Here is a 56,959-nt window from a genome sequence, read left to right as displayed (position 1 = left end):
GGGGGTGGGCGGGGCCCGCTCAGCCCGGCTCGCGCGACGGCGAAACACGCCGCACTAAATGCGCCGGGCGGGGGTCTGGTCCCCATAGCGTTGTCCTTGTCATCCTCAGAATGACATAAGTATTAACCTCTACTTGAGGTTGAGTGTTGAGGGGGTCCCGACACGGGGCCCAGCAGGAACTCGCGGAGGCAGACAGTGGCGGAATCCCAGCACTACCAGGCAATTATTAAGGTGGTGGGCGTCGGCGGCGGCGGCGTCAACGCCGTTAACCGGATGATTGAGTCCGGCCTGCGCGGTGTCGAGTTCATCGCCGTTAACACTGACGCGCAGGCCCTGCTCATGTCCGACGCCGACACCAAGCTCGACGTCGGTCGCGACCTGACCCGTGGGCTCGGTGCTGGAGCCGACCCGAGCATTGGTCGCAAGGCCGCCGAGGACCACGAGGACGACATTCGTGAGGCCCTTGTGGGCGCGGACATGGTCTTCGTGACCGCCGGGGAGGGCGGCGGCACCGGCACCGGGGCCGCACCGGTGGTCGCCCGCGTCGCCCGCGAACTCGGCGCCCTGACCATTGGCGTGGTCACTCGTCCCTTCGCCTTCGAGGGACGCCGCCGCGCCACCCAGGCCGAGGACGGCGTCAAGAACCTGCGCGCCGAGGTCGACACCCTCATTGTCATCCCCAACGATCGTCTCCTTCAGATTGCCGACCGGAATATCTCCGTGGTCGACGCTTTTAAACAGGCCGACCAAGTCCTCCTCCAAGGTGTTCAGGGCATTACCGAGCTCATCACCACCCCCGGCCTCATTAACGTCGACTTCAATGATGTCAAATCCGTTATGCAGGACGCCGGCAGCGCGCTCATGGGTATTGGCTCGGCCACCGGCTCCGACCGCGCCCTGACCGCCACCGAGCAGGCCATCGCCTCCCCGCTGCTGGAGTCCTCCATTGACGGGGCCCATGGCGTGCTCATCTTCTTCCAGGGCGGCTCGGACCTGGGCCTGTTCGAGATCAGCGAGGCCGCCAACCTGGTGCGCGAGGCGGTCCACCCCGAGGCCAATATCATCTTCGGCAACGTGGTCGACGGCGCCCTGGGCGACGAGGTCCGCGTCACCGTGATCGCCGCAGGCTTCGACGACGAGCCCACTGTCACCGGTGGTCTGGACGCCGCTCTTCAGCAGACCTCCCGGCACGCCAAGAGCCCCGCCCCGGCGCCCACCGCGGCAACCCCCAGCCCGACTCGTGGCGCCCACGTCGCCGACAGCCCGGTCCTGCGGCCGCTGACCTCCCCGGTCACCAGCGTCCCGAGTCCCGAGCCCGCGCCGGTCATCCCGGCGCCCTTGCCGGTGTCCATCTCCACCGGGGAAATCCCGGCCTACGTCGACGAAAGCGCTGCCGACGCCCCTGTCGAACTGGAGGTTCCCCCGGTATTCGGCGCCGACGTCGAGCCCGACGAGATCGACCTGCCTGATTTTCTGCGCTAATGCGCCCCGACCTGCTTCAGGCCGAACTGGGTCCTGGCGCCCGCGGGTACTTCACTACCCGCGGCGCACGGGGCGGTCGGCCCCCGGGCGGGACCGATTCGATCGGGGACCCCTACTCCGGTTTTAACCTCGCCGCCCACGTGGGGGACCGCCCCGAGGCGGTCCAGGCCAACCGGCGCGCCCTGGAGGAGGGGCTCGGGCTCGCCGCCCCGGGCTCCGCGGCTCCAGGCGCCATCGCCTGGATGAACCAGGTGCACTCCGCACTCGTGGCCCGGGCCCAGTTGGGCCAAGCGCCCACCGCGGACGCCCTGATCCTGGACACCCGCAACCAGTGCGGCCCTCATGGGCGCGGGACCTCAGCCCGGGCCGTCGGAGTCCTGGTGGCCGACTGCGTACCCCTACTCCTGGCCACAAGCCAGGGCACACTAGTGGCCGCCGTCCACGCCGGCAGGCGCGGCATGCTCGACGGGGTGGTGACGGCCGCCGTGGCCGCCCTGGTCGCGGCCGGCGCCGACCCCTCCGACCTGTGGGCCGCCACCGGCCCCAGCATCTGTGGGAACTGTTACGAAGTGTCTGAGGACATGGCGCAGCAGGCCGCGGCAGTAGAGCCCGCCTGCCGCGCCACCAGTCGATGGGGCACCCCGGCCATTGACGTCGCGGCAGGAGTTCACGCCCAACTCGAGCGGGCCGGGGTTGGGCACATGCACCCGGGCCACTGGTGCACCGCCGAGGACGAGCGTTTCTTCTCCTACCGGCGCCAAGGGGCCACCGGCCGAATCGCAGGCGTCGCCATTGCCGGCCGAACCGCGGGCGGTCAAGCCGGCGCCTCCAGCGTGACACGCCGCGGCCAATGAGCAGTCGCGGCCCAGTGTGCCGATACCGTCGTTCTGTCCGGGATGCGAAGGTCCCGACGGACAAGGAGCGAACCCATGAGCGCGTTGCGCAAGATGACGTCCTTCCTCGGCTACTCCGAGCCGGCGGAGAACCCGTACGAGGCTGCCTACGACCTGCCTGAGCAGGATTACGCCTTCACTGAGACCGAGGAGCCGGAGGACTACTCCTCCAGTTACGAGGCCGCTGAGGAGCCCGAGCCCACCTCGGCGCCGGACCTGCGTCGCATTGTGACGGTCCACCCCTCGACCTACAACGAGGCCCGCGTCATTGGTGAGTCCTTCCGCGACGGCGTGCCGGTAATCGTCAACCTCACCGGCATGAATGAGTCTGACGCCCGCCGCATGGTCGACTTCTCCGCGGGCCTGGTCTTCGGACTGCACGGGGCTATTGAGCGCGTCACCCCCCGCGTCTTCCTGCTGACCCCGGCCAGCGTCGAGATCGATGGGGGTGAGACCGACACCCCAGCGCACGGCCGCCTCTTCAACCAGAGCTGAGCGGGGCCGGAACCGGTGAGTCCGATTGTGCCGATCATCTCGATTGTCTCCAGCCTCCTGGACCTCTACATGTTCATCCTCGTGGTGCGGGTGGTGCTGGACTGGGTGCAGGTCTTCGCCCGCTCCTGGCGCCCTCGGGGGATCGTCCTGGTACTGGCCAACGTGGTCTACGGACTCACCGACCCGCCACTGCGTCGGCTGCGTCAGGTGGTTCCCGTTCTGCGCCTGGGAGGCGTGGGGGTCGACCTGAGTTTCCTGGCTCTCTTCTTCGGAATTCTTGTCATTCAGAGCGTCCTGTGGATACTTGTGTGATTTCTCACTGAGCGCCGTATGCCCGCTCCCTTGCGGCCGTGAGATGTATCCAACCTCTGAATCAACGTATCCCACATTGCCTGAACCTCCAGTTCAGGTAGTCTGTTCGCATGAGTAACCGGGTGTGTCCGGTGCTCGTGACAATCTTCCGAAACGACACCTGAGGTGACGACCATGACGCTGCTGACCGCAGACGACGTCCTCAACAAGAAGTTCCAGGCGACCAAGTTCCGCGAGGGCTACGAGCAGGACGAGGTCGACGAGTTCCTCGACGAGGTGGTCGAGGCCATGCGGCAGCTCGAGGCTGAGAATGCCGACCTCAAGGCCAAGCTCGAGGCAGCCAACCGCCGTGTGGCAGAACTCGGCCGCGGTGGTGGCCCCATCCAAGAGCCGGTGGCTCCTGCCGCCCCAGTTGTTCAGTCGCCGTCCATGGCTATGCCCGCGGACGGCGACACTCCTGTTGCCGCCTCCGGCATGCTCGAGCTCGCTCAGCGACTGCACGACGAGCACGTTGCCAATGGCAAGGCCGAGGGCGACCGCATTATCGCGGAGGCCCGCAACACCGGGGAGCAGATCGTCCGCGAGGCCGAGGACCAGCGCAACCGCACCCTGGCCCAGCTCGAGAAGGAGCGCTCCGGCCTGGAGCACAAGATCGACGAGCTGCGCCGCTTCGAGAACGACTACCGCACTCGTCTCAAGAGCTACCTGCAGAACCTCTTGTCCAACGTCGAGGACAGCGCTGACCAGTCCGTGCCAACCTTGTGAGGCGTCCAAGTCTCTGAGGAAGCGGCAGCCGGAAGGCTCCGGATCACGTTCCCGGCCTCTTGTGAGGGCGGTGACTCGACCGGGTCGCCGCCCTCGAGGCGTGCCGCAGAGCATCGTTGGAAGGATCTATGACCTCAACTCCGCCCCAGGGCGCACCGTTGCGCAGGGGCCGTCGCGCCGCGGGCCCAGCACGCGTTCGTTTGGGCCTACCCGAGAAACCAGCCATTGTCCTGGTCAGTGTTGCCCTGGCAGTGGTCGTGCTCGACCAGGCCACGAAGGCGTGGGCCTCCTCAGTCCTGAGTGAGGGCCAACGCATCGACCTGGTTGGTTCATGGTTAGGACTAGTCCTAGTTCACAATCCCGGAGCCGCATTTTCCTTCGCCACTGGTCAGACGTGGGTTTTTACCCTCGTGGCTGTTGTGGTCTCGGTCATTGTCATTCGCACACTGGGGCGCATGCGCTCATATCGCTGGGCGGTAACTCTAGGGCTGGTCCTGGGCGGGGCCGTGGGCAACCTCATTGACAGACTGGTCAGGGCGCCCGGGGTGTTCAGGGGCCACGTCGTGGACTTTATTGACTACGGCGGTCTGTTCGTGGGCAATGTCGCCGACATAGCTATTGTCGGCGCCGCCGGCGCAATCATCGTCCTGACCTTCATGGGGCTGGAGCTTGACGGCACCCGGGCGGGGGAGGAAGCGGCCACGGGCGAGGAGGCCGCGCGTCGTGCACTGGGGGAGGCCGAACCGCGAGGAGGAGCCCGGCCTCAAGACGGAGCCGCCCTCGGGGAGAGCGTGTGAGCCTGAGGATGCTGCCCGTGCCCGAGGGCCTGGCGGGGGAGCGGGTCGATGTGGCCGTGGCCCGCATGACCGGTTTGTCGCGCTCCAGGGCGGGTGAACTGTGCATCAGTGGCGGAGTGCTCCTGCACGGTGCTCCCGTAGCGAAGTCCGAGCGGCTGACTGTGGGTTCCCTCCTGGAGATCGATTTGCCCGAGCCCCGGCCCGCCGAGCCGGTCGCCACCCCAGTGGAGGGCATGGGCATCCTCTACGAGGATGACGATATTGTCGTCGTCGACAAGCCCCCCGGCGTGGCCGCCCATCCCTCAATGGGCTGGGAGGGGCCCGACGTCCTCGGGGCGCTGGCCGCCATGAAGGTGCGCGTGGCCACCTCAGGGGCCGCCGAGCGCCAGGGCATCGTTTCACGCTTGGACGTGGGCACCTCCGGCGTCATGATCGTCGCCAAGGGCGAGCGCGCCTACTCGGTGCTCAAGCGGGCCTTCCGCGACCACACGGTGGACAAGGTTTACCACGCCCTCGTCCAGGGCCACCTCGACCCCTCCTGGGGAACCATTGACGCCCCCATCGGACGCCACCCGGGTCGGGAGTGGAAGATGGCGATCATTGACGGCGCCAGGGAGTCCATCACCCACTACGACGTCATGGAGGTCATGCCCGGCGCCTGCCTGGCCCAGGTGCGCCCCGAGACCGGCAGGACCCACCAGATCCGTGTCCACATGGCCGCCGTCGGCCACCCCTGCGTGGGGGACACCACCTACGGGGCCGACCCCGCGCTGAGCGCACGCACGGGGCTGACCCGCCAGTGGCTCCACGCCCGCGAACTCGGTCTGGCTCACCCCACGACCGGTGAGTGGATGGTGTTCACCTCCGACTACCCCCAGGACCTCCGCCACGCCCTGGATATTCTGCGCTTGACCTGAGAATCCGCCCCCCGGGCGGCGAGGAGCCGGTGGCCCCACCGCCGACCACCACTGAAAGGAGACCGGTCGTGAGCCAGCCCCAGGCCTCCGCCGCCACCCGCCCCGGGCCGCCTCGTCTCATTATCGCCCCGGCCACGAGAGTCGCTGAACCCATTGACTTCGAGGTTCTGCCCGGGGACGCCCTCGGGCCGCGCGCCGACCGGATGCGTCACGCCGTGGCCGACGTGCGCCTGGAGGTCTTCGTGGCCGAGCAGCAGGTCCCTTTCATTCAGGAGGTTGACGCCCGCGACGACGCTCCCACGACCATCCACGTCCTGGCGCGCGGTGCCGACTCCACGCCCCTGGGTGCCGGGCGCCTTCTGCTTGATCCCCACCACCGGGGACAGGTGCACCTGGGGCGCCTGGCCGTGCGCTGCGTCGCCCGGGGGACGGGTCTGGGGGCCCGGTTAGTGGCGGTTCTGGAGGCTTCCGCCCTGGAATACGCCGCCGCGCCCCTGAAGGCTCAGGATGCGGCCCGGGCCGGCGTGGCGCCCGGGACGCCGGGGGTCGCCGTCATCCTGTCCGCCCAGGAGCAGGCCATGGGCTTCTATGAGCGCTGCGGGTACCAGGTCCTCACAGGCGTGTCCTACCTCGACGCCGGCATTGCCCACCAGGACATGGTCCGCACCCTGACTCGCTGACATCCGACGCGCAATGGTGCCCGCTCAGGGGCTCGCCGTGGGCGCCAGGGCCGAGGGGCGGGCCGCGCATCGACCTAGGATGGGCCCATGGCGGATACGAGCAGCGAGGCGACCCGGGAGCCGGCGCCCAAAGACGACTTCGTCCACCTGCATGTCCACACCGACTACTCCATGCTCGACGGCGCGGGCAAGATCAAGGACTACGTCGCCGAGGCCAAGCGACTGGGCCAGCCGGCCCTGGCCATTACCGACCACGGCTACATGTTCGGCGTCTACGAGTTCTACGCCGCGGCCCGCGCCGCTGGGATTAAGCCGATCATTGGCGTCGAGGCCTATCTGACCCCGGGCACCTCCCGCTTCGATAAGACCCGCGTCTTCTGGGGGGACGAGTCCCAGCGCTCCGACGACGTGTCGGCTCGCGGCTCCTACACCCACATGACCCTGCTGGCACGCGACAATGAAGGCCTGCACAACCTTATGCGCATGGACTCCCTGGCCTCCCTGGAGGGTCAGTGGGGCAAGGCGCCGCGCATGGACCGCGAGCTCATGAGCCGCTACGCCGCTGGGCTCATTGGGACCACCGGCTGCCCCTCTTCGGAGGTCCAGACCCGTCTGCGCCTGGGCCAGTGGGAGGAGGCGCGACGCTGCGCCGCCGAACTGCAGGACATCTTCGGGCGCGAGTTCTTCTACGTCGAGCTCATGGACCACGGCTTGGAGATCGAGCGGCGCGTCACCAAGGATCTGCTGCGCCTGGCCGAGGAGCTGGGGGCGCCCCTGCTGGCCACCAACGACTCCCATTACGTGCGCCCCGAGGACCGCACCGTCCAGGACGCCATGCTGTGCATTAACTCCGGCTCGGTGCTCTCCGACCCCGACCGCTTCAAGTTCGACGGGGACACCTACTACCTGCGCCCGGGCTCGGAAATGCGCCGCCTGTTCAAGGATCTGCCGCAGGCCTGCGACAACACCCTCTTGGTGGCCGAACAGTGCAACGTCTCCTTCTCCACCGTCGATGAGGGCGCCTCCTTCATGCCGATCTTCCCCGTGCCCGAGGGCGAGACCATGGACTCCTGGTTCGTGGCCGAGTGCTGGCGCGGTATGGAGCGGCGCTTTAACGGCTCCATCCCCGAGGACTGCCGCAAGCAGGCCGAGTATGAGATTGGCGTCATTACCGCGATGGGGTTCCCCGGCTACTTCCTGGTGGTGGCCGACTACATTAACTGGGCCAAGCGCCAGGGCATCCGCGTGGGACCGGGCCGCGGGAGCGGCGCCGGCTCCATGGTGGCCTACGCCATGGGCATTACCGAGCTCAACCCCCTGGAGCACGGCCTCATCTTCGAGCGCTTCCTCAACCCCGAGCGCATCTCCATGCCGGACATCGACGTCGACTTCGACGAGCGCCGGCGCGACGAGGTCATCGAGTACGTCAAGAAGAAGTACGGCTCGGACCGGGTCAGCCAGGTGGTCACCTACGGCGTCATTAAGGCCAAGCAGTCCCTCAAGGACTCCAGTCGCGTCATGGGCTACCCCTACGCGGTGGGCGACCGCCTCACCAAGGCCATGCCTCCCACCGTTCAGGGCAAGGACATCACCATCAAGGGCATCTTCAACGCCGACGACGAGCGCTACGGAGAGGCTGAGGAGTTCCGCAAGCTCCACGCCGAGGACCCCGACGCCCAGAAGATCGTTGAACTCGCCAAGGGGCTGGAGGGCATGACCCGTCAGTGGGGCGTCCACGCCTGCGCGGTCATCATGTCCTCGGAGAAACTCACCGACATTATCCCCATGATGCAGCGCCTCCAGGACGGGGCCTTCATCACCCAGTTCGACTACCCCACCTGCGAGCACCTGGGCCTGCTCAAGATGGATTTCCTGGGGCTGCGCAACCTCACCGTCATCTCCGACGCCCTCGACAACGCCGTGGCCAACGGCAAGCCCGCCGTTGATATCGACAATGTCCCCCTGGACGACAAGGCCACCTATGAGCTGCTGTCCCGCGGTGAGACCCTGGGCGTCTTCCAACTCGATGGCGGCGGCATGCGCACCCTGCTGCGCCTGATGAGGCCCGACAACTTCGAGGACATCTCCGCCGTCGGCGCCCTCTACCGCCCCGGCCCCATGGGGGCGGACTCCCACACGAACTACGCCCTGCGCAAGAACGGCCAGCAGGAGATCGTGCCCATCCACCCCGAGCTCAAGGAGGCCCTGGAGCCCATCCTGGGCACCACCTACGGCCTCATCGTCTACCAGGAGCAGGTCATGAAGATCGCCACCGACCTGGCGGGCTTCACCATGGGCAAGGCCGACGCGCTGCGCAAGGCCATGGGCAAGAAGAAGATGGACATCCTGGCCACGATGTACGTCGAGTTCGAGGCCGGCATGGTCGCCAATGGCTTCTCCAAGGACAGCGTCAAGACCCTGTGGGACGTCGTAGTCCCCTTCGCCAAGTACGCCTTCAACAAGGCCCACTCGGCCGCCTACGGGGTGGTGTCCTACTGGACCGCCTACCTCAAGGCCCACTACCCCACCGAGTACATGGCGGCACTGCTGACCAGCCAGAAGGACAACAAGGACAAGCTCGCCGTCTACCTGGGCGAGTGCCGGCACATGGGGATCACCGTGCTGCCCCCCGATGTCAACGCTTCGCGCGCCCAGTTCTCCGCCGTCGGCGACGACGTGCGCTTCGGGCTGAGCGCCATCCGCAATGTGGGCCTCAATGTGGTCGACGAGATTGTGGCCGCCCGCCAGAAGGAGGGGGAGTTCGTCAGCTTTGAGGACTTCTTGGACAAGGTCCCGGCGGTGGTGTGCAACAAGCGCACCATTGACTCCCTCATTAAGGCCGGCGCCTTCGACTCCCTGGGCAAGACCCGCCGGGCCCTCCAGGCCTGCCATGAGGACTTCGTCGATGAGATCATTGGCGTCAAACGCAATGAGGCCGCCGGGCAGTTCGACCTCTTCGCCTCCCTCATGGGTGAGGGTGCGGGGGAGGATCCCTTCTCCTCGGGGCCGGTCTTCTCCTCCGAGGTGCCCGCGCTGCCGGAGTGGGACAAGAAGGACAAGCTCGCCTACGAGCGCGACATGCTCGGCCTCTACGTCTCCGACCACCCCCTGCTGGGCCTGGAGGGGGTGCTCGGCAAGCTCGCCGACACCGAGATCTCCGAGCTCATTGAGGATGAGGAGCGCCCCGACGGCACCATGGTCACCATTGCCGGGCTCATTACCTCCCTGACCCGCAAGACCACCAAGCAGGGCAACCTGTGGGCGATCGCCCAGATTGAGGACCTGGGCGGCTCCATTGAGGCCTTGTTCTTCCCCTCGACGTACCAGACGGTCTCGACCATGCTGGCCCCCGACACGGTGGTGACGGTGCGCGGGCGCCTCAACCGGCGTGACGGTCAGGTGGCGCTCTACGCCCAGGAGATGACCATTCCGGACGTCTCCGGCGCCACCCACGAGGCGGTGGTCATTAGCCTGCCGACCAACCGCTGCACCGGCCCCCTGGTGGAGCGGCTGCGCGAGGTGCTGGTCAAGCACCCGGGGATGTCAACAGTGCGCCTGAACTTGACCAGCCCCGGCCGAGAGATCCGCACCCAACTGGACAAGGCCCTGCGGGTGGAGGCCTCTCCGGCCTTCTACTCCGACATTAAAGCGCTCCTGGGCCCCGGCTGTTTGCGCTGAGCGCCCGTCCCTCGTCATGGGCCCTTCTGCGACGTTGACCCGCCCACCGGTCGAAGGGCAGGGCCGGGGGCGGGGCGCCTATCCGTCCTGGGCGACGACGGCGCCCGCCACACCGGAGGGCAGCTCCACCTCGACGATCTCGCCGTTGCGCAGGCGGTGGCCGCGACGGGTCTCAACCTCACCATTGACGCTCACGTCACCGCACTGAACGGCCACTCGGGCCTCGGCACCATCCTCGACCAGACCCGCGAGCTTGAGGAACTGGCCGAGCTTAATCTCGCCGTGGACCGGGACGGAGGGGTAGGACTGCTGAGTACTCACGCCCCCATTGTCCCAGCAGACCCCGCCCGGGCGCCCGGCATACCCGCAGGATCAGGGCACCGGGGCGCAGTCGGGGGCGCCAGATCCAGGAGGTGCAGCACAGCGGCGATGCGCCGTGGCGGCCAGTAGCGTGGGCTCATGAATGACACACCCAACCCCGGCGCCGCCGGCATTGCACTGGAGGTCGGTCAGCGCTACCCGGTGGGGGAGCGCCTTCACACCCTGACCCCCAGGCTCGCTCGAGCCAGTGCTGCCGCTCGGGAGGTCCTCGTGGATGTGGCCGCCCACCGGGAGGTCATTACCTACGGGGAGCTCTCCGACGCCATTGACCGGGCCGTCCTGCCCCGGCACATGGGCCCGCTGCTGCACATGATCAACCACGACTGCGCCGCCCGTGGGGAGCCCGGTCTGGCGGCCCTGGTGGTGAGTGCCGCCCACGGCGAGGTCGGCACCCGCGACACCTCCTGGGCCCCACCCGAGCGCCGGGCCTGCTGGGACCGGTGGTCGACGCATCCGTGAAAGACGACGGGCCCGCCCGTGCGGCCCCGGCCGGCCCGGCCACGGCCTTCGGGCGGGGCCCGCGCGCCGGTGCACCCCGCCTGTGGCGGGCGCGGGCCGGAGCCGGTACCGTGAGGGCGCCCCGCCGTCACCGCCCTGAGCGGGCACCGGCCGGGCCTCGCGATCGTAACCGCCAGTGACGAGGAGGTCACCCATGGCACTGTTCGAGGTCCCTTTCGACTCCACGAACAACCGCGACCGGATCCAGGCGTGGATCTACACCCCGACCACCCGGCCCCGCGGCGTCGTCCACCTCATTCACGGCCTGGGTGAGCACTCCCGACGTTACCTCCACCTCATCAGCACCCTGTTGGATGCCGGGTTCGTTGTCGCCGCGGACGACCATGCCGGTCACGGGCGCACCGCCATGACCTCCGGTATCTGGCAGGACACCGGGCAGGACGGGGTCAGTGTTGTTGTCGAGGACGAGCAGCGCCTGCGCCAGATCGTCAACAAGCGCTTCGAGGGCCTGCCCTACATTGTTTTCGGGCACTCCTGGGGCTCAATGATCGCCCGGGTCCTGGCCTCACGCCACCCCGAGGGCCTGGCGGGCCTGGCGCTGTGCGGCGTCGTCGCCCAGATGCGGGGCCTGGATAACCCCGATCTGCTGCGCGACCTGGAAGCGGCCATTGCTGAGCGCGGGGGAGAGGCCCTGGACTCCGACGGAATCTTCGGGGCCGCCTTCGAGGGCGCCCTGGACCGCTTCGAGGACGCGTGCCGCCCCACCGACTGGGTCGCCCTGGACCGCGGGATTGTCGAGGACCACGCCGTCGACCCCTTCAACAACTTCGGCGCCCCCATGACTTTGCGCTTCGCCCGCGACTTCGTCGCCCTGTACGCCCAGGCCAACGACCCCTCCTGGATTGACCCGCTGCCCAGGGACCTCCCGGTGCTCATCCTGGCCGGCGACCAGGACCCGGTGGCCAACTACGGCGAGGGCGCCTACCACGTCGCCAATTCCCTGTGGGGTGCGGGGATGCGCCAGGTGCGCACCCGCGTCTACACCGCCGTGCGCCACGAGATCCACAACGAGCCGACGACGCGCGCTGACGTGGAGGCGGAGGTGGTCGCTTTCGCGGAGCGCTGCCTGCCCTGAGCCCCGCCCCCTGGCGGCACTCACCCCCAGGAGCGCCAATATGCGGGCCCTCCCGGCCACCGGTAGGCTCCCACCATGCTCTCCCGCACCGACCTGCGCAGCTCAGACCTGTCCGCCTCCAGGCTCGCCGAGGTCTTGCCGCGCGCCGACCTCGACGTCGCCGCCGCCCTGGAGGACGTCACCCCCATCGTTGAGGACGTCCGCGCCCGGGGCGCGGACGCTCTGCGTGAGGCCGCCGAGCGTTTCGACTCAGTGCGCCCGGAGCACCTGTGGGTGCCTGCTGAGGCGGCGGCCGCCGCCCTGGAGGGCCTCGACCCGCAGGTGCGAGAGGCCCTGGAGCTGTCTATCGCCCACACCCGCGCCGGGCACGCCGCCCAGCTGCCCACCGAGCGCTCCACCCGGGTCGTTCCGGGCGGCATGATCACCCAGCGCTGGATCCCCGTGCGCCGAGTGGGCCTGTACGTCCCCGGCGGCTTGGCGGTCTACCCCTCCTCGGTGGTCATGAACGCCGTGGCCGCCCAGGTCGCCGGCGTCGAGCAGATCGCCCTGGCCAGCCCGCCCCAGGCCGCCTTCGGAGGGCTGCCCCACCCCACCATCCTGGCGGCCTGCGCCCTGCTGGGCATCCGGGAGGTCTACGCCGTCGGCGGCGCCCAGGCCATCGCCATGTTCGCTTATGGGGCGGCCGCCACCACCGAGACCGACCGCGCCGACGCCGGTGGCGAACTCCTGTGCGAAGCCGTGGATGTGGTCACCGGCCCGGGCAATATCTATGTGGCCGCCGCCAAGCGGGCCGTGCGCGGTGTGGTGGGCACTGACGCCGAGGCCGGCCCTACTGAGATCGCGGTGCTGGCCGACGACACCGCCGATCCCGAGCTCGTGGCCGCCGACCTGCTGTCCCAGGCCGAGCACGACCCGTGCGCCAGCAGCGTCCTCATCACCGACTCCACCGCCGTGGCCGACGGTGTTGACGTGGCTCTGGAGCGCCGCCTGGCATCCACCAAGCACCGCCGGCGGGCGCGCACCGCGCTGACTGGCAAGCAGTCCGGCACCATCGTGGTGCGCGACCTGGACCAGGGCATTGCGGTGGCCGACGCCTACGCCGCCGAGCACCTGGAGATCCACACCGCCGACGCCCCCGCGGTGGCCCGCCGCGTCCGCAACGCCGGCGCCATCTTCGTGGGCCCCTTCAGCCCGGTGCCGTTGGGGGACTACCTGGCCGGCTCCAACCACGTCCTGCCCACTGGCGGCACCGCTCGTTTCGCCTCCGGGCTGAGCGTCATGGCCTACATCAAGCCCGTCCAGGTCATTGAATACGACGCCGTTGCCCTGGCGGCCCTCGCCACCCCCCTGGGGGTCCTGGCCGACTCCGAGGACCTGCCCGCCCACGGCGAGGCGGCCCGCGCCCGCCTGGCGTGAGTCCGCCGCGCCCACACCCCGGGCCCTCAACCGGCGACACGGGGAGGGCCGTGCGGGTCCGCGCCCAGACCCATGGGAGGAGCCGCCCCGGGGCGGCCGGGCGGCTGCTGCCCCGACGGGCGGTGCTGGGGGCCGTGGGGGCGGCGGCACTGTCGGCCTGCTCGGCACCCGCCTGCCCCGCCGGGCGGGGCTGCTCCCCGGCCGGCGGGAGTGCGGGCACTGTACTGCTCGACATCGCTGACGACACCGGTCAACTACTCGCCTTCGACCAGATGCGCCGCATCCAATCCAATGGTGCCGGCAGCGAGGGCCACGATGACGTCCTCCTGGAGACGGGGAGCCTGCGGGCCGTTGTGGAGGGTCCCCTGGAGGAGGGCCGGGAGGCCACCGCCGCCCTGGAGCTGCCCGCCGGGGGGCCGTGGACCCTCAACCTGTCCTGGCCCACCAGCCACGGCTACTCCGCCCTCATGGCCGACCTGCCCGGTCCGGGCCGCTACGCCCTGGCCGAACTGGCCGCCCGCGGACTCCACGCCCGCCAGGGTGAGCGCCTCGCCGCGGCCGCCCTGACGGCCGAACCGGACCTGGCCTCCCAGCGGCAGACGACGGCGACGGCCCTGGCCCGGTGCGAGGCGGCCGCCGGCCCCCAGGAGCGGGCGCAGCTGGGGGCCCAGGCCCTGGAGAGCGCCGCCGCCGCCCAGTTGCTGCTGGACTCCCAGGCGGTCGCCCTGGCCCCGGCGGACGCTCTTGTGGGCGTCACCCTGACCTCCCCGCCCTCAGCCGACCAGAGCGGTGATCTTGACCTGCTCAAGAACGGCGGCCGGCAACCGGCCGCACGGATTGTCATTGAGGATCCCTTCGATGAGGAGGAGATGACCCTGTGGGAGCGTTCAGTCACCGAGCTGCAGGACCGGGGCGTGGTCGTCGTCGGCCAGGTGTGCGACTCAACCGCCATGGCCGGGCTCGACGACGACGCCTGGCGGGCCCGGGTGGACCGCCTCCTGGAGCGTTTAGGGCCGGTGGACGCCTGGGAGGTGGGCAATGAGCTCGGCGGGGACTGGCTGGGCCAGGACGCCGTGGAGCGGGTGCGTCACGCCGCCACCAGTGTGCGCCGGGCCGGGGGCGCCACCACACTCCTGACCCTCTACCATCAGCTGGGCCAGGGCGCCGTGGAGCACTCCGTGGTCACCTGGGCCCAGGACAACCTGGATCCCGAACTCAAAGAAATGATTGACGTGGTCGGGCTGTCGGTCTACCCGCAGTGGCATCCGCTGGGAACGGCCGCCGACCGGGTGCTCGGCGCCGTAGGCGAGCTCTTCAGCACCCAGCGCCTGGCCGTCCTGGAACTCGGCTACGGGGGTGAGGACCTTGACCCGGGGCCCTGGTGGTTCGGCTCCCCCGATGACCTGGCGGCCGGACGCCACGCCGTCGCCCGCCATGTCACTGCCGCGGCCCTGGGACGACCCCGGGCCTGGGGGGCGCCTTTTTGGTGGTACTACCTGGAAGATGAGGCGCCCGGGGCCGCGGGCGGCCCGGTCCACGAGGACCTGACTCAAGCCGCGGAGCACGGGTGAGGCGCCGCCCACCGGGCGGGATCGCCCGCAGCCGCCCGGTGGCCCGGGGGCGCGCCGCCCTAGAGCCAGTCGTGGCGGCGCATGATCCACCACACGCCCAGGCCCGAGCCGACGGTCAGCACGCAGGTGAGGATGTAACCGAAGGTGGTGCCAAAACCCGGGAAGGGCACATTCTGCCCGAACCAGCCGGTCACGAAAGTCACCGCGGCCAGCACCGCCGCCCAGCCCGAGAGCTTCTTCATCACAATGTTGAGCCGCGCATCCTGCAGGGACAGGTGGGTGTCGAAGACGGTGCCGATCATGTCGCGCAGGGAGTCGCTCCACTCCCCGGCGCGCAGCACGTGGTCAGTCAGGTCGGAGTACCACGGGTCGAGGGCAACGAGTTCCTGGCGGCGATTGCGCCACAGCACATTGACCAGGTCCCGCATGGGCAGCACCACGCGGCGCAGCGCCACAAGCTTCTTGCGCATGGCGTAGGCCTCCAGCTGGAAGCCCGGGTGCGGCCCGTCGTCGGCGAAGAGCTGGTCCTCTAAGCGGTCAATGCGCTCATCGAGGTCCTGGATGGTGGAGAAGTAGCCGTCCACGATGACGTCAAGCAGCCCGTGCACCAGGGAGAAGGGGCCCAGGTGCAGCAACTCCCCGGCGGCGCGCCATCGTTCCAGGACCGGTTCCATGTCGAATCCGCCGCTGCGGCGGATGGTGATGAGCCCGTGCGGGGAGATGAAGGCGGAGATCCGGTGCAGGAGGAGCCCGTCGCCGTCGGGGTCCTGGGCGCTGGCATCGGGCAGTACCTCACGGGTCAGGGAGGTGGCGTAGGCGACGAAGAAGGCGCGGTCACCGTGATGGGTGGCCTTGGTGCGTTCAAAGGGGGCGATGGCGTCCTCAACGGCGGTGGGGTCGAGCGCCAACTCCTCGGCCAGGAGCACCAGCGTGGCCGGGTCGGGATCAGCCAGGTCAATCCACACCAAGGATCCCGGATCCTCCAACTCCTCGGAGATACGGCCCAGGGAAAGGGCGGTAGCGGTCTCCTGCCCGTCGCGCCAGATAATCGCGCGGATCTCGCCCGCCTGGGCGGGCCGCGTCATAGGAGACATACGGCCATGATTCCACTCCTGGGCCCGCGCGTGCCGGGTTTTGGGCGGGCGATGCGGTCGGGCGCGGTGAGTGCCGTGGGGTGCTGCGGGCCGGGGAGAGCCGGGACGCGCCCTGGTTTCGCGCAGAGTCCACTACGGTCGGCTGATATCCGCTATCCACCGGTCGGTGGACACCTCGGTGGGCTGACTGGTCGCTACCGGCCGAGAATCTCGGAGCCAATACTGGCGCCATGACTCACGATCACGCGATCGAAATTCGCTCCCTGACCAAGTCTTACGGCGATAAACAGGTTCTGCGGGGCCTGGACCTGACCGTGAGCGCCGGCAGCGTCTTGGCGCTCCTGGGTCCCAATGGGGCGGGCAAGACCACCACCGTCGAAATCCTTCAGGGCCTGCGCCGCGCCGCCTCCGGCACTGTTGCCGTCCTGGGTGAGGACCCCCGCCACGCCTCCCGCGCCTGGCGTGCGCGCCTGGGCATTGTCTCCCAGTCCTCCACTGACCTGGCCGACCTGACGGTGACCGAGGCGGTCAGGCATGTCAGTCGCTTCTTCGCCAATCCGAACGATGTGGCGGAGACGATCGAGCGCGTGGGGCTGGCCGATGACGCCCGTACCCGTGCCTCACGCCTGTCCGGGGGGAGGCGGCGCCGGCTCGACGTGGCCATGGCGATCATTGGGCGGCCGGAACTGCTGTTCCTTGACGAGCCCACCACCGGATTCGACCCCGAGGCCCGGCGGGAGTTCTGGAAATTGGTCGAGGATTTGCGGGCGGACGGCACCACGGTCCTGCTGACCACCCACTACCTCGATGAGGCCGCCCACCTGGCCGATGACGTCGCCATTATCCTCGGCGGCCGGGTTGTCACGCGCGGCACCCCCGACGAACTCGCCCGTCAAGCGGGCACCGAGCGGACCGTGCGCTGGATGGAGGACGGGGTGCGCCGGGAGGTCAGCACGGCGCGGCCGAGCGCCGTCGTACGCGACTTGCTCGACCGATTGTCCGGGGCCGACGGAGAAGTCGAGGGCCTGGAGGTCATCACCCCCACTCTGGAAGACCACTACCTGGCGCTGGTCGCCGAGCACAGCCAGTACGACCGGAATACAACGCGGGCCTCGAGCGCCACCGCCCGAAACGCCGCTTGAGGCCAGACCTGAGCCGCCGAAGGAGATCCACATGAGTGTCGCATTCGCCTCCAAGGACCAGCCCGCCACCGCCACTGGGTCGACTGCCCCGGCCGGGGGGACCGCTGGTCGAACCCACCGCAGTGACCCGGCCCGGCGCAGCCCGCGCCCGGCGCACCCACTGGCCGTCGTCGCCACGCTGACCCGCACCAGCCTGGTCAACTTCATCCGCGAACCCATTGGCCTGGCCATGGAGTTCTTCTACCCGTTGTTCATGCTCGGCATTTTCAACGCCGTCTTCTCCGACGACATCGCCCCGGGCGTGTCCTACGCCGAGTATCTCCTGCCCGCCATGATCACCACCGGGATCCTCACCACCTGCCTGCAGAACCTGACTATTTCCGTGGCCACAGAGCGTGAAAGAGGCTATCTCAAACGCCTGTCGGGCCTGCCCGCCCCCGCCTGGGCCTATGTGGCCAGTAAATGCCTGTCCAACGCGGTTCTGGCGCTCGCCAATGCCACCATGCTCATGCTCGTGGCCCACTACGCGCTGGATATTGATATGCCCTCCACCGGGCGGGCCTGGGGACTGTACGCCACCACGACCCTCCTCATGATCTCCGCCTGCACGGCCCTGGGCCTGGCCATTGGCCGGCTGCGCCCCAATGCCCGCGCCGCCTCCGGAGTCATCACCCCCGTGGTCATTATCCTCCAGTTCGTTTCCGGCATCTTCTTCCCCCTGGGGCAGTTGCCCGACTGGATGGTCCACACCTTCTCCGTCCTGCCGGTGCGCTGGTCCGCCGAGCTCATGCGGGAGAGTTTCCTGCCCGCCGATTTCGCCCTGGCCGAGCCCACCGGCACCTGGGAGACCGGCAAGGGGCTGGCCATCCTGGTGGCCTGGCTCGTGGCCGGGGTCGCGGCCGCCATTGTCATCACCCGTCGCGACACGGTGGATCGGTAATCGGCCGCAATGCCCGCCCCGGTGCAGGTGGGGCGGCAGCGGGCAGGTGCTCGCCCGCCCGCCGCCGAGGAGGATCCGAGAGCGGTCGGGGGGAGCGCCGAGGACGCGATCGCCGAAGCGCCCGGGCGAGGCCTGCTGGAACCGAGGCCTGCTGGAACCGAGTCGAGCGCCCCTGTGATCCAGGGCCGGACCATTTGTCCCCCGAACGAGGGACAGCCGTGAAGTCCAGCCGGTGGCTACCGGCGTCCTGGATCACATCACATACTCGTCACATGTCATCTCGCACCGCGATTGAGATCAGTTCTTTGACCAAGTCCTACGGCGACAAGCGCGTCCTGACAGGTTTAGACCTGGCCGTTCCGGTGGGGACCGTGCTGGCGCTCCTGGGGCCCAACGGCGCCGGTAAGACCACCACGGTCGAGATCCTTCAGGGCCTGCGCCGCGCCGCCTCCGGCACTGTTGCCGTCCTGGGTGAGGACCCCCGCCACGCCTCCCGCGCCTGGCGTGCGCGCCTGGGCATTGTCTCCCAGTCCTCCACTGACCTGGCCGACCTGACGGTGACCGAGGCGGTCAGGCATGTCAGTCGCTTCTTCGCCAATCCGAACGATGTGGCGGAGACGATCGAGCGCGTGGGGCTGGCCGATGACGCCCGTACCCGTGCCTCACGCCTGTCCGGGGGGAGGCGGCGCCGGCTCGACGTGGCCATGGCGATCATTGGGCGGCCGGAACTGCTGTTCCTTGACGAGCCCACCACCGGATTCGACCCCGAGGCCCGGCGGGAGTTCTGGAAATTGGTCGAGGATTTGCGGGCGGACGGCACCACGGTCCTGCTGACCACCCACTACCTCGATGAGGCCGCCCACCTGGCCGATGACGTGGCCATCATCCTGGGAGGGCGCGTCGTGGAGTACGACACCCCCGAGGCGCTGGCCGGACGGGCCGGGAACAAGAGGAGCGTCAGCTGGATCGAGAACGGTGAGGAGCGCGCCGAACAGACCACCACTCCTACCGCCGTCGTCCAGGGCCTGGCGGCCCGGTTGGCGGGCCCCGATGGCGAGGTGCCCGGGCTGCAGGTCCACACCCCCAGCCTGGAGGACTACTACCTCGAGCTCATCTCCGGCCACCAGACCACATGAGGACCCTGAGGACCCTGAGGGTCTTGACAAAACCGACAAGCAGCGCCACAGCCCATTCGCGGGCAGCCCAGCACAGCCGCACCTTCATCCCACCAGTGAGACGAGACCACCCATGAGCGCCACTACTGCCATTCCGTCCTCCACCGCCGGGGCCTCGCACGCCGTCCAGCACCCGGGCGGCGCTGCCGCATCCGTCATGACCATGACGGTCGTCAGTCTGAAGTCCTTCGTGCGCGAGCCCATCGCCTTCATTATGGGCTTGTGCTACCCGGTATTCATGATGGTGCTGTTCAACGCCGTTTTCCCCGGAACGATGGATGGGGGCATCACCTTCGGCGAGTACATGCTCCCGGCGATGATCTCCATGGGTGTCCTCATGACCTGCATGCAGACCCTCGCCATCGCCGTGGCCGCCGAACGGGAAACGGGAGAACTCAAACGCCTGGCCGTGCTGCCCGTTCCGCCGTGGTCCTACGTGGTGGCCAAGTGCGCGGCCAATGCCGTTCTGGCCCTGATCAACGTTGTGGTCATTATGCTGGTCGGGAATCTCGCCCTGGGCATTAGGCTGCCCAGTTCCGTGAACTCGTGGGGGCTGGCGGCCCTCACCCTGGTGCTGACGGTAGCCACCTGCACCGCCCTGGGCCTGGCCATTGGCCGCCTGTGCCCCTCTTCGCGTGCCGCTGCCGGGATTCTGACGCCGGTGGTCATTATTCTCCAGTTCGTCTCCGGTCTCTTCCTCCCCCTGGGGCAGCTGCCGGGCTGGATGGTTCACGGCTTCTCGATGCTGCCGGTGCGCTGGTTCGCCGAGCTCATGCGCGAGGCCTTCCTTCCCCCCACTTTCGCCATCGCCGAGCCCACCGGGAGGTGGGAGACCGGTAAGGGGCTGGCGGTTGTCACAGCCTGGCTGGTGGTCGGCGTCGTCGCCGCCATTGTCATCTCCAAACGCGATACCGTCGATCGGTGATGGGTGAGGAGCAGGAGTTCAGGCCCGCGCAGAGCCGTCGGTCGTGGTGGCAGCGGCTGATCGTTTTCGCCTCGCGCGGTAACGGCAGGCCCGGCAGCGTGCATGAGCCCCTGGACCGGATCCCCCTGCCGCCTCGGGTGTGGCGGGTGCTCACGTGGGCTCTGGCGGCCGTGCTCCTGGTCGTGCTACCGCATACGGCGCTGGCCTTCGGCGGCTTCTTCATCCTCTTCCCTCTCATATGGTTGGTGCACACCCGATTCTGGGCCGCAACCGGCGCCGTCATCCTCCTGGGGGCGGGCATTGCGGTGACCTTGGCTGTCAGCGGCGCCGAGGCGCCCGTGCTGGTGGCCGCCACCATGGTGCTGTTGGCGCTAATCTCGGGGACCTGGGTGACCCGGGTGCAGATAGCGCGTGCTGACGCCCTCAAGGTGGCGGCGGCCAAGGAGGAGGCGCTGCGGGCCCTGGCCCGCGAGCATGCCGAGCGCGTGGCCGCTGAGCACGCGGCGGGTGCGGCCGCTGAGCGGGAGCGTTGGGCCCGGGAGGTTCACGACACTCTTGCCCAGGGATTCGTCTCCGTGGTGACTCTGGCCCAGGCGGCCCTGGCGGAGCTGGAGGACGACGAGGAGGCCGAGCAGGTCGAGCGGCCGGGGCAGGAGGAGCCGCCGGCGGGGCCGCGCGAGTTGACGGGGCGGGTCGCGGGGCCGTCGTCCTCGCTCGCGCCGCCCGCCGTGCTGGGGCGTCTGACTCAGATTGAACGGGTGGCCCGTGAGAACCTGCTTGAGGCGCGCGCCCTGGTTGAGGGGCGCGGCCCGGGAGCCCTGCGCGAGCGCGGTTTGGAGGGGGCGCTGCATCGGCTTGTTGATTCCCTGTCCCATGAGGGGATCGAGGCCTCACTGGTCCTGGCGCTGCCCGAGGCGCTGCCCCCGGCGCTTCAGGTGGTGGTGCTGCGCCTGGTTCAGGAGTCGCTGAGCAATGTGGTGCGGCATGCGCGGGCTGAGCGGGTGGAGGTCGTGATTGAGCCCGCCGATGGCGTCCTGGTCGTGTCCGTGGCCGATGATGGTGTGGGGATCGGTCGACCGGTTCCCGGTTTGGGATTGACGGGCATGAGAACCCGGGTGGAGTTGCTAGAGGGAGAACTCACAGTGGGGTCGGACGGGTTGGTGGGTGCGGACGGCCGTGCCGGCACCCTCATCAAGGCCACAATGCCCCTGTGAACTATGTTGCGACTGCATCGAGTACGTCTGTTGGTTCCGGGGATAACCATGTGCGGGTGCTCATTGTCGATGATCACCCGGTGGTGCGTTCCGGGCTGATGGGGATGCTTGATTCCGCCGCCGGTATCGCGGTTGTCGGTCAGGCCGCCGATGGTGATGAGGCGGTGCGCCTGAGCCATCGGCTGAAGCCGGATGTGGTTCTTATGGATCTGCGCATGCCGGGGGTCGACGGCGTGACCGCGACTCGCTTGATCTCGGCCGGGGCGGGCACGGCGCGCAGTGCTGCCGGGGCGGGCACGGCGCGCAGTGCTGCCGGAGGGCGCAGTGCGGTGCTTCAACGAAGAAGAACGGATGGGTCGTCGGCCGTGCCGGATGACATGGCGGTTCCCCGCGTGGTCGTATTGACCACCTACGACTCCGACGAAGATATTCTGCCCGCCGTGGAGGCCGGGGCTATTGGCTACCTGCTCAAGGATTCCCCGCGCAGTGACATTCTTGCCGCTGTTCGCGCTGCGGCCAATGGGCGCGGGGTTCTCAGTCCGAGGGTGACGGCGCGGCTGGTGCAGGCCGCCTGCAGCAGTCATGGCGTCGATGTGCAGACGCCCCCCGATCTTTCTCCTCGTGAGCACGACATCGTCGTCGCCGTCTCACGTGGTTTGTCCAATAGCCGGATCGCCGCTGAACTGTGTATTGCCGAGGCAACCGTTAAAACATATTTGAAGCGGGTGTTCCATAAACTCGGCGTCGATTCCCGGGCGGCCGCGGTGGCTCAGGCGGTGCGCTTCGGCATGCTGGAACTGGATTAAGCGGCGATTAAGCGGCCGGGGCGGTTCCACCGGCGACCGGAGGATGTTCGCACTCGGGTTCCAGAACCCCTCCGCCGGTTCTTCTCATCCGGCCCCGGGGCGGTGCCCCGGAGCCGGAAGCCGGTTGAGGGAGGTGCGGACCAGGTCCGTCAGGCCGCGGGACCGCCGGGGGCCTGTGCCCTTGCCGCCAGGCGGCGGCGCCTGCGTCGCTTGACTTGAACGACAACGCCCGCGATGGCGGTTCCAATACTGATGACGTCGACTCCCAGTCCGGCCAAGCGCACCGGCCTGGCCGAGTTCGTCTCCCACTCCCAGTACTTGAGGAAGTCCTCTGTGCTCAAAGGGCATTCCTGACCGTCGCGCTCGATCGCGAATCCGGAGGTTGGTTGACCCTCCTCCACACAGGTCACCTCAGGGGGCGGCCCGATATGGGGGACGGCTATCATGCAGGCGCCCGCGATGAACAGGACAAGTGCAGCTACATAGAGGTGCCAGGGTTTCATGGCCTGAACCCTACCGGAGGTCGTGGGCGGCGGTGTACCGCCGGGGTCACGGGATACCGCCGGGGTCACGGGGCTCGTGAGGCGGTTACGCGCCCCGGCCTGAGGCGGGGCTAGCGCTGTCCCAGGACGAGGGGGTGGACGACCCCGGCCCCGGCCTGGAGCAGCAGCGCGGCAGCGACGGCCAGGGTCCACCCCGAGTCCGTCCAATCGTCAACGAGGACCACGGTGCGGCCCTGCAGGCCCTCCACGGCCGTGGGCGCCCAACCCTCCAGGCTCATGCTGCGGGCCACAGCGGCCAGGCGGGTTGCCGAGTTGACGCCATGGCGCCCGGGCGGGCCGGTCATCCCCACGACCCCCAGGGGTTCAGCGCCCAAGCGGTGGGCTACCGCCCGCCCCAGGTGGCGCACCAGCGTGGGGCGGCGCTGGGAGTCCACAATAACGACGGCGTCGGCTCCCGGGGCCCCGTCGGCGCGCCGCATCATGGCCCCAAGGCGGTCAACCAGCTCCAGGACCGGGGCTCGCAGGGTGCGGGGGACCACGCCATCGGCCCCGCCGCGCGCCTCGGGGGGCTCTTCGACCTGACTCGACTGGCCGCCCTTGGCGGGCGTCCCCGGCCGGCCGGGGACCGGTGGGGGCTGACGCCGCTCGCCGCTCGCCTCACGGGGGGACCCCGGGGCTGCGGCCGGCCCGCCTTGATCCGGGGTGGCTCCTGCGGGCTCAATCATTCGGCGCAGCGCCACCGAGATCCCCAGGCCGTCCAGGCGGCCCAGGGCCAGCCCCGGCGCGGCCCGGAGCGCTGGCCCGATCCTCCCGGAGTATTGGGGCAACCCGAGCCGGGCCATGCCGGTGGGCCACTGCCGGCGCGCCGTCAGCTCCACACCCAGGCGCCCCAAGGTCCGCCGGGCCTGCTCGACCCGGGCCGAGGACGCCGTCCGGGGCAGGCTCAGGCCGCCGCACAGATCGCAGACCCCGCAGCGCCAGCCGGCGGGCATGACCGGGTCGTCCAGAGCGGCGCGCAGAAAGGCCATGCGGCACTGCGGGGCCTGGAGCCGCTCGTAACGCTCCATGGCCTCCTGCTCGGCCAGCCTGGCCGCCTCCACCCTGGTGTAGCGCTCGGCGTCGTAAACCCAGTGCTCCCCGGTGGCCTCCCAGCCGCCACGGACCCGGCGCACTGCGCCGTCAACGTCCAGGACCTTGAGCATGGACTCCAGACGGGTCCGGCGCAGGCTGGTGGAGGTCTCCAGCGCCGCCGTCGAGACCGCCCCCTCCTTGCGCTCCCGGGCGGCCTCCAGGGCATTGAGGACCTCGCGCACGGCCTCCTCGGGCGGGAAGCCCTGGGCGCCGAACCACTGCCAGATCGCGCGGTCCTCAGCCCCGGGCAGGAGCACCACGTCGGCGCGGCGCACTCCGCGCCCGGCACGACCCACCTGCTGGTAGTAGGACACGGGCGAATTCGGCGCCCCCATGTGCACGACGAACCCCAGGTCCGGCTTGTCGAACCCCATGCCCAGGGCGCTGGTGGCCACCAGCGCCTTGACCCGGTTCGATTTCAGCTCCTCCTCCAGGCGCTCACGCTCAGCCGGCTCGGTTTGGCCGGTGTAGCCCGCCACCTCCAGGCCTTCTCGCCGCAGGTGCTCGGCGACCTCCCCGGCGGCTGAGACGGTCAGGCAGTAGACGATCCCGCTGCCGGGGGCCCGGTGCAGGTACTCGGTGAGCCAAGCCAAGCGCGAGGCGGCGTCCGGCAGGCGGAGCACCCCCAGGTGCAGGGAGTCCCGCTCCAGGGAGCCGCGCAGCACGAGGACCCCCGGGACCGGCCCGTTCCTGCTCCCACTGGCGAGCTGTTCGGCCACGTCGGCCGTGACCCGGGCGTTGGCCGTGGCCGTCGTGGCCAGCACCGGTGTGCCCGGTCCCAGCCTGGACAGAAGGTGGCGGATGCGCCGGTAGTCGGGGCGGAAGTCGTGACCCCAGTCCGAGACGCAGTGCGCCTCGTCAATGACGACCAGCCCGGCGTCGGCGGCCAGCCGCGGCAGGACCGCCTCCCGGAAGACGGGGTTGTTGAGGCGCTCCGGGGACACCAGGAGCACATCAACCCGCCCGGCGTGCACCTGGGCCTCAATCTCATCCCACTGCGCGGTGTTCGCGGAGTTCATCGTGACGGCGTGAATGCCGGCGCGCTGGGCGGCCGCCACCTGGTCGCGCATGAGGGCCAGCAGCGGGGAGATGATCATGGTGGCGCCGGTTGCTTCACGCCCTCCGGGAGCCGGCGCCGGGGTCCCGGGCTCCCACCCGCCCCAGCCCTCGCGCAGCAGCAGCGTGGCCACGAAGTACACCGCGGACTTGCCCCAGCCCGTGCGCTGGACCACCAGGGTGCGGCGCCGGTGGACCACCAGCGCCTCAATGGCCCGCCACTGGTCTTCGCGCAGGCGCGCCTCCTGGCCGCCCACCAGGGCCCTCAGCACCTCCTGGGCCCGCTGGTGCATCTCGTTCGTCCCGGGCGGGCCGGCCCCGGCACGGCCGGGGGCGGGCGCGCCGTCTGCGGTGACATCCATGGGGCCACGGTATCGGCGGGTACCGACACGAGCCGCTGCCTTAACGCTGTTGCCGCTGTTGCCGCGCACAACTGTGCCCCACCGCCCCCGAAGGCGGAGCCCTCGAACGTAGACTTCCTGACGTGGAGATCCTCATCATTGTCGTCATTGGCGCCCTGGCGATCGCCGGCGCCTCCCAGTTGGGCGCGCGCCTCGGCCTAGCCCCCGCCCTGCTCCTGCTGGCCCTGGGGATTGTCGTCGGCTACCTGCCCGTTGTGCCCGCCATCGAGGTCAACCCCGAAGTCGTTCTCCTGGGCGTCTTGCCGCCACTGCTGTTCTCCACCGCAGTCTCCATGCCCACCATGAACTTCCGCCGCGAGTTCATGGCGGTGGCCGTGCTAGCGGTACTCCTGGTCGCCTTGAGCGCACTCGTTGTCGGCGTGGTGCTCAGCTGGGCCATTCCCGGGGTCTCTCTGGCCTGGGGTATTGCCATGGGCGCCGTGCTCAGCCCTACCGACGCCGTCGCCATCTCCATTGCCAGGCGCCTGGGCGTCTCCCAGCGGATCATTACCGTCTTGGAGGGCGAGGGCCTGCTCAATGACGCCACCGCCCTGGTCATCCTCACCTCGGCGGTGGCGGCGGCCACCGCCGGCTCGGTGACACTGGGCGGCGTCGTGGGCGGGTTCGCCTCCTCGGTCCTGATCGCCCTGCTCGTGGGCTGGCTGGTGGGCGAGGTGAGCCTGCGCCTGCGATCGTGCACCCTGGATCCCACCGTGGACACGGTCATCTCCTTCACCGTCCCCTTCATTGCGGCGCTGCCCGCCGAGCATTTTGGCGGCTCCGGGCTGGTGGCGGCAGTCGTGGCCGGCCTGGTAACCGGCTTCCGTGAACCCCGCCTGCTGCCCCCCGGGCACCGGCTGGCCGGGCGCCAGAACTGGCACACCGTCGAACTGGTGCTGGAGGGATTTATTTTCCTGGTCATGGGGCTGCAGTTCTTCGGCATTGTTGAGCGGGTCAGCGCCTCGGGGCCGAGCCTGGGCCCGGCAATCAGTGTCGCCCTCATGGCCGGGACGCTCACCATTGTCGTGCGTGCAGCGGTGGTGAGCCCCATGCTCAAGCTCCTGCGGGCGAGCACGGCCCGACGCTCCCAGCAGTGGGAGGAGATGAATGAGCGAATGAGCGCCTTCAAGGAGCGCTGCGATGCCATTGCCAACGGTGAGGTCGGCCCGGCGCGTCGGGTGCCCTGGGACCGGCGTCGGCGTGAACGCAGTACGAGGACGGCCCTGCTGACTGCGTTGACCGCAGTGCGTCGGCTGGTCCCGGGCCGCCGCGACCCGGCGCCCGCCGGAGAGGCCGAGCGCCGCGAGCAGCACACGCAGCGGGCCCAGCGCCGAGTGCGGCGCACGGGGGCGGACCTGGACTACTTCACCGCCCAGCCCCTGGGCCCGCGTGAGGGGGCGGTCATCGTGTGGGCCGGGATGCGCGGCGCGGTCACCCTGGCCGCGGCCCAGACCCTCCCGGCGACCGCACCGCACCGCCCCTTCCTGCTGCTTGTGGCCATCCTCGTGGCGGCCGGTTCCCTGGTGATCCAGGGGCTGACGCTGCCCGCGCTCGTCCGCCTGGTCCAACCGGCCATGGCGGGGCGGGCCGACGACGCCGAAAGGGCCTCCCTCACCAGGCTCCTGGTGGCGGCCGCCAAGGACGTCGCCATGGAGAGTCGCGAGGGGGCGTACCGGCCTGAGTCGGATGAGGTCGCGCCGCACGGGGAGCTCTCCATGCGCGAGGCGTTCATCCGCGCCTGGGCTCGTGGCGAGCGGCCGAGCGACACCGTCGGCGCCGATGGCCCCCAGGAGGCCGATGGTCTACCGCCGTCCCTGGAGGAGGCGGTTCTTCAGGCCAAGGAGGCATTGGCCCGCGCCGAGGTCACTCAGCGGGCGCTGGACACTATCCGCGCCCAGCGCGACGCCCTGCTCGACGCCCGCGATGACGGCCTGTACTGCGCCCAGACCCTGGAGTACGCCCTGGCCCGCCTGGACTACGAGGAGATTATGCTGACCAGCCGCCCGGCCTGAGCCGGGAGCCCCCTTCCGGCCGCCAACCGCATCCGCCCGTGGCCCGCGCCTGGGAGCGGTGGCGCTCAGTCCTCCACGTCTACGCGCCGGGGCCACCACTGACCAGTGTCCGGCGGCGGCCCCGCCGGGTCCCAGATCCCGGCCACGGGGCGATCGCACAGGGGGCAGGTGCCGTGCGCGGTCACCCGGTAGGCGGACAGCCGGTAGCCCTCGTGCTCGACCAGCGCGCACCCGCAGCCCGCACAGCGCACGGTGGCGGCATCGTTGTCGCGCACATTGCCCAGGTACACGTGGGCGAGGCCGGCGTCGTGGGCGATGGCCCGGGCCCGGCGCAGCCTCCCCATCGGCGTGCGCGGGACGTCGAGCATGCGGTGGGCGGGGTGGAAGGCGGTGAAGTGCAGTGGCACCTCGGTTCCCAGTTCGGCGGCCATCCAGGCGCACAGGGCTGCCAGTTCGGCGTCGGAGTCGTTGAAACCCGGGATGAGCAACGTGGTGACCTCCAGCCAGGTGCCCATGGCCCTGATATCCACGAGCGTGTCGAGAATGTCTCCCAGGCGGGCCCCGGTGGTGCGCCGGTAGAACTCCTCAGTGAACCCCTTGAGGTCGATATTCGCCGCGTCCACCGCCCCGAAGAGCTCGCGGCGCGGCCCCGGCTCGATCCACCCGGCGCTGACCGCCACCGCCATGAGCCCGGCCTCATGGCAGGCGGTGGCGGTGTCAATGGCGTATTCGGCGAAGATGACCGGGTCGTTGTAGGTGAAGGCGACGCCCACCGCCCCCTCCTTCTGCGCGACGGCGGCCAGAGCGGTGGGCGTGGCCGTGGCGGCCAGGGTGTCAATGTCCCGCGAGGTGGAGATCTCCCAGTTCTGGCAGTACTTGCACGCCAGATTGCAGCCGGCGGTGCCGAAGGACAGGATGGTGGAGCCCGGCAGGACGTGCGACAGGGGTTTCTTCTCAATGGGGTCCAGGGCGAAGCCGGAGGATCGTCCGTAGGTGGTCAGCACAATCGCGTCGCCGCGCCTGACGCGCACGAAGCAGAAGCCGCGCTGCCCGTCGCGCAGGGTGCAGTGCCGCGGGCACAGATCGCAGCGCAGGCGACCGTCGGGGGCGCGGCTCCACCAGCGCGCCACGTAGTCCCCGCCCGCCGGCGCCTCTGGGCCGGTTGCCTCCGCGGCCGGGCGCCTTGGGGCCGATGGCGCCGTCCGGGCGCTCATGGTGCGCCCCCATCGGGTACCCGGCCCGTGGGGGCGGCATTGGGCACGCCCGGGGCGGTCTCTTTCCATGCTGTAACCGTGTAGGTCTCAATCCTCACGTCCGGCCCCCAGTACCCGGGGGCGAGTCCGGCCTTGCGGCGCAGGTGGGCGAGGAAGTCGGCCGCCTCGGGCAGCTCCTCCCACACTTGGGGCAGGAAGGTGGCCCGGTGCCACCCGGCCTGCAGAATGACGCCGTCGACGCCTGGGCGCAGCCGCTTGAGCAAGTCGGTTTGGCTGCGCACGGGCAGGGGGGTGGGGGTGGAGAGGACCGAGACCTCGATGATGATCGAGTTCAGCTCCGCGGCGCTCAGGGGGTTGAAGCGGGGGTCGCGGAAGGCGGCGTTAACGGCGTTGGCCTCGACGTCTTCGCCCAAGGGGCGGCGGGCTATAAGACTGCCAATGCAACCGCGCAGGGCGCCGTTGAGTGTGAGAGTCACGAAGCTGGCGCCCTGCTCCGTGAGCCAGGCGGCCCGGGGGGCGGGCGGCGGTTCGGCGTCCAGGCGGCCGGCAATGGCCGCCCGGGCCAGGGGCAGGAGCACTAGCCCGGCGTCGGCGGGCACGAGGGGGCTCATTGGTGTCCTCCGTGGCGGCCGTGATGGAAGGCGACGGCGCAGTAGCCCACGACGCGATCGGGGCTGCCAATGGTGTCGGCGCTGGTGGCCGCCCCGAGCAGCCGCGCACTCAGGCCCTGTTCCCCGGCGGCCAGGAGCAGGGCGTTGACACCGGTGGCACCGCAGGCCTCGTCGTGGTCAATGTCCGCGCTCAGGGAGAGGATCCGGCCCAGTGTGGCGGTGTCGACCCGGTGCGCGGCCTCCTCGGGCAGGTAGTGGGACAGATCCGAGCTGACCACGACCAGGCAGTCCTGGCGCCCCAGGAAGGGGCTTACGGCGCGGGCCGCCTCCTGAGGGCTGACCCAGCCCACCGCCAGTGGCACCACGGGAACACCGGGCAGGACCGCGGCCATGAAGGGGAGCTGCACCTCCAGGGAGTGCTCGGCGGCGTGGACGTCGGGGCGGGTGACCACCAACCCGGTCTGCGCCAGGGCCTCGATCTCGGGGGGCACCTCCACGGCCACCGCCCCCACCGGGGTGTCCATAGCCCGGCATCCCGGGAGGGCCAGCGCCCGCACGCCTACGCGGTGGGTGGGGCCGAGGAGCACCACGCGGCGCAGGCGCTCGCGCAGGGACTCGGCCTGGACCCAGGCCAGGGCGGCGGTGGGACCGGAGTAGACGTAGCCGGCGTGCGGCACGATGAGTGCGGCCGGAGGGTCGCCCACGCCAACGGATTCGCGGGCCGAGTCAAGCATTGCCGCGACGTCCTGGCGCAGGCGCGCGGGCTCGGCGGGGTAGAACAGGCCCGCTACCGCCGGCGGGCGTAGGGACTGGGTGTGGCTCATGAGGATCGCGCTCCCTTGGTCGCCTCATAATCAAGGGTACGCGCGTCCGGGCCCGGGGCCGAGGCCCTGGTACGGGTCCAATGCGGCGACTCGGCGCACCGGCCCCCGAGTGCCGCCCCCGAGTCGCCCGAGTCGGGGGAGGCGGGGGCAGGGCGCCGGCCTCCCCGGTGCGGGCCGGATGGCCCGAGCGGTTAGCTCCGGAATGCACCGGAATTGTGACGTAGGTCCCCGCCGCTGCTAATCTCACATCCATGTCCAGCGCCAGCACACCGGAGAACGTCCGCGTCATGATCGTGGACGACCATGAGATCGTCCGTCGCGGCATTGCCGAGATCATTGACCGCGCCGACGGCCTTGAGGTGGTCGCTGAGGCCGGGTCCAGGGCCGAGGCCCTGCGCCGGGCCGAGCTCATGCGCCCCGACGTGGTGTTGGTTGACCTCCAGCTGCCCGACGGCACTGGCATTGAGCTCATGCACGAGCTGCGCGACCTCGTCCCCGCGGCCCTGCCGGTTGTGCTGACATCCTTCGACGACGACGAGGCCCTGGCCGAGTCCCTTCAGGCCGGTGCGCGCGCCTACCTGCTCAAGACCGTCCACGGGGCGGAGATCAGCGACGTGGTGCGCGCGGTCGCCTCCGGGCGGGTCCTGCTCGACGAGCGCACCGTCACGCGCCGCCGCGCCGATCACGACGACCCCACCGCCGAACTCACCAATGCCGAGCGCAAGGTCCTCGACCTTATTGGCGACGGCCTGTCCAACCGTGAGATCGGCGCGCGCCTGGGCGTGGCCGAGAAGACCGTTAAGAACCACATCACCTCATTGCTGGCCAAAATGGGCCTTCAACGCCGCACCCAGGTTGCCGCCTGGGTCGCTGGCCAGCGCGCCAGCGGCTGGCGTCATAACACCTGACCGTGCCGGGCCCGGTCGGTGGGAGGGCGGGCGGAGACGGTCGGAGCGGTGGGCCGAGGGCCGGCTTGCGCGCCGCGCAGTCGATTCCCCGGTCCTACCGGTGACCGGCTGCGGGGTCGGGCTTGCGCTGAGGCCTCAGTCCTGGCGGGCCGGCTCCTCCAGGGGGATGCGCCAGGTGAAGCAGGTGCCGCGCCGCGAGCCGTCGGAGCGCGCCCGCGGCCCAATGACGAAGCTCCCGCCATGGCGGCGCGCCCGCTCGGCCATGTTCGCCGTCCCCGAGCGGCGCACCACCGTCGGGTCCACGCCCACACCATCGTCCCGGCACACGATCTCGACCACCGGGGAGCCGTCGAAGGCCTCGGCGTCCCCGGAGGCGGGTCCCTGGGCGGTGGCATGGGCCACCTCGGCGGCCCCGGGCAGCACTCCCTCGATCTTAATGTCCACGGTCACCGAGGAGGCCCGTGCGTGGCGGGCCACATTGCTCAGGCCCTCGCGCACGACTGCGACCATGTCGTCGGCAACGTCGGGGCCCACGGCCGCGTCAACGGCGCCAATGAGCTCGTCCTCCTGCTCGCGCCCGGCGTGGCCCAGGGCCGACCCGTCCACGCTCAGCAGCAGGGAGGGGGCGTAACCCAGGGCGGTACGCGCCAGGGAGGCCTCCCGGCGCAGCCGTTCGACCAGGCTCGCGTCCTCATCCCGGTCGCGTAGGGAGCGCACGATGGAGCGAATCTGACGCACCGAGTCGTCCACGGCCACCAGGGCGGAGTCCAGGGCGGTGCAGGCGGCGACCATCGTGAGCTCCTCGCCGTCCTCCTCGCCGCCGGTCAGGCGGTCGCGGGCCGCCGAAATCCGCATCCCGGTGGCGAAGAGCTGCTGGATGGCCAGGTCGTGCAGGTCCCGGCCAATACGGGCCCGCTCGTCCAGGAGCGCCGCCATCTCCTCGGCGTGCTGGGCATCGGCCAACTCAAAGGCCATGGTGGCCTGGCCCGCGAAGAGCTCGGCAATCTCCAGATCCTGGGAGGTGAAGCGGGCCGCCCCGGGTTCACGCAGCAACAGCATGACCCCCACCGAGCGGCCCCGGTGGATCATGGGGGCGTACAGGGCCGGTCCAAAATCGGCCAGCTGGGGCACGCGCAGGTCGCCCGCCGCCCAGGCCCCCTGGAGGGAGTCGACCACCAGGCCCGTCTGCTGCTCCAAGGTGGCCATGGCGCGGCCCTGGGCCGGGAAGAGGGTGCCGACCAGTCCTGAGGCGTGCTCGCCGTCGGCTATCTCGCAGATCCAGGTCTCGCCGACACTGGGCAGGATGAGGGCGGCGGTGTCGGCGTGTGCGACCTGCCGCACCCGCTGGGCGATGAGGGTCAGGGCGTCGTCCTCCTCGGCGCCCGAAAGCAGCATGGTGGTCAGTTCTTGGGAGACCGCCATCCACTGCTCGCGGTCGCGGGCCTGACGGTAGAGACGGGCGTTGTCCACCGCCACGGCGGCGGCCTCGGCCAGGGTCAGGACGGTGGCGAGATCCGCCTCGGTGAAGCCGCCGGGCTTATTGCACAAGTAGAGGCGCCCGTAGACCTGGTCGTGCAGGCGCAGCGGGGCCGACAGCAGGCTGCCGGCCTCCTCGCCTTCAATGGCGCCGGTGAAGGCCGAGACCGTGGACAGGTCGTTGTCAATGACCACGCCGGTGTCCTGGGGGCCGGCGGGCAGGGCTCCCGCCAGGAGGCTGGCGAGTTCATCGGGAGAGGCCAGGACGTCGCCGGCGCTCAGGCTCGCGGCGGGCAGCGCAGCGGGATCGACGACGGCGTGGCGCAGCACCGCGATGGTGCCCCAGGCGGCGCCGGTAATGGAGCAGGCGGAGTCCACCAGGCGCCCCAGGGCGTCGGGCACTCGCAGGGAACTGGTCAGGCGCAGGGCCGCCTGGAGCAGGGTGAGGGCCTCAGTGTCCAGGAGCGCCTGATCACCGTGGCGCCGGGCGCTCCTGGAGGCGCAGGGGTCGCCGTGAACGGCGTAGGCCAGGGAGCCCGCGGCGCAGGGGCCGGGCGAGCCGGGGGCGGTGGCAGTGCCGATTGGATCCTCGGGCGCATCAGAGAAGTCGGAGAAAGCGGTGGGGCGGGGGGCTGTAGCGGGGTCACTCATTGGTCGTCTCCTGGGTCAGGGACCAATTGGTCGTCTCCTGGGTCAGGGACCAATTGGTCGTCTCCTGGGTCAGGGACCAGCGGTAGTGGGGGTCCACGGATACCAGCTCTTCGTGGCTACCGCGCCGTAGGACGCGGGCCGGCTCACCGGGGCCGGGGGCGCCCATGATGAGAACCTCGTCGGCGCCGTCCAGGGCCGACAAGCGGTGGGTGACCAGTAGAACGCCGCGCTGGGGTGCAGCGGTCCCGGACTGCTCGCCGGGTACGGGGCTCACCCGCGTCACCTGGCCGCCCGCATCCAGGAGGTCCGCCACGAGCTTGTCGGCGGTGGCGGGGTCCAAGTGCTCGGCCGGCTCGTCGAGCAGCACGAGTGGGGCCGGGGCCGCCAGCGCCCGGGCCAGCAGCAGGCGGCGGCGCTCCCCGCCGGAGACTGTGGTGGCGTCCGAGCCGATGACCGTGTCCAGGTGCTCGGGCAGGGCCTCCAACCAGGCCCCCAGCCCGGCGCGCTCGAGCAGGCCCGTGGCCTGCCCGGGTGTGAGGCCGCCATTGGCCACCCGCAAGTTCTCCAGGACGCTGGTGTTGAAGACGTGCGCATCCTCCGTGGTGAGGTTCATTCGCGCCGCAACCTGCATGCGGGCGGCTCCCCAGGGGCTGGCGCCGTCAATGGTGAGCTCACCGGCCTTGGGCTCCAGGAGCCCGGCCAGGGTGAGCAGGAGGGTTGTCTTGCCGATTCCCGAGGGGCCGACGATGGCCAGGCGCCGGCCCGGCGTCAGGTCCAGGTCAATGCCCCGGGCCACAACCGGGCCATCGGGCCAACCCACGGCCAGGTCGCGGGCCCGCAGGTGGGGGCCAGCGGGGCCGACCTCGGGCAGGGCCCTGCTCTCGGCGGCGGTGGAGGCCTCGGCGCACTCGACCAGCTTGATAATCCGCACCGCGGCGCCCGCTGAACGCACCAGTTGGACACTGGCGGGACCCAGGTTCGCTGTCGCCTCGAAGGCGCTGAGCGGCACCAGGACCACGACGGCGAGCATGACCGGGTCCAGGGTCCGGGCCGCAACCGCCGGCACCCCCGCGGCCATGCCGCCCAACACCGCCAGCCCCATGGCCAGCACCTCCACTCCGGCTGCGCCGGCCGCGGGGCGCGCGGCCCGGTCCCGGGAGTGCGCCAGCGCGGCCTCCACCCGCTCCAGGCCCTTCATGACGTGGGGCAGCCTGTTGGATACGGAGAGTTCGGAGCCGCCCTCCAGGGCGGTCATGACCGCTGTGCTCAGGGCCTCAGCGTGCTGTTGGCGGGCCAGCTCGGCGGCGCGGGCCGCCCGGACCGTGGCCAGGGGACCCACAATCCCGGCCAGGAGCAGGCAGGCCGCCAGGATGAGGCCCGCGGGCCAGAAGACGAGCCCCACCCCTATGCTGGTGGCGGCACCGACGCTTGCGGCCACCGCCAACGGCAAGTAGGCGCGCACCACCAGGTCCCCCACGGCGTCGACGTCCGCGCCCACCCGGGCCAGTACCTCGCCGCGGCGCAGGCCGGCCAGCGTGTCGGTGCGGGAGGCCGCCAGGATCCCGTAGAGATGGGTGCGCAGGGCGGTCATGCCCCGCAGGGCGGTGTCATGGGAGATAAGACGCTCGCAATAGCGCAGCACGGAGCGGCTAACCCCGAAGAGGCGCACCATGACCGGGGCGACCCCCAGGGCGGCGACATCGGGCATCTGGGCGGCTCGAGCAATGAGCCAGGCGGCGACCCCGGACAGGGCGATGGCGCAGAACAGCCCCAGGCCACCAGTGAGGACGGACAGGGCGAAGCGCTTGCGGTCCAGGTCCAGCAGGCGCACGGCCCGCCGCAGGGCGCGGCGTTCGGGGGCGGTCAGGACCAGGCTCATGGGCGCTCCTCCGGCGAAGCGCCCACCATGGCCGGGGTGCGGTCTCCCGGAGCCGGTTCGGCTGGGGCGGAGGTGACCTCAATGAGGTCGTCGGCCAGGGCCAGTAGGGGGGTGCGGTGGGCGATGACCACAATGGTGCGCCCGGCGCTGCGGAGGGCGGCGACGGCGTCGAGGACATGGGCCTCGCTGGCGGCATCCAGGTGGGCGGTGGGCTCATCGAGGACCACCAGCGGCGTGGGCGCCAGCAGCGCCCGGGTCAGGGCCAGGCGCTGGCGCTGACCCACGCTGAGGCCCTGCCCGCCTTGGCCGACGGCGGTGAGCCAGCCCTGCGGCAGGTCGGCGAGGACCTTGTCCAGGCCGGTGGCCCGGGCGGCCTCCTCCAGTCCGGCGGTGGGGGCCATCCCGGCGGCCTGCGGGCCCAGGACATTGTCCAGCACCGAGCCGGCCACCAGAACAGGCCGTTGCGGCACCCAGGAGATCTGGGCCCACCAGGTGGCCGGGTCGATCTGCGTCAGGGGGGTGGGAGCACCGTCGGGGGTGCGCAGCACTACCCGCCCCCGGTCGGGTGAGAGCAGTCCTAGGAGCACCAGTGAGGCGGTCGACTTGCCGGCGCCCGAGGGGCCGACCAGCGCCGTGACTCGGCCCGGTCTTATGGCGGCGGTCAGGGGGGCCGGCGCCCAGGTGCCGCGGGCGGCTACGCCCACCCCCTCCAGCTCAATGGTGGTGGTGCCCAGGTCCGGTGCCGGTGACGTTCCCCGCTCGGGCAGGGGCGCGTCCAGGATCTGGAAGACGGCTTCGGCGGCGGCGGCCCCGTTGGTTGAGGCGTGGAAGTGGAAACCGACTTGCCGCAGCGGCTGGTAGACCTCCGGGGCGATCATGAGCACAAGCAGGCCGGTGGCCAGGTCCAGGTGGCCGTAGAGGAGCCGGAAGCCGATCTGCACCGCGATTATGGCCACCGACAGGGTGGTGATGAACTCTAGGACCGCCCCGGACAGGAAGGCGACGCGCAGGGTGGCCATGGTGGTGGCGTTGTAGGCGTGGCCCAGTTCGGCTACGCGCCGGCGCGGTCCCTGCTCGCGTCCCAGGGCCTTGAGGGTGGGCAGTCCGGCCAGGAGGTCGAGGACCTGGGCGCCCAGGCGTTCCATGGCCTCCAGACGCTCGGCGGAGTGCGCCTGCGTCATGCGGCCGATCAGCACCATGAACACGGGAATGAGGGGAATAGTGCACACCACCGCGACGGTGGAGGGCAGGTCCTGGGTGAGCAGCACCATACCGGTCGCCGGGGTGAGGGTAGCGGCCAGGAGGAGCTGAGGCAGGTATCGGGTGAAGTAGGGCTCCAGGTCGTCCAGGCCGCGGGTGAGCAGGGTGGCGGTCTCGGCCGAGTTGGTGGCCTGCCAGCGCGGCCCTAGAGTGGCGGCGTGCACGAGCACCTGACGGCGCAGGTCCATGGTGGTGGCGGTGGCGGCCCGGTGGGCGCGCACCTCTTGGAGGCACAGGACCAGCGCCCGGGTCGCGACTATGGCCGCCAGGGCCAGCAGGGCGGTGCGCAGGGCCAGCGGGGGCGCCTGCCCGGCGATGACCGGGGCGGCGGTGCGCGAGATGAGGAACGCCTGGACCACCACGAGGAGGGCTGTGAGCGCGCCGGTGACCGCCGTGGAGGCGATATAGGTCCGGGCTGAGCGGGCATAGCGCATGAGCCGGGGGTCGAGGGGCTTCACCATGCCAGGATAGTGGGATAGGACGAGGGTCCCGAATCCCGGCCCCTGGTTGCCCGCTCGGGGGTGCGCCTCCGTGGGCTAGCGGGCTCGGGGCGGGAGAGGGGTCAGTAGCCGATGACCGCCTCGGGCTGGGAGGAGTCGCGCACTTTAGTGGGGTGCAGGCCGCCCTCATGCGGGTTAATCGCCTCGGCGTGGATGCGTGCGGAGAAGACCCGGTAACCCCAGATGGTGTAGACGAGCACCACCGGCACGAACACGACGGCGGCCACGGTCATAATGAGCAAAGTGGTGTCGGCGCTGGCCGCCTGGGTGATGGTCAGCGAGTAGGCCGGGCTTATGCTCGAGCGCATGACGTCGGGGGCGATGGCCGCGAAGATGAACACCACCGCGAAGGCGATCGCACCGAAGTGCAGGGCGAAGGCCAGGCCCTGGCGCCCGGCGCGGCCGGCCGCCAGGGAGGCGACCAGGGACAGCGCTGCCACCGCCAGCGGCAGCCAGGACAAGACGTTGGGGGAGTAGGCCAATTGCGCCCACAGGGCCCATACGGCGGTCGCCGCGGTGGAGGCCGGGGCCGACTTGCGGGCCAGCCCCAGGGCCCGCTGCGAGAGCCCACCAGCGGTCTTGAGCGCAATGAACAGGGCGCCGTGGGTGATGAAGAGCAGGCAGGTGACCACGCCGCCCAGCAGGGTGAAGGGAGTCAGCAGGCTGAGGAAGCCGCCGGTGAGCTGGTGCGAGGCGCCGGGCAGGAGGGTGTCGGCGGGGACCGAGGCGGGCGGGACCACCTCACCGGTGGCGGTCTGCACCACCTCGATGCGCATGCCCTGAACAAGGTTGGCGAAGGCGACGCCCCACAGGACTGAGGGCACCCAGGCGCAGATGGTGTGGGCCCAATCCCAGCGGTCGCGCCAGAGTTGGGAATTGATCTTCGAGCGCCACTCCAGGGCGCAAATGCGCACGATCAGGCACAGCAGAATGACGAAGAGCGCCAGGTAGGCGCCCGAGAAGAGCGTGCCGTACCACTCGGGGAAGGCGGCGAAGGTGGCGCCGCCGGCGGTCAGCAGCCACACCTCGTTGCCGTCCCAGTGGGGGCCGATGGTTCCAATGAGGGCGCGGCGTTCGCGCTCGTCACGGCCCAGGATCTTCAGCAGCATGCCCACGCCGAAATCGAAGCCCTCAAGGGCCAGGTAGCCGATCCACAGGACGGCGATGAGAATGAACCAGAGGATGGACAGCGTCATGGTGGTGGTCTTTCTTCTTCGGGCTCAGTACTCGAAGGACAGGGCGGGCACGGCGGCGCCGTTCGTGGCCGACTCCTTGGAGCCTGCCACGGGGGTGCGCACGCCCTCGCGGACGTAGCGCCGGATCAGCATGAACCACACCGCGCCCAGGGCGGCGTACAGGAGGGTGAAGATGATCATGGAGGTCAGGACGGTACCGGCGGAGACCACTGTGGACACCCCGTCAGCGGTGCGCATGTAGACCTGGGAGACCGGGTCTGCCAGGTTCGGGGCGATCACCCAGGGCTGGCGGCCGATCTCAGTGAAGATCCACCCGAAGGTGGCGCCGAGGAAGGGCAGGCAGGTGCTCCACAGGGCCAGGACCCCAATGCGGCTGGAGGTAATGAGCCGGCCCTTGCGGGTCAGCCATAGGGCGAGGGCGCCCAGGGCCGAGGAGAGCATGCCCAGGCCGATCATGAGGCGGAAGGACCAGAAGGTGGTCATGACGTCGGGGGTGTAGTCCACCGGGTCGCCCTGGGCGTCAGTGGCCCCGTAGCGCTCCTCATACATGGTTTGGGCGTCCTCTAAGCCCATAACCTCGGCGCTGGGGTCGTTGGTGGCCATAAAGGAGTAGACCCCGGGCACCTCAATGATGCGCGTGGGGCCCTCGCCCTGGCAGTCGCCGAAGGCGGCAACGGTGAACGGGGCCGCGGACTCGGTGTGGCACAGGGCTTCAGCGGCGGCCATCTTGGCGGGCTGCTCCTGGACGACGAGTTGGCCCTGGGCGTGGCCGGTGCCGGCGGTCAGCAGGCCGGCGGCCACCATGGTGACCGCCCCGAAGCGGGTGAAGCGGCGCCACAGCTCGCGAGCTTCGAAGTCCTGGTCGGCGCGGGCCGCCTTGGTCATCCACCACACGGACACGCCCAGGATGACCGCGCCGGCGACCAGGAAGGAGGTGGCGATGACGTGGGCCAGGGTCGTCCACAGCAGCGGGTTGCCCAGGACCTCGAAGAAGCCCGTGACGCCGTCGAGCTCGGCGCGGCCGGTCTGGGGATTGACGACGGCGCCCACCGGGTGCTGCATCCAGGAGTTGGCGGCCAGGATGAACAGCGCGGAGATATTGGTGCCCGCGGCCACGCACCAGATTGTGAGGTTGTGGAGCACGGGGCTCAGACGGTCCCAGCCGAAGATCCACAGGCCCAGGAAGGTGGATTCCAGGAAGAAGGCCAGGAGCGCCTCGAAGGCCAGCGGGGCACCGAAGATATTGCCGACGTAGCGGGAGTACTCCGACCAGTTCATGCCGAACTGGAACTCCTGGACAATGCCGGTGGCCATGCCCAGCGCGAAGTTAATGAGAAGGATCTTGCCGAAGAACTTCGTGGCGGTGCGCCAATGCTCCTTGCCGGTCCGCAGCCAGAGGGTTTCCATGAGGGCGACCAGGGGTGAGAGCCCAATGGTCAAGGGCACCAGGATGAAGTGGTAGACGGTCGTGATACCGAACTGCCAGCGAGCCAGGTCGAGGGAGTCCAGTTCCAAGGGAGTGGTGACCACCAGCGTCACCTTTCAAGAGCAACGATAAGAAACATAAGAGATTCCATGGGTGTGGCCATGGGGGGATAGGTAGATTGTAGCGGAGAGTGTGACAGTCTGTCGTCAAAGGGGTGCTCCGCCGCCTTCCACTTGCGCCACTGAGCCGTCCGGCGGCACTGGCGCCGACGGCGCGGCCCGCTCCCGGGGTGCTCGCATGCAGGTGGCCGCCCTCGTGTGACATATACTCCCAGGGGTCCCGGTTGCCCCGTACCGGCATTCGGTTCCCGAACCTCGACGACCGCCCCGTCCGGGAGACTTGCGCCGCCTTGGAAGCGCCGCCGCAATCCCGGTTCGAGCGGGTGGTGCCCGAGGGGGCGCCGCAAGGCGCATACACAGACTTTTCCGCTCCCGGACAGGGAGCCGCAACCGCGCTGCGGAGCCGTGGTACGACGGCGTTCGCGGTGCCCGGAGAGTGCAACGCGCATGACCAGCGAAAACACAACTGAGTCGGCCCAAGGCGCCCCCGAGGAGCCCAGGGACCAGAGTCCTCAGCACCTTGAACGCCGTGACGACGCCACCACAACCCTTGACCACGATCAGCACAACGATCGGCACGACTTCGCCGCCGGCGATCAGGGGGCCCCTGACGGCCAGCGGCCCGGCGAGGAGGCCGACGAGGCCCCCGCCTCCCCGCAGCCCTCCCAGGACGAGGGGGCCGCTGAGGGCGCCGAGGACGCCAGCGCCGAGAAGAAGAGCCTCGGGGACGACGGTGCCCGGGACGACGGCGCCCTGGATGAGGGCGCCGGCGGGCCTGAAGACCAGAAGGACTCCGCCTCCCCGGATGGAGGGGCCCCGCCCGAGGAGAGCCCCTCCCAAGACGCCCGGGAGCCCGGTGAGTCCAGTGGCGGTGCCCCCGCTGGTGACAAGCCCATCCAGGGAACCTTCGCCGAGGAGGGGAACTTCCCCGTCCCGGCCGGCCCCGACCGGCCACAGGAGTCGACGCGTCGCCGGCGAAGGGTGACGACGGCGGCGGTTACTCCCCAGGCGGCGCCAGAGGCGGTCCAGCCCGTCTTGACGCACCTGCCCGAGTCCTCCCCGGCCGAGGGGGAGTCCGAGCAGAGGCGCGCCTCGGCTCTGAGCGGCCCGGCCGCCCCCCAGCCGGAGCCCTCCCAGCCGGAGCCCTCAGAGGCGGAGGAGCAGCGGGCCCCGTCGCGCCGTCGTCGCCGCCGGGTTGTGGCCGCGGCCACCGCCCCGGCCACGGCCCCCGCCGCCGAGCAGCCGGCCTTGGCCCCGTCCGGGCAGCGGGCGCCCGGCCAGGGCGCGGAGAGCACCCGGGCGAGCGACCAGGAAGCGCCGGCGCCCACTAACGCCGGCCCGGCCGCCTCGGACCCCGCCGCCGGCGATGCCGACGACTCCGCCGAGGGGACTGAGGCGCAGGGCGACTCCCAGGACCCGGCCGCCGAGGAGGAACCCGCGCAGGAGGCGCCCCGCCTGCCTGCCGCCTCCCTCCTGTTCCAGACGCCCGATCCGAGCCGCGCCCGTCGTCGTCGCCGGGTTGTGGCCGCGGCCACCGCCCCGGCCACGGCCCCCGCCGCCGAGCAGAGCCCCCTGCCCGAGTTGGACGCCCAGCCGGGCCCTCAGGCGGCCGAGGAGCAGGGGGGAGCCGAGGGCACGCCCGCCCGAAGCCGCAGACGCCGCCGCAAGGCCACCGCGGCCCCCTCCACCCCCGAGCACGTTGAGCAGGAGCCGCCGGCGCACCCCCCGGCCGAGGACCAGGACCAGGAGAAGGCTCAGGAGAAGGTCGAGGACGGCGAGCAGGAGGCCGCCCAACCCCAGACCGAGGCGCAGGAGGGCGCCACCGGTCGGCGTAAGCGCCGCCGCGGAGGCCGCGGCCGCCGCTCGCGCTCCCGCACCGACTCCGCCGAGGCGACCCCGGTCGACACCGAGGCCGGAGAGGAGGCGGCCGAGGAGCAGCCGGAGGAGGAGCCCGGCTCCTCACGCCGCCGACGCCGCCGCTCGCGCTCCCGCACCGAGGCTGAGCGCGACGTGCGCGACGAAGTCACCGCCCTGAAGGGGTCCACCCGCCTGGAGGCCAAGCGCCAGCGCCGCCGCGAGGGCCGGGCCGCGGGCCGGCGCCGCCCCATTGTCACTGAGGCCGAGTTCCTGGCCCGCCGTGAGAGCGTGGACCGCCAGATGATCGTGCGCGAGCAGGACGGCCTTAACCAGATCGCCGTCCTGGAGGACGGGCTCCTGGTCGAGCACTATGTGGCCCGCCATACGCAGACCTCCATGGTCGGCAACGTCTATATTGGCCGCGTCCAGAACGTCCTGCCCTCTATGGAGGCGGCTTTCGTGGACCTGGGCAAGGGCCGCAACGCCGTCCTCTACGCCGGGGAGGTCAACTGGGATGCCGCCGGCATGGAGGGAAAACCTCGCCGCATTGAGGACGCCCTCAAAAGCGGGGACACCGTCCTGGTCCAGGTCACTAAGGACCCCATTGGTCACAAGGGCGCCCGCCTAACCAGCCAGATCACCCTGGCCGGGCGCTACCTGGTGCTCGTGCCCGGCGGCACCATGACCGGCATCTCCCGCAAGCTTCCCGACACCGAGCGGGCGCGCCTGAAGAAGATTCTTAAGAAGGTTGTTCCCGATTTCGCCGGCGTCATTGTGCGCACCGCCGCCGAAGGCGCCAGCGAGGAGCAGTTGGCCGCCGACGTCGCGCGCCTGGCCAAGCAGTGGGAGGCGATTGACAAGAAGTCCACCCAGGTTATGAAGGGCTCGGGCAAGGCCCCCGTCCTGCTCAAGGGCGAGCCCGAGTTGGCCGTGCGCGTGGTGCGCGACGTCTTCAATGAGGACTTCCGCAAGTTGGTGGTCTCCGGGGCCGGGGCGTGGAAGACGATCTCCGACTACGTCACCGAACTCAGCCCCGACCTGGCCGGCCGCCTGGAGCATTGGGTCGGTCCCGAGGATGTTTTCGCTGCCCATCGCGTGGACGAGCAGCTTGCCAAGGGCTTTGACCGCAAAGTGTGGCTGCCCAGTGGTGGCACGCTCATTATCGACCGCACCGAGGCTATGACGGTCATCGACGTCAACACCGGCCGTTTCACCGGGGCCGGCGGCACCTTGGAGGAGACGGTCACCCGCAACAATCTTGAGGCCGCCGAGGAGATTGTGCGTCAGCTGCGCCTGCGCGACATAGGCGGCATGGTCGTCATTGATTTCGTGGACATGGTTCTGGAGTCCAACCGCGACCTCGTGCTGCGCCGGCTCGTGGAGTGCCTGGGCCGGGATCGCACCCGGCACCAGGTCACGGAGGTCACCTCCCTGGGCCTGGTGCAGATGACCCGCAAACGCGTGGGTCAGGGGCTGGTGGAGGCCTTCTCCACGCCCTGCGAGTGCTGTGGCGGGCGGGGCTTCATCCTCCACGACGCGCCGGTGGAGAACCAGGGCGCGGACCTGTCCGCTTCCGCCTCGCGCGGCCCGAGCCGGGGGCGCGGCCGCAAGAGCCAGGAGGCCGCCAAGGGCAGCGGCCGGGACGCGAGCCAGGAGGCCGGCGAGGATGACGAGCCCGCCGGCAGGGGCCATGCTGCTCGTGCCGCCGTGCGCGGCGCCCTGGCCCAGATTGCGGCGGCCGCCGAGAACGCCCACAAGGACGCCCCGGCCCCTTCCTAACCCCGACTCTGGCCGCCCACGACCCGGGGCCGAGCCGCGCCCTAAGCCGTGCCAAAGACCACAGCCCTGCGGCTTCTGTGCGGCTTGGACCGCTCCAGTCGCATCGCATACAGTTGTCAGTCGGTGCGTCTTGCACCATTGCCCGGGAGACCGCCTCCTGGGGCGGGGCCGGCTGCCCCGCCGGAGTCGCGGTCCGAAGATTCGACAGAGATGAGCATCAAGTGGTCTACGCGATCGTCAAGGCCGGCGGCCGTCAGGAGAAGGTCTCCGTCGGCGACGTCGTGGTTGTCGACAAGCTTGCCGGCGAGATCGGTGACGAGGTCACCCTCGCCCCCGTCATGCTGGTGGACGGCGACACAGTGACCACCGCCGCTGCCGACCTGGCCAAGGCCTCCGTCACCGCCGAGATCGTCGGCGATGAGAAGGGCCCCAAGATCAACATTCTCAAGTTCAAGAACAAGACGGGCTTCCGCAAGCGCCAGGGCCACCGCGCCCAGCTCACGGCCATCAAGGTCACCGCCATTAAGTGACATTCGCTGCGGCATCCTGAACGCAGAAAGCCTGAAAGAGAGAGAAGCCCGACATGGCACACAAGAAGGGTCTTGGTTCTTCCCGCAACGGCCGTGACTCGAACGCCCAGCGCCTGGGCGTTAAGCGCTACGGCGGCCAGTTCGTCAAGGCCGGTGAGATCATTGTCCGCCAGCGCGGCACCCGCTTCCACCCCGGCCGCAACGTCGGCCTCGGCAAGGACGACACCCTGTTCGCCACCGCCGCCGGCAACGTCGAGTTCGGCACCCACCGCGGCCGCAGGGTCGTCAACGTCGTGCTCTCCGAGGCCTGAGCCTCCCACACCCACGGCATTCGCGAGGGCGAACGGCTTCGGCCGTCCGCCCTCGCGCCGTACCGGCGACCCGGCCCTGGGGGGCTATCCGACACGGTGCGCCCGCCTACATCCAGCACAGGAGAGTCCCCATGCCCAGCTTCATCGATCGAGTGGTCCTCCACGTGGCCGGTGGTGACGGCGGCCACGGCTGCACCTCAATCCATCGCGAGAAATTCAAGCCCTTGGCCGGGCCCGACGGCGGCGACGGCGGCCACGGCGGCAATGTCGTGTTGAACGTGGACCCCAGGGTCACCACGCTGCTGAGTTACCACCGCTCCCCGCACCGCAGCGCCCCCAACGGCACCCCCGGCATGGGCAACTGGCGCCGCGGCGTGGACGGCAAGGACCTGGTCCTGCCAGTGCCCGAGGGCACGGTGGTCAAGGACGCGGCCGGCAATGTCATTGCCGACCTCGTGGGGGAGGGCAGCAGCGTTGTGGTTGCCAGGGGCGGCACCGGTGGGCGCGGCAACTTCTCCCTGGCCTCCTCCAGGCGCAAGGCGCCCGGTTTCCACCTCCTGGGTGAGCCCGGCCAGCGGTGCGAGGTGACCCTGGAGATCAAGACCATTGCCGACGTGGCCCTGGTGGGATACCCCAGTGCCGGCAAGTCCTCTCTCATTGCCGCCATGAGTGCGGCCCGCCCCAAGATCGCCGATTACCCCTTCACCACGTTGGTGCCCAACCTCGGGGTGGTTGAGGCGGGGGAGACCCGCTACACGGTGGCCGACGTGCCCGGTCTCATCCCCGGGGCCAGCCGGGGCAAGGGCCTGGGCCTGGAGTTCCTGCGCCACATTGAGCGCTGTGCGGTGATCGTCCACGTCCTGGACTGCGCCACCCTGGAGCCGGGACGCGACCCGTTAAGCGACTTCGACACCATTGAGGCCGAGCTGGCCGCCTATGCCGGGCGCCTGGGGGCTCAGGAGGCCGATCCGCACCTGACCGGGCGCGTCCCGCTCATGGATCGCCCTCGCGTTGTGGTGCTAAATAAGGTGGACGTGCCCGAGGCCGCTGAGCTCGCCGACTTCGTCACCGAGGACCTTCAGGCCCGGAACGTGCCGGTGTTCGCGGTCTCCGCCGTCGCTCACACCGGTTTGCGCCCTTTGTCCTTCGCCCTGGCCTCCTACGTGAATCAGGCCCGCCTGAGCGCCCCGGCCCCCGAGGTCGATCAGGAGGCCCGCCCCGTCATTCGCCCGGCGGCGGTGGGCCGCAAGGACGAGGCTCCAGTGGCCACGGTGCGTCCCATTGACCATCCCCGCGAGGGGCGGGTCTACCAGGTCCGCGGCGACAAGCCTGAGCGCTGGGTGCTCCAGACCGACTTCTCCAATGACGAGGCGGTCGGCTACCTGGCCGACCGCCTGGCTGCCGGTGGCGTTGAGGATGAACTGGTCAAGGCCGGTGCGCAGGGCGGGGACCTGGTCCTCATTGGGGAGGCCGACGGCGGGGTCTTGTTCACCTGGGAGCCGACCATGTCCACTGGCCCCGAGTTGCTGGGGGCCCGCGGAACCGACCTGCGCATTGACCCCCGCCTGCGGCGCACCAACGTTCAACGCCGTGAGCAGTACCACCGCTTAATGGACGCCAAGGAGGCGGCCCGCGCCGAGCTGCGCGAGGAGGCGGCCGAGGGGCTGTGGACTGATGCCACCGCCTGGGATGAGGGGGATCAGTGAGTGGGGTCCGCGCCCGCGACCAGGGCGTCGCGGCGGGGGAGGGGGCCGACCGCGCTGGGCGCCCCGTGGCGCTGCCGGAGAGGGCGCGGGTGGTCCTCAAGGTCGGTTCATCCTCCCTGACCCGCGAGGATGGCGGTCTTAACCTCAACCGCATTGACATCTTGGCCCGTCTCATTGCCGGGTTGCGCCGCCGGGGCCACGACGTCGTCCTGGTCTCCTCCGGCGCGGTGGCGGCGGGCCTGGCCCCCCTGGGACTGGAAGAGCGCCCGGGTGAGCTGCGGCTGCTTCAGGCCGCCGCCTCCGTGGGGCAGGGGCACCTGGTTTCGCGCTGGCAGACGGCAATGAGCGCCTACGGGGTGGTCACCGCCCAGGTGCTCCTGACTGTCCAGGACGTCGCCGTACGACGCCACTACCGCACCGTGCGCGCCACCTTCGACGCACTGCTGTCCATGGGGGCGGTGCCCGTGGTCAACGAGAACGACGCCGTGGCGACCACCGAGTTCAATCTTGGGGACAACGACCACCTGGCGGCGCTGGTAGCTCACCTGGTGACGGCCGACGCCCTCGTGCTGTTCACCGACGTGGATGGTATGTGGACTGCTCGCCCCGGGACCCCGGGCGCCCGGCCCGTGCGCTACGTGCGCGGCGCCCAGGATCTTGAGGGCGTGGACGTCTCCGGGCGGGGCACGGCCCTGGGCACGGGCGGCATGACCACGAAGGTCCAGGCCGCCTCTATCGCCTGCGCCTCGGGGACGGCCACTATTATCGCCGACGCCGACGACGCCCCCGCCCTGCTGGGGTCCCCCAAAATCCCCAGGGACCTGGGCACCTGGTTCGAGCCGACCGGTCCGCACCGCTCCAGCCGCCGCCTGTGGATGGCTCACGCCTCGATCCCCGAGGGGCGGGTCATGGTTGACGCCGGGGCGGCTCACGCGGTGACGGCGGGCAAGAAGTCGCTGCTGTTGCCCGGCGTCACCGGGGTTGACGGCGACTTCGAGTCCGGCTCCGTGGTGGAGGTGGTCGGACCCGAGCGGACGCTGGCCCGCGGCATCTGCCGCTACGCGGCCAGTGAGATCGAGGAAGTGCTGGCGGCCCGCCGCAGTGGCGCCCCTATGCCCGACCACGTGGCGCCCGTGGTCCACCGCGACGACCTGGCCGAGTTGCCCCGCACCGCTGGAGCGTAGGGATCCCGCCGGCCGCGGGCACAGCCACTATCCGGCGCATACACGGGAGTCTCCGAGGTCGCCGTATGGTTGGGGCCATGACGGAGACTACCGCACCTGACGCCCCCGACGCCGCCGCCTTGATCACGACCACCGCCCACGCTGCGCGCCAGGCCCAGCGCCGCCTGGCTGAGGCCACCCGTGAGCACAAGGACGCCGCCCTACGCACTATGGCCGCCCACCTGCGGGTCAAGGCCTCATCCGTCCTGGCGGCTAACGCCCTGGACCTTGAACGTGCCCGCGCCGCCGGCATGAGGCCGGGGCTCATTGACCGCCTCGCTCTGAGCGCCAAGCGCATTGAGGCCATCTGCATCGCCCTGGAGGAGATCGCCGCCCTGCCTGATCCGGTAGGGCAGATCGTTGACGGTCAGCGGCTGCCCAACGGTCTGCGCGTACGCCGCGTACGTGTACCCATGGGCGTGGTCGGCATGATCTACGAGGCCCGCCCCAATGTCACCGCCGATGTCGCCGCCTTAACCATTAAGTCCGGTAACGCCGTCATTTTGCGCGGGGGCAGCGCCGCCCAGGACACCAACGCCGTCATTGTCGATATCCTGCGCCAGGCCCTCGACGCCGTCGACCTCCCCGCCGACTTGGTGAGCACCGTTGACGCGGCCGGCCGTGAGGGGGCTCGGGCACTCATGCACGCCCGTGGTCTCATTGATGTCCTTGTTCCGCGCGGCGGCGCCGGTCTTATCCGGACGGTGGTGGAGGAGTCGCGGGTGCCCGTCATCGAGACCGGCTCGGGCAACTGCCATGTCTACGTTGACGCCTCGGCGCAGGTGCGCCCCGCCGTTGACATTATTGTCAACGCCAAGACCCAGCGCGTGGGCGTGTGCAATGCCGCTGAGACTCTGCTGGTTCATCGCGCTATTGCCGCCGACTATTTGCCTGCTGCGGCCGCCGCCCTGTGGGAGCGCGGCGTCGTCCTCCACGCCGATAGCTTCGTCCGGGACCTCCTGACCGCCCCGGCGGTGCTGGCCGGGCGCGAGGAGCTCCTGGTGGAGGCCAGTGAGGAGGACTGGGCCACCGAGTACGGCTCAGCGGATCTGGCGGTGCACATTGTCGACGACGTGGAGGAGGCCATTGCCCACATTCGCGCCTACACCTCCGGGCACACCGAGGCGGTCCTGGCGCAGGACGCCGGTGTGATTAACCGTTTCGTGGCGGGCATGGACTCGGCGGCCGTCATGGTCAACGCCTCCACCCGCTTCACTGACGGCGGCCAGCTGGGGTTGGGGGCCGAGTTGGGCATCTCCACCCAGAAGCTCCACGCGCGCGGCCCCATGGGCTTAGCCGAACTGACCACAACCACCTGGATAGTTGAGGGTGAAGGGCACGTGCGCCCCTGAGCAGGGGCGGCTCTTACTCGTATACGAGAGGGTATACGAGGGTATACGCGGGGCCGTTCAGCCCGGGCAGGAGCAGGGCGGCCGGTAAGGCCGTAATGGCGGGCGCCCGAGTTGCCTCGGCGCGGCGCAGTCCTTTGCGCGATCCTTTACGGTGGAGCGCGCCGGCGGGGACAGGTGGCGGATCGTTCCCTTTTTGGATCCTGCGGGTGGCCCGCGTGTACGCCCCGGCGGCAGGTCGCCATGTGATTACAGTGGTGTTGCGCCGCACCTGTCTTCTGGGCGGCGTGGCAGGATGGAACCCGAGCAGTCAAGAGTCCCGTCATCGGGCAGCAATCCAGAGGAGCCCTTGTGCCGTCCAGCATCACCGCGGAGCACAACCAATGAGAGTGAGCCCCGCGCCGCTGCGCATTGGCATCATGGGCGGCACCTTCGACCCGATTCACCACGGGCACCTCGTGGCGGCCAGCGAGGTACAGGATGTCTTCGGTCTGGACGAGGTCATTTTCGTCCCCACCTGGACGCAGCCTTTCAAGCGCAACCGCCGCGTTTCCCCAGCCGAGCACCGCTACCTCATGACGGTGATCGCCACCGCCTCCAACCCGCGTTTCACCGTCTCGCGAGTGGACATTGACCGAGGCGGAACCACCTATACTATTGATACACTCCATGATATCCGGGCCGAGTATCCTGGAGCGGAGCTCTACTTCATCACCGGTGCGGACGCGCTCGCTCAGATTCTGACCTGGAAGGACAATGAGGAGATCTTCGACCTGGCCCACTTGGTGGGGGTCACGCGGCCTGGGCACGCCTTGACCGATCCCGGGCTTCCAGAGGACAGGATCTCACTGGTGGAAGTTCCTGCCATGGCGATCTCCTCAACCGATTGCCGCTTGAGGGTGAGTAGAGGTACCCCGGTGTGGTACCTCGTACCTGACGGCGTGGTGCAGTACATCCGCAAGTATGGCCTCTACCGTATGGCAGAGCGCTCAGCGTCGACGACGTCTATGACAGCCCGCGTCGCGCGCGAGCAGTCTCTGAGGAAGGAGAACGACGGTGAGCACTGAAACCGCCGACGCACAGGCAACTGAGGACGCCAAGAGCAGCACGCATCGCCGCAGCCGTCGCGCTATCCGCAAGGCCGAACGCGCTGCCGAGCGCGAGGCGATCCTCACCGGCCAGCAGCCGCTACTTACCCGCCGCGAGCTCAGGCGCCTACGAGAAGAGGCCGCAGCACTGCGGGCCGCTGTCGAGTCCGGGGAGATCACTGCTGAACAGGCGCGCGCCCTTCAGGACCCTCTCGCTGAGCAGCCGGTCATCCCCGACTCCTCCATCTCCCGATCCCGGCGGGAGACGGCCTCCTCCGCCCCGGAGGCCACGGGGCGCCGCTCCAGCTCCCCATCCGCCTCCTCAGCGCCCGGCTCCGGGTGGACGACGGGAGAAGATACCGGACAGGCCTCGAGCAGCACGACGCCCTGGACGTCTCCCCGCAGAGACCCCTCACCGAGCCTGCCCACGTGGACCCCCGCTCCCGCCAGATCCCAGGATGAGGAGGACTCAGAGCCCGACCCGACCCTGATCGACACGGGCCTCATGGCCCCCGCGGAACTGCCCGACGGCGGCGCCTCCCTGGCGCTCCAGTCCGCCCCACCCAGCACCGAGCCGCCCACGGCACCAATGCGCCGATCCCTGCACACGCGCCGGGAGCAGTCCCCTCAGGTTGCCTCACCGCCGGACCAGACGTCTTCACCCGGATCCCCTTCACCCGGATCCCCTTCACCCGAGTCTCCCCAGGCCCAGGGCGAGGGCGGCCAGGAGACGCAACAGGCCGACCCCACGCGGGTTGTCACCGGGTTGGCTCAGCCTGATCGCCAGGAGGCCCAGGCCCCGTCTGCCGCCAAGGATGCTCCCACCCCAGAGCCCGAGCCGGCGGCCCAGGAAACGAGCATCCAGCGGCTGAGGCCGGCCGTCGAGAAGCCCGACGCCCCGGGTCCTGAGTCGCCGACCCGGGTGGCTAGCGCCCCGGAGCCGGTTGCCAAGAAGTCCGCGCCCTCGGCGAGTTCAGGTTCGTCTGCTGCCAAGGTGCCGTATCTGGGGAACGGGGCCCCCATGCGCCGCCCGATCGTGCGGATCCCGGCCGCCGCCCAGGGCGTGCGCACGGTGAACGCCTCCACGGGCGAGCTCAGCGAGATCCAGCCCGTCGACGAGGATTTCGAGGGCATTGACACCCCCCAGTGGAAGGCTCTGCACCCCGGTTCAGGTGGGGAGGCCGCCAGCCCCGAGGAGGCCCTGCCGGCCTCCATTGAGCCAATGACGCCGCCTGAGCCCAGGTCTGTGCCCGAGCCCGCCCAGCCCCAGCCCGCCCAGGCCGAGCCGGTTCAGCCCGAGACGGCCCAGCAGGCTCCGGGAGGCCTGTCCCTGCCGGAGATTGAGGAGCACACCGCTGCCGCCTGGAGCGAGGTCAAGGTGGCCACAGCCCCGTCGGCACCGCCCACCCCCGCGAAGCGGAGTTCGCGTCTGGGGCGCATCCTCCTGATCGCCCTGCTGGTGCTCGTCGTGGTGCTTGTCGCCGCGACCCTAATATGGGTCCTGTCCTCGCAGGGCAACAATGGTGCGCTGGGCGCCCAAGACGTTCCTGATTGGTGGCCCCAGCCATTGCCCTGAGCGCTATCCTCATCTCAGTTACGCACTCACCTGAGGAGCCCAGTGCCAGCCACCGATTACGCCGTCGCCTTGACTCTGGCCGCCGCCCGTGCCGCTGCGGAGAAGAAGGCCCAGGAGATGACCGCGATCGACGTCTCCGAGCGTCTGGGGCTCACCGATGTCTTCCTCGTGGCCTCGGGGCGCAATGACCGGCAGGTGCGGGCCATCGCCGACGCTATTGACGAGGCCATGCGCAAGGCGGGCGCCAGGCGCGAGTTGAGGGAGGGTTTTGAGGAGGCCCGGTGGGTGCTGCTCGATTACTCCGACATTGTGGTGCACATCCTGCAGGACGAGGACCGGGAGTTCTACGCCCTGGAGCGGTTGTGGAAGGACTGCCCCCTGGTTGAGTTGCCCGCAGACCTGGCCGAGATCGCCGCCAGGGCGCCCGAGCAGCCCTGAGGAGGCCCCGAACCGTGACAGACCTGGTGCTGTGGCGCCACGGCCAGACTGACTACAACCTCGATGGGCGCATCCAAGGGCGCGTCGATATCCCCCTTAACGAGACCGGGTTGGCACAGGCGCGGGCCGCCGTCGACGGTCTTGCCGCCCTCAATCCGAGCAGGATTGTTTCCTCACCATTGCAGCGCGCGCGCGCCACCGCCGAAACCCTGGCGGAAACCCTTGAGCTGGACGTCATGGTGGAGGCGGACCTGGTGGAGAAGTCCTTCGGGGACTGGGAGGGCCTGACCAGCGAACAGATAGCCAAGGACTGGCCCAGACAGTTTGCCGACTGGCGGACCACGGGAGACCCCCAGGGCGTCGGTGTTGAGACCCGTGCCGGTGCCGCCGCGCGGGTGGGGGAGGCGCTGCGGCGTCTGGCAGAGGATGCCGGAAGCGACGATGTTGTCGTGGTGGTCTCACACGGGGCGGCCCTCAGCTTGGGGGCCACGCACTTGCTGGGGCTGGACGCCGCCAGCTGGTCGGGGCTGCGGGGCATGAGCAACTGCCACCACGGGGTGCTGCGCTCCGGGCGCCGCCCGCCGGGCTGGATGCTAGTGACCTGGAACGACGGGCCGCCGGTGGAGCCCTCGCCCCTGGGGCGGATCTTGTGGTGAGGTAGCGCACGGCTGACAGATTTGCCTCCCGGGGGAAGTCCTCCCTAGAGTTATCCGCGTCGCCCGCGGGCGGCGCCCGAAAGACGGGGCTATGGCGCAGTTGGTAGCGCGCTTCCATGGCATGGAAGAGGTCGGGGGTTCGAATCCCCCTAGCTCCACGACCCGCACCAGACGGCGCGAGCCTGGGCGCGGTCACCCGTCGCGGGGCTATGGCGCAGTTGGTAGCGCGCTTCCATGGCATGGAAGAGGTCGGGGGTTCGAATCCCCCTAGCTCCACCCAAAGTGCCTTAAGGGAACACGTGACATGCGTACCCTCGCGCGGTCAAGTCGCGCAACAGGCCCGCGACCGAGGTTTCCCCGGTCGCGTATTGCTGGAACGCCCACCGGATCAGCGGGGCGCGTTCAAGGTCGACCTCGACGGTGCGTATCTCGCGGCCCTGCTCATTGGTCTTGCGGACGTTGAGGTAGCCGATCGGGGCTCGCATCGGCGTTCCGCCCTGGGCGACCTTTCTGCGTGAGTCCTTCGTCCACGCCCACGGCTGGTGGTGGAACTCCGACCGCATATGGTCACGCCTCGCGGCTGAACGACCGTATCCGAGACGAACGCCCCCACCTGTCCTATGCCGTGACTGCCTAGGGGGTGCAGGGTGTGACCGTGCCCGCCTCGCACACCGTTCTTGGCCAGCAAATGGACGGCGCGGCGATGCATGTCGGTATGACCCGAGGCCGTGAGAGGAACACGTTGCATGTCGTCGCTGAGGGCACGGCCGATGCACGAGCGCAGTTCATCGAGGCCATCGAGCGCGACCGGGCAGACCGTGTTACACGCTCAATTACATGCTCAACGATGTAGCGGCCTCGGCGATCCAGTGCCGTTGCGCGCGAGTCTCGACTGCTCGCCGGTGATAGTGCTCTCGCACCCAAGTCACCGCGTCGTCAGGGGCGACGCTGCTGAGCACGGCGAGAACCGCCAACGCAGTTCCTGTGCGCCCGATGCCGCCGCTACAGGCGACCTCTACACGTTCGGACGCTGCGCGCTGGTGCGCCTCTCGCAACGCGGCCACCGCCTCGTCGGTGGAGTCCGGTAGCCGGAAGTCACGCCAGCGTACCCAGCGCGAGGGCCAGTCCACGATGTTCGGGTCACGACCGAGCAGGTAGATGCCGAACTCCGGTTCGACGCTCCCGAGTGAGTTCTTGCGCAGCCCTCGACCCCGGATGCGCCGACCGTCGGGGAGTTCCACGACGCCCTGGCCCGCCTCCCAGGTGCTCATCTACGTTACCCTGGCAGGGAGCGTTTGCAGCGCAACCGCCTGGCTCGTCGCGAACAGGGCAATGTCGATCGCCACCGTCACGACCGCGAGAACGATCAGCACCGTGCAGTAGCAGGCGTCGAGGCCGAGGCTCCACCGCCCGAACCTCTCACCATTGATCCGACGCATGACCGAGCCGCCGGTCATGCCGACGCGCCATAACGTTGCCGGGCGGCTTCACCGCTGGTACCGATCGCCTCGCCCACCTCGCGCCACGACAGGCTCTGCTCACGCGCAGCGCGCACGGCTTCAGCAAGCTCTTTCTCGGCGGCGTCGCGTCGCCACGCGGCAAGCTTGACCGCCATCGCGGGCGACAGGGGCGCGTCCTGATCGCCGGGCTTCGGGTCGTAGTTCTCGAAAGCGTCGGCGAACTCGTCGGCACGAGCCTTGATGTCTTCAATGGAGCGTCGAGTCATGGTGGTTCACCTCAGATACTTGGCTCGGGCCGGGCGCATGGCGTGAGCGATGGCGATGACACCATGCCACTCGATCACACCAACCTCTACGAGGGTGCCGGTCTCATCGGGGCCGATGAACATCGTCATCGAGTCGTCTTGCACGAAATGGCGGACAGGGAAACGGAGCGCATGGAGCATCGCCGCATCCGAGACGCCGTGCCGGTAGGCACTGCCGAGGATGGTCGGCTCCGGCACCGTGTCACAAGTTTACTTGCCGCAAGAGAACTTACTAAGCGTCACCGCGTCTTCACCCACACCGTGTCCCGGTGAACCCCGAACCGGCGCACCAGCGCGTTCACGCTCCCACCCTGCGCGCGGGCTGTTCGCATAGCGTCCACCAGTTGGCCGTCGTTCAAACCATCGCCTGTCCGGTTCGGGTTCCTGTTTCAATGGCTCGCTGTCGTGCGATGGCGGGCTGCCGTACTTCTGGGTCGCGGATCGCGGCTTGCTGCTCAATGGCCGTCAGCACTCGTACCCCGAGATGCTTCCTATGTGTCACGTCGCCTGCCGATAATGATCGAGGGAACGAGGAATGCGAGCGTCCAGGCGATGATTGTGAGCCAGGCGATGGGCGCGTCTGGTGCATCGGCCGGCGTAGTGGGGAACCAGAGGGTGTAGGAGGCCATGTCTGGGAGCCAGTACCAGCTTTGGCCCTGCAAGAGAGGGCTGACGATCAACAGGTAGACCAACAGGATCGCGGCAGTGGGAATCGCTTTTCGGATGAGGAATCCGAGCGCGGAACTGAGCGCGCTCATGAGCGTCAAATACACCGAAGCGTTGACCACTACCCGTATCAACGTGCTCGGATCGATCGTTGCAAGATCAATGTTCGCGGCAATGAACATGGTGACGATGCTGCAGCTCACCGTTATGAGGCCTGCGATGAGTGCGAGTATCACAAGAGCGGCGAGGGCGGCGAGACGCTGCATGACCCGGTTCGGCATCGCGACCAGGGTGGTACGGATCTGGCCGCCGATGTATTCGGAGGTCGCGGCGACGACACCAAGAAGGAAGAACCCGCATTGTGTCCAGGGAATCGCGGTGACAGCAATGTCGAGTTCCATCCCGGCCAGCTCAGCTCCGCCGCTGTTGGCCGCGAACAGAAGCGACAATCCGACGGTGAGTGCGATCGTGCCCACTAAGAGCAGCCAGATTGCCGGGAGAGTCCCGAGTTTGTGAGCCTCCGCACGAACTGCCGCGGTGAACGTCGCAGCCGGGCTGCGCGTGGTCGGCGTGCTTGCACTGGTGGTGGTCATGCGTCTCTCCTGGTGAACACGATTCCGGCGATCACGAGCAGGGCGAGCGCCCAGGCTCCCATCACGACGCCACCGACAATCGGCGCGATCTCGATGCCGGTCGGGACGGAGACGAACATGCGCATCCCTGCCAAGTCGGGCAGATAATTCGCTGCGGTGATGCCGCTGTTGGCGGCGAGATAGGTGAACGGCACTGCCGAAGAGTTCAGCACCAGGATTGACATCGGGATGATGCCGTTACGTGTCAGGACGGTCAGGCCGAGCGCGATCACTGCCAGGAGTACCCAGTAGACGAGCGCGCCGCCGAGTCGCGCCATTGTGGCGCCGTCGAGGGCGGGAGCATCAGCACCGAGCAGGATTTGTGCGGTAGTGAGCACCAGCGTGAACGCGACGACCGCGAGCACGGTCACGGCGAGGATGACAGCGCCGGTTTTCGCGGCCAGCACACGAAGACGTGAGGGCGTCGTGGTGAGGGTGGCGGTGATCTGGCGGCTGCTGGCGGCTTCTTCGCCCTCGGAGGTGTATTCGCTGGCGATCGCAGTCACGCCGATGATGATCGCGCCGAGAACGCCGACGGCCAGCTCCGAGAATCCGGTGTCCGGGCCGGGCTCGGTGGTGAGGCTGGTGATGGTGGTGATCCCGACCGGCACGACCAGCCCGGCGATGAATCCGAGCCAGGCGAATGGGAGGGTGACGAGTTTGGACAGTTCCGCGCGCAGTGTTCTCATCGGGTGACCTCGCCTTCGGTGAGGGCGAAGAAGGCGTCTTCGAGACTGCCGTGGGAACCGATCACGCCGGGCAGGGTGCCGTCGGCGACGATCTGGCCGTTGTTGATGACGACCACGTCGTCGACGGTCTCGGCGAGCTCACCCATCAGGTGTGAGGACAGCAGCACGGTGCGGCCCTGTTCGGCTTGCCCGCGCAGCAGTCGGCGTATCCATCGGATGCCCTCGGGGTCGAGGCCATTGACCGGCTCGTCGAGGACCAGTGCCGACGGGTCGCCAAGTAGCGCCGCGGCGAGGCCGAGCCTGCGCCCCATCCCCAGTGAATACGTCGAGACACGCTTACCGGCTGCGTCGGCGATGCCGACCAGTTCCAGCATCTCCTCAACCCGCGCGTTCCCGATCCCGGCAGAACGGGCCACCCAGCGCAGATGGGCGCGGCCGGTGCGGGAGCGGTGCGCCCCCGATCCGTCGAGCACCGCACCAATACTTCGCAATGGGTCGCGCAGCGATGCGAACGGCCTCCCGTCGACGAGAGCCGTGCCGGAGGTGGCGTGGTCGAGGCCGAGCAGGATGCGCAGTGTCGAGGACTTCCCGGCACCGTTGGGGCCCAGGAACCCGGTCACCCGACCGGGCTTCGCGGTGAAAGTGATGTCAAAGAGGATCGTGCGCGACCCCCGCTGCTTGGTGACATGATCAAAAGTAAGCACGATGCCAATGGCACCAGGCATTAACGGTGAGCACATTCCCGTACGGTGCAGTCTTCGTCGACCGCGTCGCACCCGGGTCTACTAGACCCGGGTATGAGGACATTCCCGTTGCGCGTTCCTACAATCGGGCCAATGGAGACGATCGAGGAGCAGCCACGACCGAGCTGGACATCGTGGGCGTGGCCCACCGCGTTCGCGCTCGTCACGGTGCTCTTTTCCCTCCTACCGATGCTCCCCGGCGGGGAGGCCTTCAACCGGCCGATGGTGCTCGCCGCATATCTCGCCGTGTTCGTGCTGCTCGTAGCCGGTGTGCTGGTCTGGGCGTTCCTGCCAGGGGCTCGGCAAAGTTGTTTCTATGGTGCTGTGACCAGGCGTGTTGCTTCTGATGGTTCGTAGGTGAGGTGTCGTAGTCGTTCGGCTATGGATGCGTGGGGTCCGTAGGTCAGGCGTATGAGGCTGATGGCGGTGTTGCGCAGGGTGGCCATGACGTGGGGTCCGTTGCCGGTGCGCAGCTGGTGGCGGTCCTCATCGAAGGTGACGTCCCGC

The 56,959-nt window shown here is 69.6% G+C and carries 51 protein-coding genes, 2 tRNA genes and 1 pseudogene; 33 read left to right on the top strand and 21 right to left on the bottom strand.

The window, feature by feature from the left end:
* The first annotated feature begins 195 nt into the window (after positions 1-195).
* The 9 genes from ftsZ (at position 196) to dnaE (ending at position 10,019) form a co-directional block, all read left to right on the top strand.
* Entirely contained in the window at positions 196-1,482 is a 1,287-nt protein-coding gene (ftsZ, locus tag EUC46_RS03385; protein WP_128772789.1) for a cell division protein FtsZ, read from the top strand.
* Positions 1,482-2,336 carry a purine nucleoside phosphorylase YfiH/LACC1 family protein gene (locus EUC46_RS03380; RefSeq protein WP_128772788.1) on the top strand — a complete coding sequence of 285 codons (855 nt, stop codon included), beginning with the start codon at positions 1,482-1,484 and terminating at the stop codon, positions 2,334-2,336. The genes ftsZ and EUC46_RS03380 overlap by 1 nt, the downstream gene beginning before the upstream one ends.
* Positions 2,337-2,411: 75 nt before the next feature.
* Complete coding sequence (locus tag EUC46_RS03375) at positions 2,412-2,870, top strand: cell division protein SepF (protein ID WP_128772787.1); 459 nt, start codon at positions 2,412-2,414, stop codon at positions 2,868-2,870.
* A 24-nt stretch (positions 2,871-2,894) separates the two neighbouring features.
* Entirely contained in the window at positions 2,895-3,182 is a 288-nt protein-coding gene (locus tag EUC46_RS03370; RefSeq protein ID WP_421701180.1) for a YggT family protein, read from the top strand.
* Positions 3,183-3,356: 174 nt separating this feature from the next.
* Positions 3,357-3,947: a DivIVA domain-containing protein gene (locus tag EUC46_RS03365; protein WP_164918740.1), complete on the top strand. Its 591-nt coding sequence runs from the start codon at positions 3,357-3,359 to the stop codon at positions 3,945-3,947.
* Positions 3,948-4,075: 128 nt separating this feature from the next.
* Positions 4,076-4,744, top strand: a complete 669-nt coding sequence (lspA, locus tag EUC46_RS03360; RefSeq protein ID WP_128772784.1) for a signal peptidase II — start codon at positions 4,076-4,078, stop codon at positions 4,742-4,744.
* The gene (locus EUC46_RS03355; protein WP_128772783.1) at positions 4,741-5,661 is read left to right on the top strand and encodes an RluA family pseudouridine synthase; all 921 of its coding nucleotides are present in this window, start codon (positions 4,741-4,743) and stop codon (positions 5,659-5,661) included. The genes lspA and EUC46_RS03355 overlap by 4 nt, the downstream gene beginning before the upstream one ends.
* 68 nt (positions 5,662-5,729) lie before the next feature.
* Positions 5,730-6,341 (top strand): GNAT family N-acetyltransferase, encoded by a 612-nt coding sequence (locus tag EUC46_RS03350; protein WP_128772782.1) that lies wholly within the window; start codon positions 5,730-5,732, stop codon positions 6,339-6,341.
* An 87-nt stretch (positions 6,342-6,428) separates the two neighbouring features.
* Positions 6,429-10,019, top strand: coding sequence for a DNA polymerase III subunit alpha (gene dnaE / locus EUC46_RS03345; RefSeq protein WP_128772781.1), 3,591 nt, complete (start codon positions 6,429-6,431; stop codon positions 10,017-10,019).
* A 78-nt stretch (positions 10,020-10,097) separates the two neighbouring features.
* Here dnaE and EUC46_RS03340 read toward each other — a convergent pair whose 3' ends face one another.
* The gene (locus EUC46_RS03340) at positions 10,098-10,340 is read right to left on the bottom strand and encodes an RNA-binding S4 domain-containing protein (protein ID WP_128772780.1); all 243 of its coding nucleotides are present in this window, start codon (positions 10,338-10,340) and stop codon (positions 10,098-10,100) included.
* A 138-nt stretch (positions 10,341-10,478) separates the two neighbouring features.
* Between EUC46_RS03340 and EUC46_RS03335 the strand changes: the two genes are divergently transcribed.
* The 4 genes from EUC46_RS03335 to EUC46_RS03320 all read left to right on the top strand — a co-directional run bounded on the left by EUC46_RS03335 (position 10,479) and on the right by EUC46_RS03320 (position 14,981).
* Complete coding sequence (locus EUC46_RS03335) at positions 10,479-10,859, top strand: hypothetical protein (RefSeq protein ID WP_128772779.1); 381 nt, start codon at positions 10,479-10,481, stop codon at positions 10,857-10,859.
* A gap of 193 nt (positions 10,860-11,052) precedes the next feature.
* Positions 11,053-11,994, top strand: coding sequence for an alpha/beta fold hydrolase (locus tag EUC46_RS03330; RefSeq protein ID WP_128772778.1), 942 nt, complete (start codon positions 11,053-11,055; stop codon positions 11,992-11,994).
* Positions 11,995-12,069: 75 nt separating this feature from the next.
* Complete coding sequence (gene hisD / locus EUC46_RS03325; protein WP_128772777.1) at positions 12,070-13,410, top strand: histidinol dehydrogenase; 1,341 nt, start codon at positions 12,070-12,072, stop codon at positions 13,408-13,410.
* Between the two features lie 50 nt (positions 13,411-13,460).
* The gene (locus EUC46_RS03320; RefSeq protein WP_128772776.1) at positions 13,461-14,981 is read left to right on the top strand and encodes a Tat pathway signal sequence; all 1,521 of its coding nucleotides are present in this window, start codon (positions 13,461-13,463) and stop codon (positions 14,979-14,981) included.
* Positions 14,982-15,040: 59 nt separating this feature from the next.
* Here the strand turns inward: EUC46_RS03320 and EUC46_RS03315 are convergent, their stop codons facing one another.
* Entirely contained in the window at positions 15,041-16,075 is a 1,035-nt protein-coding gene (locus EUC46_RS03315; protein WP_206645878.1) for a magnesium transporter CorA family protein, read from the bottom strand.
* 230 nt (positions 16,076-16,305) lie between these two features.
* On the opposite strand from EUC46_RS03315, the gene EUC46_RS03310 reads away from it, so the two are divergent.
* From EUC46_RS03310 to EUC46_RS03285, 6 genes are all read left to right on the top strand, one after another.
* Positions 16,306-17,217 carry an ABC transporter ATP-binding protein gene (locus EUC46_RS03310; protein WP_128772775.1) on the top strand — a complete coding sequence of 304 codons (912 nt, stop codon included), beginning with the start codon at positions 16,306-16,308 and terminating at the stop codon, positions 17,215-17,217.
* A 31-nt stretch (positions 17,218-17,248) separates the two neighbouring features.
* A complete protein-coding gene (locus EUC46_RS03305) occupies positions 17,249-18,157 on the top strand; it encodes an ABC transporter permease (RefSeq protein WP_128772774.1) in 909 nt (302 codons plus the stop codon).
* Positions 18,158-18,429: 272 nt separating this feature from the next.
* Entirely contained in the window at positions 18,430-19,293 is an 864-nt protein-coding gene (locus tag EUC46_RS03300; RefSeq protein WP_128772773.1) for an ABC transporter ATP-binding protein, read from the top strand.
* A 112-nt stretch (positions 19,294-19,405) separates the two neighbouring features.
* Complete coding sequence (locus tag EUC46_RS03295) at positions 19,406-20,257, top strand: ABC transporter permease (protein WP_128772772.1); 852 nt, start codon at positions 19,406-19,408, stop codon at positions 20,255-20,257.
* Positions 20,257-21,471: a sensor histidine kinase gene (locus EUC46_RS03290; protein WP_241655370.1), complete on the top strand. Its 1,215-nt coding sequence runs from the start codon at positions 20,257-20,259 to the stop codon at positions 21,469-21,471. Before EUC46_RS03295 ends, EUC46_RS03290 begins: the two co-directional genes overlap by 1 nt.
* A complete protein-coding gene (locus EUC46_RS03285) occupies positions 21,468-22,277 on the top strand; it encodes a response regulator (RefSeq protein ID WP_128772770.1) in 810 nt (269 codons plus the stop codon). Before EUC46_RS03290 ends, EUC46_RS03285 begins: the two co-directional genes overlap by 4 nt.
* A gap of 149 nt (positions 22,278-22,426) precedes the next feature.
* Here EUC46_RS03285 and EUC46_RS03280 read toward each other — a convergent pair whose 3' ends face one another.
* Both EUC46_RS03280 and EUC46_RS03275 read right to left on the bottom strand, forming a co-directional pair.
* Complete coding sequence (locus EUC46_RS03280) at positions 22,427-22,780, bottom strand: hypothetical protein (RefSeq protein ID WP_128772769.1); 354 nt, start codon at positions 22,778-22,780, stop codon at positions 22,427-22,429.
* Between the two features lie 110 nt (positions 22,781-22,890).
* Complete coding sequence (locus EUC46_RS03275) at positions 22,891-25,329, bottom strand: RecQ family ATP-dependent DNA helicase (RefSeq protein WP_128772768.1); 2,439 nt, start codon at positions 25,327-25,329, stop codon at positions 22,891-22,893.
* 122 nt (positions 25,330-25,451) lie between these two features.
* On the opposite strand from EUC46_RS03275, the gene EUC46_RS03270 reads away from it, so the two are divergent.
* Positions 25,452-27,380: a cation:proton antiporter gene (locus EUC46_RS03270; RefSeq protein ID WP_128772767.1), complete on the top strand. Its 1,929-nt coding sequence runs from the start codon at positions 25,452-25,454 to the stop codon at positions 27,378-27,380.
* A 65-nt stretch (positions 27,381-27,445) separates the two neighbouring features.
* Here EUC46_RS03270 and amrS read toward each other — a convergent pair whose 3' ends face one another.
* The 3 genes from amrS to amrB are packed head-to-tail and all read right to left on the bottom strand — an operon-like array spanning position 27,446 to position 30,029.
* Positions 27,446-28,594: an AmmeMemoRadiSam system radical SAM enzyme gene (amrS, locus tag EUC46_RS03265; RefSeq protein ID WP_128772766.1), complete on the bottom strand. Its 1,149-nt coding sequence runs from the start codon at positions 28,592-28,594 to the stop codon at positions 27,446-27,448.
* Positions 28,591-29,205, bottom strand: a complete 615-nt coding sequence (gene amrA / locus EUC46_RS03260; protein WP_128772765.1) for an AmmeMemoRadiSam system protein A — start codon at positions 29,203-29,205, stop codon at positions 28,591-28,593. The genes amrS and amrA overlap by 4 nt, the downstream gene beginning before the upstream one ends.
* A complete protein-coding gene (gene amrB, locus EUC46_RS03255; RefSeq protein WP_128772764.1) occupies positions 29,202-30,029 on the bottom strand; it encodes an AmmeMemoRadiSam system protein B in 828 nt (275 codons plus the stop codon). Before amrB ends, amrA begins: the two co-directional genes overlap by 4 nt.
* Before the next feature lie 251 nt (positions 30,030-30,280).
* Here amrB and EUC46_RS03250 point away from each other — a divergent pair, with 251 nt between their 5' ends.
* A complete protein-coding gene (locus EUC46_RS03250) occupies positions 30,281-30,937 on the top strand; it encodes a response regulator (protein WP_128772763.1) in 657 nt (218 codons plus the stop codon).
* Positions 30,938-31,072: 135 nt separating this feature from the next.
* On the opposite strand, the gene EUC46_RS03245 is transcribed toward EUC46_RS03250, so the two are convergent.
* From EUC46_RS03245 to EUC46_RS03225, 5 genes are all read right to left on the bottom strand, one after another.
* Complete coding sequence (locus tag EUC46_RS03245; protein ID WP_128772762.1) at positions 31,073-33,064, bottom strand: GAF domain-containing sensor histidine kinase; 1,992 nt, start codon at positions 33,062-33,064, stop codon at positions 31,073-31,075.
* Positions 33,057-34,943, bottom strand: a complete 1,887-nt coding sequence (gene cydC / locus EUC46_RS03240; protein ID WP_128772761.1) for a thiol reductant ABC exporter subunit CydC — start codon at positions 34,941-34,943, stop codon at positions 33,057-33,059. Before cydC ends, EUC46_RS03245 begins: the two co-directional genes overlap by 8 nt.
* A complete protein-coding gene (gene cydD, locus EUC46_RS03235; RefSeq protein ID WP_206645880.1) occupies positions 34,940-36,661 on the bottom strand; it encodes a thiol reductant ABC exporter subunit CydD in 1,722 nt (573 codons plus the stop codon). Before cydD ends, cydC begins: the two co-directional genes overlap by 4 nt.
* Before the next feature lie 104 nt (positions 36,662-36,765).
* Entirely contained in the window at positions 36,766-37,899 is a 1,134-nt protein-coding gene (gene cydB / locus EUC46_RS03230; RefSeq protein ID WP_128772760.1) for a cytochrome d ubiquinol oxidase subunit II, read from the bottom strand.
* Between the two features lie 24 nt (positions 37,900-37,923).
* Positions 37,924-39,429 carry a cytochrome ubiquinol oxidase subunit I gene (locus EUC46_RS03225; RefSeq protein ID WP_128772759.1) on the bottom strand — a complete coding sequence of 502 codons (1,506 nt, stop codon included), beginning with the start codon at positions 39,427-39,429 and terminating at the stop codon, positions 37,924-37,926.
* A gap of 462 nt (positions 39,430-39,891) precedes the next feature.
* Here EUC46_RS03225 and EUC46_RS03220 point away from each other — a divergent pair, with 462 nt between their 5' ends.
* The 12 genes from EUC46_RS03220 (at position 39,892) to EUC46_RS03165 (ending at position 52,233) form a co-directional block, all read left to right on the top strand.
* Positions 39,892-43,080 (top strand): Rne/Rng family ribonuclease, encoded by a 3,189-nt coding sequence (locus tag EUC46_RS03220; RefSeq protein ID WP_128772758.1) that lies wholly within the window; start codon positions 39,892-39,894, stop codon positions 43,078-43,080.
* Between the two features lie 221 nt (positions 43,081-43,301).
* Positions 43,302-43,610 (top strand): 50S ribosomal protein L21, encoded by a 309-nt coding sequence (gene rplU, locus EUC46_RS03215; RefSeq protein WP_128772757.1) that lies wholly within the window; start codon positions 43,302-43,304, stop codon positions 43,608-43,610.
* A gap of 53 nt (positions 43,611-43,663) precedes the next feature.
* Positions 43,664-43,921 (top strand): 50S ribosomal protein L27, encoded by a 258-nt coding sequence (rpmA, locus tag EUC46_RS03210; protein ID WP_128772756.1) that lies wholly within the window; start codon positions 43,664-43,666, stop codon positions 43,919-43,921.
* Between the two features lie 131 nt (positions 43,922-44,052).
* Positions 44,053-45,627 carry a GTPase ObgE gene (gene obgE / locus EUC46_RS03205; protein WP_128772755.1) on the top strand — a complete coding sequence of 525 codons (1,575 nt, stop codon included), beginning with the start codon at positions 44,053-44,055 and terminating at the stop codon, positions 45,625-45,627.
* A gap of 89 nt (positions 45,628-45,716) precedes the next feature.
* A complete protein-coding gene (proB, locus tag EUC46_RS03200) occupies positions 45,717-46,811 on the top strand; it encodes a glutamate 5-kinase (protein WP_128772854.1) in 1,095 nt (364 codons plus the stop codon).
* Between the two features lie 77 nt (positions 46,812-46,888).
* Complete coding sequence (locus EUC46_RS03195) at positions 46,889-48,202, top strand: glutamate-5-semialdehyde dehydrogenase (RefSeq protein ID WP_128772754.1); 1,314 nt, start codon at positions 46,889-46,891, stop codon at positions 48,200-48,202.
* Between the two features lie 380 nt (positions 48,203-48,582).
* Positions 48,583-49,266 (top strand): nicotinate-nucleotide adenylyltransferase, encoded by a 684-nt coding sequence (gene nadD, locus EUC46_RS03190; protein ID WP_128772753.1) that lies wholly within the window; start codon positions 48,583-48,585, stop codon positions 49,264-49,266.
* Positions 49,256-50,863, top strand: coding sequence for a hypothetical protein (locus tag EUC46_RS03185; RefSeq protein ID WP_128772752.1), 1,608 nt, complete (start codon positions 49,256-49,258; stop codon positions 50,861-50,863). Before nadD ends, EUC46_RS03185 begins: the two co-directional genes overlap by 11 nt.
* 42 nt (positions 50,864-50,905) lie before the next feature.
* Positions 50,906-51,301, top strand: coding sequence for a ribosome silencing factor (rsfS, locus tag EUC46_RS03180; RefSeq protein WP_128772751.1), 396 nt, complete (start codon positions 50,906-50,908; stop codon positions 51,299-51,301).
* 14 nt (positions 51,302-51,315) lie between these two features.
* Positions 51,316-51,957, top strand: coding sequence for a histidine phosphatase family protein (locus EUC46_RS03175; protein ID WP_128772750.1), 642 nt, complete (start codon positions 51,316-51,318; stop codon positions 51,955-51,957).
* A gap of 85 nt (positions 51,958-52,042) precedes the next feature.
* Positions 52,043-52,115: transfer RNA gene (locus EUC46_RS03170), tRNA-Ala, on the top strand.
* Positions 52,116-52,160: 45 nt separating this feature from the next.
* Positions 52,161-52,233 (top strand) — tRNA-Ala (locus EUC46_RS03165).
* An 11-nt stretch (positions 52,234-52,244) separates the two neighbouring features.
* Here the strand turns inward: EUC46_RS03165 and EUC46_RS03160 are convergent.
* The 9 genes and pseudogenes from EUC46_RS03160 to EUC46_RS12870 all read right to left on the bottom strand — a co-directional run.
* On the bottom strand, positions 52,245-52,520 hold the full coding sequence (locus EUC46_RS03160; RefSeq protein ID WP_206645877.1) for a hypothetical protein: 276 nt from the start codon (positions 52,518-52,520) through the stop codon (positions 52,245-52,247).
* A gap of 270 nt (positions 52,521-52,790) precedes the next feature.
* Positions 52,791-53,228 carry a protein-tyrosine phosphatase family protein gene (locus tag EUC46_RS03150; RefSeq protein WP_128772749.1) on the bottom strand — a complete coding sequence of 146 codons (438 nt, stop codon included), beginning with the start codon at positions 53,226-53,228 and terminating at the stop codon, positions 52,791-52,793.
* The gene (locus EUC46_RS03145) at positions 53,229-53,414 is read right to left on the bottom strand and encodes a hypothetical protein (protein ID WP_128772748.1); all 186 of its coding nucleotides are present in this window, start codon (positions 53,412-53,414) and stop codon (positions 53,229-53,231) included. It lies immediately after the preceding gene.
* Positions 53,411-53,683, bottom strand: coding sequence for a hypothetical protein (locus tag EUC46_RS03140; protein WP_128772747.1), 273 nt, complete (start codon positions 53,681-53,683; stop codon positions 53,411-53,413). The genes EUC46_RS03145 and EUC46_RS03140 overlap by 4 nt, the downstream gene beginning before the upstream one ends.
* Positions 53,684-53,689: 6 nt before the next feature.
* The gene (locus EUC46_RS03135) at positions 53,690-53,920 is read right to left on the bottom strand and encodes a hypothetical protein (RefSeq protein ID WP_128772746.1); all 231 of its coding nucleotides are present in this window, start codon (positions 53,918-53,920) and stop codon (positions 53,690-53,692) included.
* Positions 53,921-54,213: 293 nt separating this feature from the next.
* The gene (locus EUC46_RS03130; protein ID WP_128772745.1) at positions 54,214-54,981 is read right to left on the bottom strand and encodes a hypothetical protein; all 768 of its coding nucleotides are present in this window, start codon (positions 54,979-54,981) and stop codon (positions 54,214-54,216) included.
* Entirely contained in the window at positions 54,978-55,709 is a 732-nt protein-coding gene (locus tag EUC46_RS03125; RefSeq protein ID WP_128772744.1) for an ABC transporter permease, read from the bottom strand. Before EUC46_RS03125 ends, EUC46_RS03130 begins: the two co-directional genes overlap by 4 nt.
* Complete coding sequence (locus EUC46_RS03120; protein WP_241655359.1) at positions 55,706-56,434, bottom strand: ABC transporter ATP-binding protein; 729 nt, start codon at positions 56,432-56,434, stop codon at positions 55,706-55,708. The genes EUC46_RS03125 and EUC46_RS03120 overlap by 4 nt, the downstream gene beginning before the upstream one ends.
* Before the next feature lie 332 nt (positions 56,435-56,766).
* Positions 56,767-56,959: pseudogene (locus EUC46_RS12870) on the bottom strand (ISAs1 family transposase); the annotation flags it as partial.

Source organism: Actinomyces oricola (genome assembly GCF_004104015.1).
Taxonomy (GTDB): Bacteria; Actinomycetota; Actinomycetes; order Actinomycetales; family Actinomycetaceae; genus Actinomyces; species Actinomyces oricola.
This window is presented reverse-complemented; position numbering and strand designations above follow the sequence as displayed.

What these genes read in the sequence shown, in the direction of transcription:
- EUC46_RS03380 (WP_128772788.1), top strand. Translation starts at nt 1,482, where the DNA reads ATGCGCCCCGACCTGCTTCAGGCCGAACTGGGTCCTGGCGCCCGCGGG.
- EUC46_RS03375 (WP_128772787.1), top strand. Translation starts at nt 2,412, where the DNA reads ATGAGCGCGTTGCGCAAGATGACGTCCTTCCTCGGCTACTCCGAGCCG.
- EUC46_RS03365 (WP_164918740.1), top strand. Translation starts at nt 3,357, where the DNA reads ATGACGCTGCTGACCGCAGACGACGTCCTCAACAAGAAGTTCCAGGCG.
- lspA (WP_128772784.1), top strand. Translation starts at nt 4,076, where the DNA reads ATGACCTCAACTCCGCCCCAGGGCGCACCGTTGCGCAGGGGCCGTCGC.
- dnaE (WP_128772781.1), top strand. Translation starts at nt 6,429, where the DNA reads ATGGCGGATACGAGCAGCGAGGCGACCCGGGAGCCGGCGCCCAAAGAC.
- EUC46_RS03335 (WP_128772779.1), top strand. Translation starts at nt 10,479, where the DNA reads ATGAATGACACACCCAACCCCGGCGCCGCCGGCATTGCACTGGAGGTC.
- EUC46_RS03330 (WP_128772778.1), top strand. Translation starts at nt 11,053, where the DNA reads ATGGCACTGTTCGAGGTCCCTTTCGACTCCACGAACAACCGCGACCGG.
- hisD (WP_128772777.1), top strand. Translation starts at nt 12,070, where the DNA reads ATGCTCTCCCGCACCGACCTGCGCAGCTCAGACCTGTCCGCCTCCAGG.
- EUC46_RS03315 (WP_206645878.1), bottom strand. Translation starts at nt 16,075, where the DNA reads ATGTCTCCTATGACGCGGCCCGCCCAGGCGGGCGAGATCCGCGCGATT.
- EUC46_RS03310 (WP_128772775.1), top strand. Translation starts at nt 16,306, where the DNA reads ATGACTCACGATCACGCGATCGAAATTCGCTCCCTGACCAAGTCTTAC.
- EUC46_RS03305 (WP_128772774.1), top strand. Translation starts at nt 17,249, where the DNA reads ATGAGTGTCGCATTCGCCTCCAAGGACCAGCCCGCCACCGCCACTGGG.
- EUC46_RS03300 (WP_128772773.1), top strand. Translation starts at nt 18,430, where the DNA reads ATGTCATCTCGCACCGCGATTGAGATCAGTTCTTTGACCAAGTCCTAC.
- EUC46_RS03295 (WP_128772772.1), top strand. Translation starts at nt 19,406, where the DNA reads ATGAGCGCCACTACTGCCATTCCGTCCTCCACCGCCGGGGCCTCGCAC.
- EUC46_RS03290 (WP_241655370.1), top strand. Translation starts at nt 20,257, where the DNA reads ATGGGTGAGGAGCAGGAGTTCAGGCCCGCGCAGAGCCGTCGGTCGTGG.
- EUC46_RS03280 (WP_128772769.1), bottom strand. Translation starts at nt 22,780, where the DNA reads ATGAAACCCTGGCACCTCTATGTAGCTGCACTTGTCCTGTTCATCGCG.
- EUC46_RS03275 (WP_128772768.1), bottom strand. Translation starts at nt 25,329, where the DNA reads ATGGATGTCACCGCAGACGGCGCGCCCGCCCCCGGCCGTGCCGGGGCC.
- amrS (WP_128772766.1), bottom strand. Translation starts at nt 28,594, where the DNA reads ATGAGCGCCCGGACGGCGCCATCGGCCCCAAGGCGCCCGGCCGCGGAG.
- amrA (WP_128772765.1), bottom strand. Translation starts at nt 29,205, where the DNA reads ATGAGCCCCCTCGTGCCCGCCGACGCCGGGCTAGTGCTCCTGCCCCTG.
- amrB (WP_128772764.1), bottom strand. Translation starts at nt 30,029, where the DNA reads ATGAGCCACACCCAGTCCCTACGCCCGCCGGCGGTAGCGGGCCTGTTC.
- EUC46_RS03250 (WP_128772763.1), top strand. Translation starts at nt 30,281, where the DNA reads ATGTCCAGCGCCAGCACACCGGAGAACGTCCGCGTCATGATCGTGGAC.
- EUC46_RS03245 (WP_128772762.1), bottom strand. Translation starts at nt 33,064, where the DNA reads ATGAGTGACCCCGCTACAGCCCCCCGCCCCACCGCTTTCTCCGACTTC.
- cydC (WP_128772761.1), bottom strand. Translation starts at nt 34,943, where the DNA reads ATGAGCCTGGTCCTGACCGCCCCCGAACGCCGCGCCCTGCGGCGGGCC.
- cydB (WP_128772760.1), bottom strand. Translation starts at nt 37,899, where the DNA reads ATGACGCTGTCCATCCTCTGGTTCATTCTCATCGCCGTCCTGTGGATC.
- EUC46_RS03220 (WP_128772758.1), top strand. Translation starts at nt 39,892, where the DNA reads ATGACCAGCGAAAACACAACTGAGTCGGCCCAAGGCGCCCCCGAGGAG.
- rpmA (WP_128772756.1), top strand. Translation starts at nt 43,664, where the DNA reads ATGGCACACAAGAAGGGTCTTGGTTCTTCCCGCAACGGCCGTGACTCG.
- obgE (WP_128772755.1), top strand. Translation starts at nt 44,053, where the DNA reads ATGCCCAGCTTCATCGATCGAGTGGTCCTCCACGTGGCCGGTGGTGAC.
- EUC46_RS03195 (WP_128772754.1), top strand. Translation starts at nt 46,889, where the DNA reads ATGACGGAGACTACCGCACCTGACGCCCCCGACGCCGCCGCCTTGATC.
- nadD (WP_128772753.1), top strand. Translation starts at nt 48,583, where the DNA reads ATGAGAGTGAGCCCCGCGCCGCTGCGCATTGGCATCATGGGCGGCACC.
- EUC46_RS03160 (WP_206645877.1), bottom strand. Translation starts at nt 52,520, where the DNA reads ATGCGGTCGGAGTTCCACCACCAGCCGTGGGCGTGGACGAAGGACTCA.
- EUC46_RS03150 (WP_128772749.1), bottom strand. Translation starts at nt 53,228, where the DNA reads ATGAGCACCTGGGAGGCGGGCCAGGGCGTCGTGGAACTCCCCGACGGT.
- EUC46_RS03145 (WP_128772748.1), bottom strand. Translation starts at nt 53,414, where the DNA reads ATGACCGGCGGCTCGGTCATGCGTCGGATCAATGGTGAGAGGTTCGGG.
- EUC46_RS03140 (WP_128772747.1), bottom strand. Translation starts at nt 53,683, where the DNA reads ATGACTCGACGCTCCATTGAAGACATCAAGGCTCGTGCCGACGAGTTC.
- EUC46_RS03130 (WP_128772745.1), bottom strand. Translation starts at nt 54,981, where the DNA reads ATGACCACCACCAGTGCAAGCACGCCGACCACGCGCAGCCCGGCTGCG.
- EUC46_RS03125 (WP_128772744.1), bottom strand. Translation starts at nt 55,709, where the DNA reads ATGAGAACACTGCGCGCGGAACTGTCCAAACTCGTCACCCTCCCATTC.
- EUC46_RS03120 (WP_241655359.1), bottom strand. Translation starts at nt 56,434, where the DNA reads ATGCCTGGTGCCATTGGCATCGTGCTTACTTTTGATCATGTCACCAAG.